This is a genomic window from Anoxybacillus tengchongensis (genome assembly GCF_014201585.1).
GTDB lineage: Bacteria > Bacillota > Bacilli > Bacillales > Anoxybacillaceae > Anoxybacillus > Anoxybacillus tengchongensis.
Genome location: NZ_JACHES010000012.1, coordinates 5,544 through 63,214, shown reverse-complemented (window position 1 = coordinate 63,214; position 57,671 = coordinate 5,544). Strand labels below are relative to the sequence as shown.

60 protein-coding genes and 2 pseudogenes (1 of these 62 only partly in view) are annotated in these 57,671 nt (G+C 42.1%); 3 read left to right on the top strand and 59 right to left on the bottom strand.

What is annotated here, in order from left to right; translation table 11 throughout:
• The 24 genes from rapZ to HNQ82_RS12200 form a co-directional block, all read right to left on the bottom strand.
• Positions 1 to 469, bottom strand: partial view of an RNase adapter RapZ gene (gene rapZ, locus HNQ82_RS12315; RefSeq protein WP_183249996.1) — the 5' portion only. 422 nt of this gene lie to the left of the window's left edge; 469 of the gene's 891 nt are visible here — the first part of the coding sequence; it begins with the start codon at positions 467 to 469; the stop codon falls past the left edge of the window.
• 17 nt (positions 470 to 486) lie between these two features.
• Positions 487 to 945: an NUDIX hydrolase gene (locus tag HNQ82_RS12310; RefSeq protein ID WP_032101178.1), complete on the bottom strand. Its 459-nt coding sequence runs from the start codon at positions 943 to 945 to the stop codon at positions 487 to 489.
• Positions 946 to 1,176: 231 nt separating this feature from the next.
• Positions 1,177 to 2,124 carry a thioredoxin-disulfide reductase gene (gene trxB / locus HNQ82_RS12305; RefSeq protein ID WP_055441740.1) on the bottom strand — a complete coding sequence of 316 codons (948 nt, stop codon included), beginning with the start codon at positions 2,122 to 2,124 and terminating at the stop codon, positions 1,177 to 1,179.
• A gap of 95 nt (positions 2,125 to 2,219) precedes the next feature.
• Positions 2,220 to 3,668, bottom strand: coding sequence for a tetratricopeptide repeat protein (locus HNQ82_RS12300; protein WP_183249994.1), 1,449 nt, complete (start codon positions 3,666 to 3,668; stop codon positions 2,220 to 2,222).
• A gap of 83 nt (positions 3,669 to 3,751) precedes the next feature.
• Positions 3,752 to 4,375, bottom strand: a complete 624-nt coding sequence (gene hisIE, locus HNQ82_RS12295) for a bifunctional phosphoribosyl-AMP cyclohydrolase/phosphoribosyl-ATP diphosphatase HisIE (RefSeq protein WP_032101181.1) — start codon at positions 4,373 to 4,375, stop codon at positions 3,752 to 3,754.
• The gene (gene hisF, locus HNQ82_RS12290) at positions 4,372 to 5,130 is read right to left on the bottom strand and encodes an imidazole glycerol phosphate synthase subunit HisF (protein WP_183249992.1); all 759 of its coding nucleotides are present in this window, start codon (positions 5,128 to 5,130) and stop codon (positions 4,372 to 4,374) included. Before hisF ends, hisIE begins: the two co-directional genes overlap by 4 nt.
• On the bottom strand, positions 5,127 to 5,855 hold the full coding sequence (gene hisA, locus HNQ82_RS12285) for a 1-(5-phosphoribosyl)-5-[(5-phosphoribosylamino)methylideneamino]imidazole-4-carboxamide isomerase (protein ID WP_183249989.1): 729 nt from the start codon (positions 5,853 to 5,855) through the stop codon (positions 5,127 to 5,129). Before hisA ends, hisF begins: the two co-directional genes overlap by 4 nt.
• Positions 5,855 to 6,487, bottom strand: a complete 633-nt coding sequence (gene hisH, locus HNQ82_RS12280; RefSeq protein ID WP_183249987.1) for an imidazole glycerol phosphate synthase subunit HisH — start codon at positions 6,485 to 6,487, stop codon at positions 5,855 to 5,857. The genes hisA and hisH overlap by 1 nt, the downstream gene beginning before the upstream one ends.
• Positions 6,488 to 7,075 carry an imidazoleglycerol-phosphate dehydratase HisB gene (gene hisB, locus HNQ82_RS12275; protein WP_032101185.1) on the bottom strand — a complete coding sequence of 196 codons (588 nt, stop codon included), beginning with the start codon at positions 7,073 to 7,075 and terminating at the stop codon, positions 6,488 to 6,490.
• Complete coding sequence (gene hisD / locus HNQ82_RS12270) at positions 7,072 to 8,349, bottom strand: histidinol dehydrogenase (protein ID WP_183249985.1); 1,278 nt, start codon at positions 8,347 to 8,349, stop codon at positions 7,072 to 7,074. Before hisD ends, hisB begins: the two co-directional genes overlap by 4 nt.
• A complete protein-coding gene (gene hisG / locus HNQ82_RS12265; RefSeq protein ID WP_183249983.1) occupies positions 8,339 to 8,980 on the bottom strand; it encodes an ATP phosphoribosyltransferase in 642 nt (213 codons plus the stop codon). Before hisG ends, hisD begins: the two co-directional genes overlap by 11 nt.
• Complete coding sequence (locus tag HNQ82_RS12260; protein WP_183249981.1) at positions 8,980 to 10,158, bottom strand: ATP phosphoribosyltransferase regulatory subunit; 1,179 nt, start codon at positions 10,156 to 10,158, stop codon at positions 8,980 to 8,982. Before HNQ82_RS12260 ends, hisG begins: the two co-directional genes overlap by 1 nt.
• A gap of 152 nt (positions 10,159 to 10,310) precedes the next feature.
• Positions 10,311 to 10,799, bottom strand: coding sequence for an acyltransferase (locus HNQ82_RS12255; protein ID WP_183249979.1), 489 nt, complete (start codon positions 10,797 to 10,799; stop codon positions 10,311 to 10,313).
• A complete protein-coding gene (ppaX, locus tag HNQ82_RS12250) occupies positions 10,796 to 11,443 on the bottom strand; it encodes a pyrophosphatase PpaX (protein WP_183249977.1) in 648 nt (215 codons plus the stop codon). Before ppaX ends, HNQ82_RS12255 begins: the two co-directional genes overlap by 4 nt.
• Positions 11,433 to 12,368 (bottom strand): nucleoside recognition domain-containing protein, encoded by a 936-nt coding sequence (locus HNQ82_RS12245; protein WP_343053492.1) that lies wholly within the window; start codon positions 12,366 to 12,368, stop codon positions 11,433 to 11,435. Before HNQ82_RS12245 ends, ppaX begins: the two co-directional genes overlap by 11 nt.
• An 18-nt stretch (positions 12,369 to 12,386) precedes the next feature.
• Positions 12,387 to 13,196, bottom strand: a complete 810-nt coding sequence (lgt, locus tag HNQ82_RS12240; RefSeq protein WP_183249973.1) for a prolipoprotein diacylglyceryl transferase — start codon at positions 13,194 to 13,196, stop codon at positions 12,387 to 12,389.
• A 14-nt stretch (positions 13,197 to 13,210) separates the two neighbouring features.
• The gene (hprK, locus tag HNQ82_RS12235; RefSeq protein WP_183249971.1) at positions 13,211 to 14,146 is read right to left on the bottom strand and encodes an HPr(Ser) kinase/phosphatase; all 936 of its coding nucleotides are present in this window, start codon (positions 14,144 to 14,146) and stop codon (positions 13,211 to 13,213) included.
• Between the two features lie 79 nt (positions 14,147 to 14,225).
• Positions 14,226 to 14,570 carry a phage holin family protein gene (locus HNQ82_RS12230; RefSeq protein ID WP_183249968.1) on the bottom strand — a complete coding sequence of 115 codons (345 nt, stop codon included), beginning with the start codon at positions 14,568 to 14,570 and terminating at the stop codon, positions 14,226 to 14,228.
• Positions 14,567 to 14,764 carry a PspC domain-containing protein gene (locus HNQ82_RS12225; protein WP_183249966.1) on the bottom strand — a complete coding sequence of 66 codons (198 nt, stop codon included), beginning with the start codon at positions 14,762 to 14,764 and terminating at the stop codon, positions 14,567 to 14,569. Before HNQ82_RS12225 ends, HNQ82_RS12230 begins: the two co-directional genes overlap by 4 nt.
• Positions 14,761 to 15,090, bottom strand: a complete 330-nt coding sequence (locus HNQ82_RS12220; protein ID WP_183249964.1) for a magnetosome magnetite crystal formation protein family — start codon at positions 15,088 to 15,090, stop codon at positions 14,761 to 14,763. Before HNQ82_RS12220 ends, HNQ82_RS12225 begins: the two co-directional genes overlap by 4 nt.
• A 77-nt stretch (positions 15,091 to 15,167) precedes the next feature.
• Positions 15,168 to 18,020: an excinuclease ABC subunit UvrA gene (uvrA, locus tag HNQ82_RS12215; protein WP_183249962.1), complete on the bottom strand. Its 2,853-nt coding sequence runs from the start codon at positions 18,018 to 18,020 to the stop codon at positions 15,168 to 15,170.
• A 3-nt stretch (positions 18,021 to 18,023) separates the two neighbouring features.
• Positions 18,024 to 20,018, bottom strand: coding sequence for an excinuclease ABC subunit UvrB (gene uvrB / locus HNQ82_RS12210; protein WP_183249960.1), 1,995 nt, complete (start codon positions 20,016 to 20,018; stop codon positions 18,024 to 18,026).
• An 89-nt stretch (positions 20,019 to 20,107) separates the two neighbouring features.
• Positions 20,108 to 20,332 carry a CsbA family protein gene (locus HNQ82_RS12205; protein WP_021093720.1) on the bottom strand — a complete coding sequence of 75 codons (225 nt, stop codon included), beginning with the start codon at positions 20,330 to 20,332 and terminating at the stop codon, positions 20,108 to 20,110.
• Positions 20,333 to 20,334: 2 nt separating this feature from the next.
• Positions 20,335 to 21,501: a PDZ domain-containing protein gene (locus tag HNQ82_RS12200; RefSeq protein ID WP_183249958.1), complete on the bottom strand. Its 1,167-nt coding sequence runs from the start codon at positions 21,499 to 21,501 to the stop codon at positions 20,335 to 20,337.
• A 178-nt stretch (positions 21,502 to 21,679) separates the two neighbouring features.
• On the opposite strand from HNQ82_RS12200, the gene HNQ82_RS12195 reads away from it, so the two are divergent.
• On the top strand, positions 21,680 to 22,105 hold the full coding sequence (locus tag HNQ82_RS12195) for a MerR family transcriptional regulator (protein ID WP_183250021.1): 426 nt from the start codon (positions 21,680 to 21,682) through the stop codon (positions 22,103 to 22,105).
• A gap of 38 nt (positions 22,106 to 22,143) precedes the next feature.
• On the opposite strand, the gene HNQ82_RS12190 is transcribed toward HNQ82_RS12195, so the two are convergent.
• From HNQ82_RS12190 to hpf, 10 genes are all read right to left on the bottom strand, one after another.
• Positions 22,144 to 23,580, bottom strand: a complete 1,437-nt coding sequence (locus HNQ82_RS12190; protein WP_183249956.1) for a S41 family peptidase — start codon at positions 23,578 to 23,580, stop codon at positions 22,144 to 22,146.
• Between the two features lie 174 nt (positions 23,581 to 23,754).
• Positions 23,755 to 25,020, bottom strand: coding sequence for a PcsB-like coiled-coil domain-containing protein (locus HNQ82_RS12185; protein ID WP_183249954.1), 1,266 nt, complete (start codon positions 25,018 to 25,020; stop codon positions 23,755 to 23,757).
• A 19-nt stretch (positions 25,021 to 25,039) separates the two neighbouring features.
• Positions 25,040 to 25,933 (bottom strand): permease-like cell division protein FtsX, encoded by an 894-nt coding sequence (ftsX, locus tag HNQ82_RS12180; RefSeq protein WP_183249952.1) that lies wholly within the window; start codon positions 25,931 to 25,933, stop codon positions 25,040 to 25,042.
• A complete protein-coding gene (gene ftsE / locus HNQ82_RS12175; protein ID WP_183249949.1) occupies positions 25,923 to 26,609 on the bottom strand; it encodes a cell division ATP-binding protein FtsE in 687 nt (228 codons plus the stop codon). The genes ftsX and ftsE overlap by 11 nt, the downstream gene beginning before the upstream one ends.
• Positions 26,610 to 26,769: 160 nt before the next feature.
• On the bottom strand, positions 26,770 to 27,096 hold the full coding sequence (gene cccB / locus HNQ82_RS12170; RefSeq protein WP_183249947.1) for a cytochrome c551: 327 nt from the start codon (positions 27,094 to 27,096) through the stop codon (positions 26,770 to 26,772).
• A gap of 59 nt (positions 27,097 to 27,155) precedes the next feature.
• Positions 27,156 to 28,016 (bottom strand): YitT family protein, encoded by an 861-nt coding sequence (locus tag HNQ82_RS12165; protein WP_183249946.1) that lies wholly within the window; start codon positions 28,014 to 28,016, stop codon positions 27,156 to 27,158.
• Positions 28,017 to 28,147: 131 nt separating this feature from the next.
• Positions 28,148 to 29,255, bottom strand: a protein-coding gene (gene prfB, locus HNQ82_RS12160; protein WP_183250019.1) for a peptide chain release factor 2 whose coding sequence is annotated in 2 segments (ribosomal slippage) — positions 28,148 to 29,182 and positions 29,184 to 29,255 — 1,107 coding nt in all. Because the reading frame shifts where the segments join, the coding sequence is not laid out codon by codon here.
• Positions 29,256 to 29,335: 80 nt separating this feature from the next.
• Entirely contained in the window at positions 29,336 to 31,840 is a 2,505-nt protein-coding gene (gene secA, locus HNQ82_RS12155) for a preprotein translocase subunit SecA (protein ID WP_183249944.1), read from the bottom strand.
• Between the two features lie 115 nt (positions 31,841 to 31,955).
• Complete coding sequence (locus tag HNQ82_RS12150; protein WP_183249942.1) at positions 31,956 to 32,516, bottom strand: hypothetical protein; 561 nt, start codon at positions 32,514 to 32,516, stop codon at positions 31,956 to 31,958.
• A 62-nt stretch (positions 32,517 to 32,578) separates the two neighbouring features.
• On the bottom strand, positions 32,579 to 33,127 hold the full coding sequence (hpf, locus tag HNQ82_RS12145; protein ID WP_032101209.1) for a ribosome hibernation-promoting factor, HPF/YfiA family: 549 nt from the start codon (positions 33,125 to 33,127) through the stop codon (positions 32,579 to 32,581).
• Positions 33,128 to 33,299: 172 nt separating this feature from the next.
• Here hpf and HNQ82_RS12140 point away from each other — a divergent pair, with 172 nt between their 5' ends.
• The gene (locus HNQ82_RS12140) at positions 33,300 to 34,382 is read left to right on the top strand and encodes an HD-GYP domain-containing protein (protein WP_183249940.1); all 1,083 of its coding nucleotides are present in this window, start codon (positions 33,300 to 33,302) and stop codon (positions 34,380 to 34,382) included.
• 30 nt (positions 34,383 to 34,412) lie between these two features.
• On the opposite strand, the gene HNQ82_RS12135 is transcribed toward HNQ82_RS12140, so the two are convergent.
• The 9 genes from HNQ82_RS12135 to HNQ82_RS12095 all read right to left on the bottom strand — a co-directional run bounded on the left by HNQ82_RS12135 (position 34,413) and on the right by HNQ82_RS12095 (position 43,514).
• A complete protein-coding gene (locus HNQ82_RS12135) occupies positions 34,413 to 34,802 on the bottom strand; it encodes a DUF8042 domain-containing protein (RefSeq protein WP_183249938.1) in 390 nt (129 codons plus the stop codon).
• Positions 34,803 to 34,811: 9 nt separating this feature from the next.
• Positions 34,812 to 35,162: a flagellar protein FliT gene (fliT, locus tag HNQ82_RS12130; protein WP_183249936.1), complete on the bottom strand. Its 351-nt coding sequence runs from the start codon at positions 35,160 to 35,162 to the stop codon at positions 34,812 to 34,814.
• The gene (gene fliS, locus HNQ82_RS12125) at positions 35,162 to 35,554 is read right to left on the bottom strand and encodes a flagellar export chaperone FliS (RefSeq protein ID WP_183249934.1); all 393 of its coding nucleotides are present in this window, start codon (positions 35,552 to 35,554) and stop codon (positions 35,162 to 35,164) included. Before fliS (HNQ82_RS12125) ends, fliT begins: the two co-directional genes overlap by 1 nt.
• 16 nt (positions 35,555 to 35,570) lie before the next feature.
• Positions 35,571 to 37,124 (bottom strand): flagellar hook-associated protein 2, encoded by a 1,554-nt coding sequence (locus HNQ82_RS12120; protein WP_183249932.1) that lies wholly within the window; start codon positions 37,122 to 37,124, stop codon positions 35,571 to 35,573.
• Between the two features lie 13 nt (positions 37,125 to 37,137).
• On the bottom strand, positions 37,138 to 37,497 hold the full coding sequence (gene flaG, locus HNQ82_RS12115; protein WP_183249930.1) for a flagellar protein FlaG: 360 nt from the start codon (positions 37,495 to 37,497) through the stop codon (positions 37,138 to 37,140).
• 110 nt (positions 37,498 to 37,607) lie between these two features.
• Positions 37,608 to 38,678, bottom strand: a complete 1,071-nt coding sequence (locus tag HNQ82_RS12110; RefSeq protein WP_183249928.1) for a glycosyltransferase family 2 protein — start codon at positions 38,676 to 38,678, stop codon at positions 37,608 to 37,610.
• Positions 38,679 to 38,762: 84 nt separating this feature from the next.
• The gene (gene tagD, locus HNQ82_RS12105; protein WP_183249926.1) at positions 38,763 to 39,167 is read right to left on the bottom strand and encodes a glycerol-3-phosphate cytidylyltransferase; all 405 of its coding nucleotides are present in this window, start codon (positions 39,165 to 39,167) and stop codon (positions 38,763 to 38,765) included.
• 59 nt (positions 39,168 to 39,226) lie between these two features.
• Positions 39,227 to 41,524, bottom strand: coding sequence for a CDP-glycerol glycerophosphotransferase family protein (locus HNQ82_RS12100; RefSeq protein WP_183249924.1), 2,298 nt, complete (start codon positions 41,522 to 41,524; stop codon positions 39,227 to 39,229).
• A 67-nt stretch (positions 41,525 to 41,591) separates the two neighbouring features.
• On the bottom strand, positions 41,592 to 43,514 hold the full coding sequence (locus HNQ82_RS12095) for a tetratricopeptide repeat-containing glycosyltransferase family 2 protein (protein WP_246349040.1): 1,923 nt from the start codon (positions 43,512 to 43,514) through the stop codon (positions 41,592 to 41,594).
• A 236-nt stretch (positions 43,515 to 43,750) separates the two neighbouring features.
• On the opposite strand from HNQ82_RS12095, the gene HNQ82_RS12090 reads away from it, so the two are divergent.
• The gene (locus HNQ82_RS12090; RefSeq protein WP_183249920.1) at positions 43,751 to 44,602 is read left to right on the top strand and encodes a DNA endonuclease; all 852 of its coding nucleotides are present in this window, start codon (positions 43,751 to 43,753) and stop codon (positions 44,600 to 44,602) included.
• A 403-nt stretch (positions 44,603 to 45,005) separates the two neighbouring features.
• Here HNQ82_RS12090 and HNQ82_RS12085 read toward each other — a convergent pair.
• The 16 genes and pseudogenes from HNQ82_RS12085 to HNQ82_RS12010 all read right to left on the bottom strand — a co-directional run.
• Positions 45,006 to 45,122 (bottom strand): annotated as a pseudogene (locus tag HNQ82_RS12085) (flagellin); the annotation flags it as partial.
• 348 nt (positions 45,123 to 45,470) lie between these two features.
• Positions 45,471 to 46,190: a flagellin N-terminal helical domain-containing protein gene (locus tag HNQ82_RS12080; protein WP_183249918.1), complete on the bottom strand. Its 720-nt coding sequence runs from the start codon at positions 46,188 to 46,190 to the stop codon at positions 45,471 to 45,473.
• Positions 46,191 to 46,329: 139 nt separating this feature from the next.
• Positions 46,330 to 46,515, bottom strand: coding sequence for a hypothetical protein (locus HNQ82_RS12075; RefSeq protein WP_032101229.1), 186 nt, complete (start codon positions 46,513 to 46,515; stop codon positions 46,330 to 46,332).
• The gene (gene csrA / locus HNQ82_RS12070) at positions 46,512 to 46,754 is read right to left on the bottom strand and encodes a carbon storage regulator CsrA (protein ID WP_183249916.1); all 243 of its coding nucleotides are present in this window, start codon (positions 46,752 to 46,754) and stop codon (positions 46,512 to 46,514) included. The genes HNQ82_RS12075 and csrA overlap by 4 nt, the downstream gene beginning before the upstream one ends.
• Positions 46,755 to 46,766: 12 nt before the next feature.
• A complete protein-coding gene (gene fliW / locus HNQ82_RS12065) occupies positions 46,767 to 47,204 on the bottom strand; it encodes a flagellar assembly protein FliW (protein WP_183249915.1) in 438 nt (145 codons plus the stop codon).
• 13 nt (positions 47,205 to 47,217) lie between these two features.
• Entirely contained in the window at positions 47,218 to 47,772 is a 555-nt protein-coding gene (locus tag HNQ82_RS12060; protein ID WP_183249913.1) for a DUF6470 family protein, read from the bottom strand.
• A gap of 12 nt (positions 47,773 to 47,784) precedes the next feature.
• A complete protein-coding gene (gene flgL, locus HNQ82_RS12055; RefSeq protein ID WP_183249911.1) occupies positions 47,785 to 48,666 on the bottom strand; it encodes a flagellar hook-associated protein FlgL in 882 nt (293 codons plus the stop codon).
• Between the two features lie 11 nt (positions 48,667 to 48,677).
• Positions 48,678 to 50,219 (bottom strand): flagellar hook-associated protein FlgK, encoded by a 1,542-nt coding sequence (flgK, locus tag HNQ82_RS12050; protein WP_183249909.1) that lies wholly within the window; start codon positions 50,217 to 50,219, stop codon positions 48,678 to 48,680.
• 12 nt (positions 50,220 to 50,231) lie between these two features.
• Positions 50,232 to 50,699: a flagellar protein FlgN gene (locus tag HNQ82_RS12045; protein ID WP_281380830.1), complete on the bottom strand. Its 468-nt coding sequence runs from the start codon at positions 50,697 to 50,699 to the stop codon at positions 50,232 to 50,234.
• Positions 50,699 to 50,956: a flagellar biosynthesis anti-sigma factor FlgM gene (gene flgM, locus HNQ82_RS12040; RefSeq protein WP_032101236.1), complete on the bottom strand. Its 258-nt coding sequence runs from the start codon at positions 50,954 to 50,956 to the stop codon at positions 50,699 to 50,701. Before flgM ends, HNQ82_RS12045 begins: the two co-directional genes overlap by 1 nt.
• Positions 50,957 to 51,019: 63 nt before the next feature.
• Positions 51,020 to 51,427, bottom strand: a complete 408-nt coding sequence (locus HNQ82_RS12035; protein ID WP_183249906.1) for a TIGR03826 family flagellar region protein — start codon at positions 51,425 to 51,427, stop codon at positions 51,020 to 51,022.
• 11 nt (positions 51,428 to 51,438) lie between these two features.
• Entirely contained in the window at positions 51,439 to 51,876 is a 438-nt protein-coding gene (locus HNQ82_RS12030; RefSeq protein ID WP_183249904.1) for a YaaR family protein, read from the bottom strand.
• Between the two features lie 81 nt (positions 51,877 to 51,957).
• Complete coding sequence (locus HNQ82_RS14790) at positions 51,958 to 54,363, bottom strand: flagellin N-terminal helical domain-containing protein (RefSeq protein WP_183249902.1); 2,406 nt, start codon at positions 54,361 to 54,363, stop codon at positions 51,958 to 51,960.
• A gap of 13 nt (positions 54,364 to 54,376) precedes the next feature.
• Positions 54,377 to 54,790, bottom strand: coding sequence for a flagellar export chaperone FliS (gene fliS / locus HNQ82_RS12020; protein WP_183249900.1), 414 nt, complete (start codon positions 54,788 to 54,790; stop codon positions 54,377 to 54,379).
• 58 nt (positions 54,791 to 54,848) lie between these two features.
• On the bottom strand, positions 54,849 to 55,136 hold the full coding sequence (locus HNQ82_RS12015; protein ID WP_032101241.1) for an EscU/YscU/HrcU family type III secretion system export apparatus switch protein: 288 nt from the start codon (positions 55,134 to 55,136) through the stop codon (positions 54,849 to 54,851).
• A pseudogene (locus HNQ82_RS12010) lies at positions 55,133 to 57,671 on the bottom strand (metal-dependent peptidase); the annotation flags it as partial. The pseudogene HNQ82_RS12010 and the gene HNQ82_RS12015, both read right to left, overlap by 4 nt.

The window sequence follows — 57,671 nt, the reverse complement described above, 5'->3', positions numbered from 1 at the left end:
TTTCACGAAGTTCACGCGGCTTTAAGTTGGACGTATCAATAATCATTTGAGCACGCCCTTTTAATTCTTCAAGTAACTGTCGCTCAAGCTTTATCCCTTCAAGTGGCAATCCGCTAGGCGCAAGAGGATGTGAACGACGCGTTTCTTTATAACGACTCACAAGCGTAGCATCATTTGCATCTAAAAATAAAATTTGTGGGGTTACCCATGACGTTTCTGCCAAATCATCAAGTGCGGCAAAAAGACGGTCAAAAAAGTCACGGCTCCGTAAATCCATGACGAGTGCAATTTTATTCATTTTATTGCCTGATTCCCGAATTAATTCAAGAAACTTCGGTAACAACGTTGGCGGTAAATTGTCGACACAAAAATAACCTAAATCTTCAAAGCTTTGAATGGCGACCGTTTTTCCTGCCCCCGACATCCCTGTAATAATAACCATTTGAACATGTGCTGAACCTGTGCTCATCGCCCTTTCTCCTTTCTTTAACTCGGATCAAGCCGGTAAGACAACAACTCAAATTCCTCCGTATACGTAAACGTGCCATACATGATTCCTGTTCCCTTAATGACATAATCAATAATATGATAATCGCCTGGCGCCATCGGCAACGTTGGAATCTGTTCAATTGGATGCCAAGCGAGCTCCCCTTCTTCACATTGTAATACGTTTTCGCCGTCAAAATGTTCCGCAAAAAACGTAAACATCATCCATTCGGAAACGACTTCTTCCCCTCGTTTCATCACAAACGTAAATACCCCTTTTAATTGAGGTTTTTTCAAATAAACGCCTGTTTCTTCACGATATTCTCGCACACAAGCTTCACGTATCGATTCTCCTTGTTCCATCTTCCCACCGGGCGCTACCCACCAACCGCGCCGAGGTTTTTTTAACAAAAGAACGTGTCCGTCTTTTACTAATACACAGTTCGTCACTCGTTGCAACGTCCGTTCACCTCAATAATGAATATGTTTTTTCCATTATACTATTTCTTACAAAAGGTCACAAAGTATAAATTTTGAAACGTTTTCATGACCATGAGCAAAAAAGAAAGCACGGGACGAAAGCCCGTGCCAACAAGTGTATATAAAAAGGGGGTCAATTACTTACTTTTATCATACTCTTTTATTATTTCAAGCGTGTTACAGTTCAATTAAAGCAACATTACGTTTTCGTTACTGAATGTTAAGCTTTTCCTTTAGTTCTTCCACGTAATGTTGTGCGCTTTGTGCCGCAATGCTACCATCACCTGTTGCTGTAACAATTTGACGAAGCGACTTTTCACGAACATCCCCCGCAGCAAAAATGCCCGGTACTTTTGTTTCCATTAGTTCATTCGTTTCAATGTAGCCATTTTCATTCGTAATGCCAAGCGAAGCAAACGGCTTTGTCAACGGCACCATCCCGATGTAAATGAACACACCATCACACGGAAACTCGCGCTCTTCCCCTGTTTGTGTATGAACGAGCGTGACACTACCGACTCGACCATCTTTTTCGTTAATTTGCTTGACTGTATGATTCCAAATAAAATCGATTTTTTCATTCGCAAACGCTCGTTGCTGTAAAATTTTTTGCGCACGCAACTGGTCGCGACGGTGAACGATCGTCACTTTACTTGCAAAACGCGTTAAATATACACCTTCTTCAACTGCAGAATCTCCACCGCCTACAACGACAAGTTCTTTCCCTTTAAAAAACGCTCCGTCACATACCGCACAATATGAAACACCGCGTCCCCCTAATTCTTTTTCACCAGGAACGCCAAGCTTTTTATACTCCGCTCCTGTCGCAATAATAATGGCACGAGCTTTATATTGTTGATTACTTGTTACGACTGTTTTATATTCCTCGCCATCAATTACTTCTTTTACATCGCCATATGCATATTCAGCACCAAATTTTTTCGCATGTTCAAACATTTTCGTCGCCAGTTCTGGTCCAAGAATATGGTCATAACCTGGATAGTTTTCCACTTCCTCTGTGTTTGCCATTTGACCACCAGGAACACCGCGCTCAATCATAAGCGTTGATAAATTCGCCCGAGAAGTATATACTGCTGCTGTCATTCCTGCAGGTCCTGCGCCAATAATAATGACGTCATAAATTTTTTCTTGTGACACGTTTCTTCCACCCTTTCTTTATACATAGCTCTCCATTTTATCGTTTCCATATTTCTATCGTAATACAACAAAAGAAAAGGCGTCCATTAACTTGCTCATTCGTGCCACTGTTGTTTGATGATTTTTACATACTTTCCAACCGTCGCAACAGATACACCGTAACGCTCCGCAAGCATGCGCTGTGTCACACGTTGACCGCGCTGTCTGCGAAACATATATTCAAATGCCGCCGCCCACGCTTGATGATTAGAAAATGAATCGATCCCCTTCATCGCCTCGACAAAAAAAGAAAACCAAGCAATGTATAACGGCTCATATTCAAACCCATTATGTTGAATAAGCAACGTCACAATACGATGGGCATCGACAATATATGTCGGCACTTGTTGGTCATGGCCATATACGTAGTCGTTCCATTGCTGTAGAAGTGGATGAGACCATGACTGTTTTGGAAACGGACAATCATTTGTCATAAACGATTTGCTGATTAAATATAAAGCATATAAGGAAGAAGCGACATCTTGCTTTGCAAATAACGACTGAATGTGTTCGATCGTCTGTTCCCGATAACGCCACGGTTCGCTTCCTTTTTTATCTGGATGAAGCGCAATGAATTTGTTCCACATCGACTCCGCCAACATGCGATATCCCATATGATATGCCGCATATGCGTACCAATAATAAAACGGGGCATCCCCTTCGAAACCGCGGCGTTGTAATTGCCGCAACCATTGGAACGCTAAATCGTAGCGCCCGACAATTGCAAATGTCACCCCAAGCTTATACCGATGTTCAAATGAAATCGGATATACGCGCTGTAACGACTGAGTAAGTGAAAATAACCGCTCTTGTTCTTGTAAATAATACGAGAACACCGCATCGTTGCAAAGAGCATGCAAATTGCCTGGATTTTGCTTCAAAATGTATTCGATCGTTTGTCTCGCTTTTCCGACGTTTCCTTGATAAAAATAAGCTAGTGCTAAATTGTTGTAAGCTGCCCAATGCTCTGGATGTTGTTCGATCATTTCTTCAAACAAAGTAATCGCTTCTTGAAACTCACCTTTTTCAAGCAACGTACGAGCCTGTTCTTGCTTCATTAACATATCATCGTAATTCAGCCACTCATCATCGTCTTGTTCAATCGTTAAAATGTCTAATAAATCGAGCGTATACTCAGCAAACTCCCCATCCGGCTCGCGCTCCATATACTGTTCAGCATATTTCGTCGCCTCGCCAAATAATCCTAGATGGGCATAATTGTTAGCCAAAAAATAAAAACATTCCGTTAAATCATCATTATGTTCAATAACGCGCAATAGCCATTCATTCGATTGCGCATATTCCCCCAATTCTGACAATACAATCGCCAGTTGGCAAGCAAATGTACTTTGTTCTGGCTCGAGTTGCACCGCACGTTGCAAATACGCTTTCGCTTTACGTAAATCGCGGCGGCGATAACATGTGACACCTTTATTAAAAAAGTACGTACCGTCTTGAATAAACGGGATGACTTTTCCGACACGTTTTTGCAAATGTTTTTCCATCGAACCCTCCATGTTGATTTCTTTCACCGAAAGAAAGTATACCACATTTTCGCTTTAGAACAACATGGATAGGTAAAAAAGCGTCACCGATGACGCTCAGCTAATACGGAAAGAACATCATCGAGCGACACGCGCTGTTCACGCAGCAAAACGAGCAAATGATACAATAAATCCGCCGCTTCCCATCGCAGTTCTTCTTTTGAGCGATTTTTAGCGGCAATAATGACTTCAGCCGCTTCTTCCCCAACTTTTTTAGCGATTTTATCAATTCCTTTATCAAATAAATATGTCGTATACGATCCTTCAGGACGTTTGGCCTCACGCTCCGCAATGACCGACTCTAACACGTTTAAAATGGCAAAGCGATCTGGCTTCGCTATAGGTTTTTCATCGCTTAAACGATGATGAAAACAAGAATACTCCCCTGTATGACAAGCTGGCCCTTTTGGTTCAACAAGGATCAGGAGTGCGTCCGCATCGCAGTCGTAGCGAATATCAACAACTTTTTGCACGTTTCCTGATGTTTCCCCTTTATGCCATAACGTTTGACGGGAGCGACTATAAAACCACGTTTCTTTCGTTTGTAACGTTTTTTGTAGCGACTGCTCGTTCATATATGCTAACGTCAGCACTTCTTTACTGTGCGCATCTTGGACAATCGCTGGAACAAGTCCTTGTTCATTAAATCGCACCGCTTTGACATTCATCGAACATTTACCCCCTGTTTACGCACGTACTGTTTCACTTGTTGGACAGACGTTTCTTTATAATGAAAAATGGAGGCCGCTAGCGCTGCATCCGCTTGAGCGACTTGAAACACATCAACAAAATGTTGCGCGCATCCTGCCCCTCCTGATGCAATGACAGGAACAGACACCGCTTCACTCACTTGTTTCGTTAACGCCAAATCAAAACCGTCTTTTCCACCATCGCGATCCATGCTCGTTAATAAAATTTCTCCTGCTCCGCGCTTGACAGCCTCTTTCGCCCATGCGACAACTTCCCAATCTGTCGGACGGCGGCCACCGTGCGTATACACGCGCCACGACTGCATCGTTGGATCGTACTTCGCATCAATTGCCACGACGATACATTGCGAACCAAAAAAATTCGCTCCTTCTGTAATCAACTCCGGCCGCAATAGTGCTGCGGTATTGACAGATACCTTGTCCGCTCCAGCACGCAAAATCGTTTTCATATCTTCTAATGTGCTAATGCCACCTCCGACAGTAAACGGAATGGCAAGCTGCCCAGCGACACGTTGAACGACGTCCACCATCGTTTTTCGACCTTCATGTGACGCAGAAATATCTAAAAAAACAAGTTCGTCAGCTCCTTGTTCATCGTACACGCGAGCAAGCTCTACCGGATCACCCGCATCACGCAACGAAACAAATTGCACCCCTTTGACAACGCGCCCATCTTTCACGTCTAAACAAGGAATAATTCGCTTAGTGATCATTGCTCCACCGCCTTTAACGCCTCAGCGACTGTAAACTTTCCTGTATATAGCGCTTTACCGACAATCGCTCCAGCCACTCCTTCTGTTTCGAATTGCTTTAAGGAACGTAAATCATCGAGCGAACGAATCCCCCCTGAGGCGATGATACGTTTATTCGTCGCTTTGGCTAACCGAACGACTGCCTCGATATTTGGGCCTGATAACATTCCATCTGTCGCAATATCTGTAAAAATAAACGTTTCTGCTCCAGCGTCCGCGAGCTGTTTGCCAAGTTCAACAGCTTCGATCGTCGATGTATGCGTCCACCCTTCTGTCGCAACAAACCCGTTTTTTGCATCAATACCGATCACAATTCGCTCACCATACGTGCGAAGCATCGCTTTCACAAACGAAGGATTCGAAATCGCAGCGCTCCCTAAAATGACGCGTGCCACACCTTGTTCTAAATAATACGCCACATCTTCTTCTGTACGAATGCCACCGCCAATTTGAACGTTCACCCCTAACGTGTTCGCCACTTCAACGACAAACGCGTCATTTACACGCCTTCCTTCTTTCGCGCCGTCTAAATCGACCATATGAATCCATGTCGCTCCTTGTGAAACAAACGAGCGAGCCATTTCTACTGGCGAGTGTCCATATACTGTTTCTTGATTGTAATCTCCTTGCACGAGGCGAACACATTTCCCATCGCGCATGTCGATCGCTGGATAAATCGTAAACATTAGCCCCTCTTCCTTTCTACAACCCTCGCATAATTTTGCAATAGACGCATCCCGAGTTTTCCGCTTTTCTCTGGGTGAAATTGCGTGCCAAATATCGTCCCACGTCCAACGACCGCAGGAACTTCTACATCATATCGGGCACTTGCTAACACAACGGTTGGGTCATCCGCTTGCACATAATACGAGTGCACGAAATATACGTGTCCTCGCTCAACGTGATCAAAAAGCGGGGACGGCTGATGGAAAACGAGTTCGTTCCATCCCATATGCGGTACTTTATATCGCTTTCCTTCTTTTGTCATCCCCGCAAAGCGAACGACGCGGCCTGGGAGTAACTGCAATCCCGACGTCAAACCATTTTCTTCGCTTTCTTCAAACAAAAGTTGCATGCCTAAACAAATACCAAGAAGCGGTTTCCCTGTCGCGACTTGTTCGCGAATGAAAGAGTCAAGCTTCGTTTCCGTTAAAATATGCATCGCATCTTTAAATGAACCAACACCAGGCAAAATGAAACCATCTGCTTGACGCAATTTGCTTGGATCACCTGCAACGATATACGGCACGTTTAATCGCTCTAGTGCTTTACTGACGCTATATAAATTGCCCATGCCATAATCAATAATGCCGATCATTTACAACATTCCTTTCGTTGACGGTACAGATGTAACGCGTGGATCAATCATCGTGGCTTCATCTAGCGCGCGTGCAAGTGCTTTAAATACCGCCTCAATCATATGATGTGTATTACGTCCATAATGAACGATGACATGTACGTTCATTCGCGCTTCTAATGCTAGTTTCCATAAAAATTCATGCACTAGCTCGACGTCAAACGCCCCGACTTTTTGACTTGGAAACTCCCCACGAAACTCAAGATGCGGACGATTGCTCACATCAATAACGACTTGCGCAAGCGCATCGTCCATCGGAACGAACGCATTTCCGTATCGTCTAATTCCTTTTTTATCACCGAGTGCTTGGCGAATCGCTTGCCCTAAACAAATACCAATATCTTCTGTCGTATGATGATCGTCAATATGTGTGTCTCCCTTTGCATGAACAAATAAATTGAAATGGCCATGCTTTGTAAATAAATCAAGCATATGTGTTAAAAATGGGACACCTGTTTCTAACTCCGCTTTTCCTTCCCCATCAATCGTAAACGTAAGCTCAATTTGTGTTTCATTTGTCGCTCGTTGAATGGTTGCTGTCCGCATCATTTGTCTCCCCTTTTTAATCGTTCCTCTACTGCTCGTGCATGTGCTTCAAGCCCTTCTAATCGTGCAAACGCCGCAATTTTTGCCGCATGTTGCTGCCATGCTTGTTGACTATAAAAAATGATGCTTGATTTTTTCATAAATGCCTCAACGGTTAGCCCAGACGAAAAACGGGCGGTCCCATTTGTCGGCAACACATGATTCGTCCCCGCAAAATAATCTCCTACAGGTTCAGAACTGTACGGACCTAAAAAGATGGCACCCGCATGTCGAATGTCACTTAATATTTCAAACGGTTCAGCCGTCATCACTTCTAAATGTTCTGGTGCTAATTCATTTACAACATCAATCGCCTGTTTCATCGTATCGGTCACATAAATGACACCATATTCATTCATTGCTTTTTGGGCAATTTCTTTTCGTGGAAGGGTGGCAAGCTGTTTTTCCACCTCTTCTTCTACTTTTAAAGCAAGTTGTAAAGACGGTGTCACCAATATACTAACTGCTCGTTCATCATGTTCTGCTTGCGATAATAAATCGGCTGCAATTTCGTTCGGCTTTGCTGTTTCATCAGCGAGCACGACAATTTCACTCGGCCCCGCAATCATATCAATGTCAACTTGACCGAACACTTCCCTTTTAGCAAGTGCGACATAAATGTTTCCAGGTCCAAAAATTTTATCGACTGGCTCGATCGTCTCCGTACCGTATGCTAGTGCTGCAATTGCTTGGGCGCCGCCAACTTTATATATCTCTTGAACACCGAGTTCACATGCCGCAACAAGAACAGCCGCAGGCAACGTTCCACGTTCATTTGGCGGGGAAACGATGACAATACGCTTCACTCCAGCTACTTGCGCGGGAATGACATTCATAAGCACCGATGATGGATAAGCGGCTGTTCCGCCCGGCACATATAAACCGACTGCATCAAGCGGTGTTACTTTTTGTCCGAGAATCGTTCCATCGTCACGCGTCATAAACCACGATGTCATTCGTTGACGTTCATGATATTCTCGAATATTTTGTGCCGCTTCACGAATGATATGAACCATGTTCTCATCAACTAGCCAATATGCTTCTTCAATTTCTTCTTGGGTGACGGCAAACGTATCAAGTGAAATGCCATCAAACATTTCCGTATATTTTTTTAATGCGCCATCTCCGTTGTTTCGCACATCATCAATAATCCGTTTGACTGCTTGTCTTTGCTCTTCCGTTCCACTTTCGATCGTCCGTCGAAGCGATACGGTCCCTTGTACACGTTCAATTTTCATTGCACTCCCCCGCTTTCTCGATCGCGTATGTTAAACGATCAACCATTTGTTCAATCGCTCGATCTTGCATGCGATAACTAACCGGATTTACAATAAAGCGCGATGTCACATCAACAATTCGCTCTAATTCAACGAGCCCGTTTTCTTTTAACGTTCGCCCTGTCGAAACAATGTCAACAATTCGTTCGGCTAAGCCAATGAGTGGGGCTAATTCAACAGACCCGTTTAATTTAATAATTTCTACTTGTTCCCCTTGCTCGCGAAAATAAGTGGATGCGATATTTGGATATTTTGTTGCCACTCTTGGCGCAATCGGGTGAACGCGCGTATTCGGGAGCCCTGCCACCGCCAAATAACAAGGACTTATGCGCAAATCTAACATTTCATACACATCTCGCTCTTCCTCAAGGAGCACATCTTTACCGGCAATGCCGACATCAGCAACCCCATGTTCAACATATGTCACAACGTCCATCGGCTTCGCTAAAATAAAGCGCAGCTGTTCATTCGGGACGTCAATCATTAGTTTTCGAGAATGTTCTAAGTCATCAGGAATTTCATAACCCGCTTGTTTTAACAATACGAGCGCCTCCGTAAAAATACGTCCTTTTGGCATCGCAACCGTCAGCATCATCGTTCATCCTTTCCGCGTTTCCCTAATACGTACACTACATCGTCAAATGATGCAGTAAATTGATCCATATCTTGAATACCTGCCACTTGTTGCAATACGACTTTTTCCCCTTTTCGTCTCATTTCTGCTGCTTTCGCATACGCCTCCGCAAAACGTTCTTGACTAAAAATAATACACGTCGTTTTTTCATCATTTCGCCCTTCGCCAAGCGCTTCCATTAAGCGATCTAAACGGACGCTAAACCCTGTCGCAGGCGAGGGGCGGTGAAATTTCGCTAACAATTCATCATATCGTCCGCCGTTCCCAAGTAAAAACCCAACGTTTTTCGCGTACACTTCAAACAGGACGCCGGTATAGTAACTCATATGGCTCACTAGACTCATGTCTAATTTCACCATATCGGTGACGCCGTATTGGTTAATATGTGCCCATAGTAGTTCTAATTCATCAACTGCCCGTCGCTCCACTTCTGTTGTCGCAAATGTTTTTGCTTCCGCAACGACTTCCCCTCCTCCTCTCAACGTTAAAAGACGTAAAAGGCGATCACGGTCAATCGAGGAGAGCGGCAACGATTTGACGTGCTCTCGATAGCCAACATAATTTTTTTCATATAAAAAACGACGCAACGTTTCTACACGTTGTTCGTGACGCAAAATATCGAAAAACAACGCATCAACATAGCCAATATGACCGATCGTCACAGTGAAATCGCGCAATCCTGCCCGCTTTAAAGCAAAAATCATTAAACTAATCACTTCTGCATCAGCATACATCGTACCGTCGCCAATGTATTCCACCCCCACTTGCTCAAACTCTGCTGGTCTTCCTCCTTCACGCTGCTGAGCGCGAAACACATTCGCCGCATACGCTAAACGAAGCGGACACCCTTCCTTATATAATTTCGATGCTGCTAGGCGAGCAATGGGAGCAGTCATATCTGGACGCAACACGAGCGTATGCCCTTCCCGATCGAGCAACTTAAACAACTGCTGATCTAAAATTGCCGATGCAGCGCCAACCGTTTCATCATATTCTAACGTCGGTGTTTCAATAAACGAATATCCCCACGTTTCAATTTCTTTCATCATTGCTTCCCGCAATGCACGTTTTGTTTTATATACATCTGGCAACGTATCTCGCATGCCGAGCGGTTTTTCAAACATAAATACTCTCATTTTCTTCCCGTCCTTCTTTTACTTTAGTTCGCTAATATATTAGCAAAGTAAAGTTTGTTATTTGTAGTTTACTCCTCGTTTTTCGTTTCGTCAACTACAAACTCATTCGATTTTTTTCGACTTAATTCCTTTTTTATTCATAAAAAAACGCCTTAGCGTTCGCTAAGACGAATAATTTGCATCGGATTGCCGCCAACAAATGCACCAGCTGGTACATCACGATGCACAAGCGTGCCTGCGGAAACAACCGCACGATCCCCAATGGTCACTCCCGGTAAAATCGTTGTATTTGCTCCGATCATGACTTCATTGCCGATGATAACATCCCCGAGCCGATACTCATTTACTAAATATTCATGCGCTAAAATCGTCGTATTGTAACCAATAATCGTGTTGTTGCCAATGCGAATTTTCTCTGGAAACAAAATATCTGGCATGACCATAAACGCTAACGCCGTATGTTTGCCGATTTCCATGCGCAAAAACGTGCGATATAACCAGTTTTTTAATGGGAAAAACGGGGTATAGCGCCCGATCAAAATGACGATGACATTTTTCAATACTTTCCAAAACGAAACGGTTCGATATAGTTGCCATAAGGAATTCGTTCCTTCGACAACATGGCGTTCGGTTTTTCTCAACGCGACGTCACCCCTAGAATACTTAACAAATCGCTCATTTTTTCAAGCATAAAGTCAGGTTCGTATTTCGCTAAATGTTCGCGCCCTTTAATCGTCCAAGCGACTCCTGCTGTTTTTGTCCCTGCATGTTTCCCAGCTAAAATGTCATGATGGTTATCGCCAACCATTAATGTTTCTTCTGGCTTTGCCTGTAAACACGCGAGTGCTTTTTCAATTGGCTCAGGATGCGGTTTCGCATGTTCGACATCATCGAGCGTAATGATGCATTGGAAAAACGAATCTAACTTCGTTAACTTCAATCCCATGTTTACTGTATGACGAATTTTCGTTGTCACAATACCGAGTTTAAAGCCTTTTTTATGTAGCGTTTGTACGGTATCATACACCGTTTCATATTCTTTCACTAATGCATCATGATGCGCATGGTTAAATGCTCGATACGTTTCAATCATTTCGTCGACCCGATTTGGATCGATCGCTTCAAACGTATCCCGTAGCGGCGGGCCAATAAAGGCGAGCACATCTTCACGCGTATATTGATTTGGGTAATAATAATTGAGCGTGTGCAAAAACGATTCAATAATTAAATCGTTCGTATTAATAAGCGTACCGTCTAAGTCAAATAAAATCGTATTAATATTCATACGTTGCTTCCTTTCTTTTTCGATGTTCCATTCGATTCCAAATAAAGCTTAATGCAACAGTCAATAAAACAGCGGTGACAAGCCGTATGACAAGCAACGGCCATACCGGAATGCCAAGTGGCACGAACAATAACGTATCTTCCACTACCGCATGACATGCAACTAAAAATAAAAACGTCAACGTTAAATCTTTTTTAGACACCCCGTCTTCTTTCACCGCCTGAATCATGACGCCTGCACCGTAAGCGAGTCCGAACAATAAACCAGCCGCCATCGTAAGCGAGGCGTTTTCACGAATGCCAAGCAACCGTGCAAATGGCGATAGCCACTTTGAAAACGTATCGAGCCACTTCAATTCTTTTAACACTTGAATCGCAATCATAAGCGGAATGATGATTAGTGCAAGTTGCCCGATTCCGTATATGGCCTTTTCCATGCCGTTCCAGATGATTTCTCCCCACGTATGAGGCACTGTTGAAGACTGTGGCATAAGTCCGTACTGCGCCATTTGTTCTCCGCCATCCCATAAAACGTGAATGAGCCATGCGGAAACGAACGCTAAACCGACGCGAACGGCAACCGTCCACCAAACGCGAACGCCGACTTGCGCAGCGACTGCAGACTCAACGAGCATATTGTGTGAAAACGACAACATCACCGCTAAAATAAACACTTCTTTCACCGTCAAGTCCATCGTCAACATCGAACCAATGCCGGCATATAAATTTAAAAAATTGCCAAGCACTAAAACGAGCGCGGCATCCCCCGGTAAGCCGATCCACCGCATCATCGGCGTTAAAACATTTGTCACCCACGGTAAAACGGGGGAGTATTGTAAAAGTGTCACAATGACCGTAATCGGAAAAATGACTTTTCCGAGTGTCCATGTCGTTTTCAATCCAACAAACAAACCCCTTTGAAGCACGTTTCCTCCCCCTCTCATTTAATCGTTGTACCGCTCATCCGCTACACCGCGCATGCGACGTACAACGATCATCATGACCGCAAACAAAATAAGCAAAAGCGAAATGAACTGGGCCATACGAATCGTCTCGGTTAACATTAAACTGTCTGTCCGCAATCCTTCAATAAAAAAGCGCCCGATCGAATACCAAATGATGTACGTGAAAAATAATTCTCCTCGTCGTAAATTTCGTCTCCGGAGCGCAAGTAAAACGAGAAAGCCGAGCATATTCCATAACGATTCATATAAAAACGTCGGGTGATAATATTGTCCTTGTATGTACATTTGATTAATGATCCAATCCGGCAAATGCAAACTTTCTAAAAATGTTCGTGATACAGGTCCTCCGTGCGCTTCTTGATTCATAAAATTGCCCCAACGTCCAATCGCCTGACCTAAGATAATGCTTGGTGCTGCAATATCTGCGAGTTTCCAAAACGACAATCGCCGTTTTTTCGCAAAAATGACACCTGTCACAATGGCACCAATTAAACCGCCGTGAATCGCCAATCCACCATGCCAAATTTGTGGAATTTCGCTTATGTGCTGTGAATAGTAGTCCCATTGAAAAATGACGTAATACGCGCGTGCGCATACAATCGCAATGGGCACAGCAATTAATACAAGATCGACAAACGTTTCTTTTCTTATCCCTAAACGCTCGCTTTCTCTTGTGGCTAGCCAAAGTCCGAGCAATACGCCTGTCGCAATAATAACACCGTACCAATAAATTGTAATTGGTCCGAGTTGAAGAAAGACGCGATCAAGCGGTTCAATATGTAACAACATGAATACCCATCCTCTCATTCATAATCGTGCTCTGCATCGCCAATCGCATCTGCCAATCGGGCAGAAAATTCTTCCGCTGCATTCACACCCATGCGCTTCAAACGGAAATTCATCGCTGCCACTTCAATGATGACGGCTAAATTTCGTCCTGGACGAACAGGAATCGTCAGCTTTGTCACTTCGGTATCAATAATTTTTACTTTTTCCTCTTCAAGCCCGAGACGATCGTATTGTTTATTTGGATCCCATAATTCTAAATCGATGATAAGCGAAATGCGTTTATGCGGACGCACCGCTCCTGCACCGAATAGCGTCATGACGTTAATAATGCCGAGTCCACGAATTTCAAGCAAATGTTCAATAAGCTCCGGTGCGCTACCAATAAGCAAATTTTCATCCTCTTGGCGAATTTCGACACAATCATCTGCAACGAGACGATGTCCGCGCTTCACAAGCTCAAGCGCTGTTTCACTTTTTCCAACGCCACTTTTTCCTGTAATAAGCACACCAACACCGTACACATCAACGAGCACACCGTGCACAGCCGTTGTCGGCGCGAGTTTGCTTTCTAAATAGTTTGTTAGACGGCTAGCAAGCCGCGTCGTTTTCATCGTTGAACGCATGACAGGTACTTCTTTTTTCTCCGATGCCTCAATGAGTTCTTTTGGCACTTCTAATCCGCGTGAGACGATAATCGCAGGTGTAATATCCGTACACAGCTTTTCCATGCGTAATCGTTTTTCTACAGGCGTTAATCGTTCAAAAAAAGACAGCTCTGTCATACCGAGCAATTGTACGCGCTCAGCTGGATAATATGCAAAATAACCGGCCATTTCAATGCCCGGACGGGATAAGTCGCTCGTTGTAATTGGACGATGAATCCCCTCTGCCCCGCTTACAAGCTCAAATTGAAACTCTTCAATTAAATCTTTTGTCCGTACTTTCGGCATGCGTATCCCTCCTTCTTCCTTTTCTCATTGTAACACTTTCACGTCAAAATAAAAACGTTCACGCACAAAGCGGAACGTTTTACTTTTCTTTTTTGACCGACTCAATGATTAAGTGAAAGAGTGAAATTGCAAGCGATGCAAATAATGCAGTGCTAAAACCACCGATTTGAAACGAGCTTCCCATGACCCATGCCGTCATTGCCAATGTGATTGCGTTAATGACGAACAAAAACAACCCAAACGTCAATACAGTGACAGGAAGTGTCAGTAGAATAAGTAGCGGTCGAACGAACGTATTGAGAAAAGACAAAAGAATACTTGCAACGAGCGCTGCCCAAACGCTTGATAAATAAATGGAGTCAAAATATCCAGATAGCGCTAATAATAAAACGGCGTTGATGACTATACGTACTAGCCACCTCATATGACGGTCTCCTCACTCGGAATAATGAATACCGCAAGCCCGTATAAAATCGCAAACGGCATAATCCCAGTAATGAATAATAACGCAACAAATAATAAACGTACCACAGTAGCGTCCATATTCATATAAGCTGCCAATCCGCTTAACACACCCGCAATCATGCGATGATGACGAAGCCGTACAAGCTTTTTCATTCATACATCCCTCCCGACTCTTGTAATACTTGAACCCCTTTAATAATATTCCAAACAATAACAACGACATGCACGATGCCTCCGATAACCAGTCCGATGAATGGAAGACCGAGCCATCCATCCACTCCAGCGATGGCGAAAATCATAAATAACCCACCCGTAGCAATCACAATGGCAAGAGGAATAAGATGGGACAAAAATGATTTTTTCGCATGCTCCTTTACTCGTTCATGTTTCGTGACAAAATAAACGATGATTGGAAATAAAAACGGGGCAAAAAATACGCTGAAATAACATAACGCCGCAAGCAACTTATTTCCTTCCATTCGCATCATCTCCTTTTTCCTTTACTTATACATACGATTGTTGGAAAGGAAAGTTTCGTACAAAAAAACCGAGCGTGTTATACGCTCGGTATACGCTGACGCATGCGTTCGCGATCGCGCGCTAAAATCGGTTGTAAATATCGTCCTGTATATGACCGCTCGATTTGAGCGACTTCCTCCGGCGTACCTGTCGCAACGATTTGTCCGCCCCCATCTCCGCCTTCTGGTCCAAGATCAATAATATAGTCTGCCGTTTTAATGACATCTAAATTATGTTCGATGACAAGCACCGTATCCCCTTGTTCCACAAGCCGTTGTAGAACATGTAATAAACGGGCAATATCATCAACATGCAAACCCGTTGTCGGTTCGTCTAAAATGTATAACGTTCTTCCTGTTGAGCGACGATGCAATTCAGATGCTAACTTCACCCGTTGCGCCTCTCCGCCTGAAAGCGTCGTAGCGGGCTGTCCGAGCTGCATATAACCGAGCCCAACATCGTATAACGTTTGCAATTTCCGCTTAATTTTTGGAATGTTTTCAAAAAACGTGAGCGCTTCTTCCACTGTCATATCGAGCACTTCAGCGATATTTTTATCCTTATATTTCACTTCCAACGTTTCGCGATTATACCGTTTACCGTGACACACTTCACAAGGGACGTATACGTCAGGCAAAAAGTGCATTTCGATTTTAATAATGCCGTCGCCGCGACATGCTTCACAACGACCGCCTTTGACGTTAAAACTAAACCGTCCTTTTTGATACCCGCGCATTTTCGCTTCGTTCGTCGTCGCAAATAAATCGCGAATATCGTCAAAGACGCCCGTATATGTCGCAGGATTCGAGCGTGGGGTCCGACCGATTGGCGACTGGTCGATGTCAATGACTTTATCTAAATAATGAATACCGCGAATGTCCGTATGCTCTCCTGGCTTTACTTTTGCGTGATGTAGCTTCTGTGCTAACGATTTATGCAAAATTTCATTAATGAGCGTACTTTTTCCTGAACCGGATACACCTGTCACCGCAACAAACAATCCGAGCGGAATGCGTACATCGACGTTTTTTAAGTTGTTTTCGCGCGCCCCAATGACTTCAAGCCAACGGCCATCTGGCGTTCTTCGTTCAACAGGAAGCGGAATAAATTTTTTCCCCGATAAATATTGACCGGTTAACGAATGTGGGTCGTTCATCACTTGTTCAGGTGTTCCTGCGGATACTACTTGTCCGCCGTGCGCCCCTGCTCCCGGTCCGATGTCAATTAAATAATCTGCCGCAAGCATCGTATCTTCATCGTGCTCAACAACAATAAGCGTATTGCCTAAGTCGCGCATGTTTTGCAACGTCGCAATTAACCGATCATTATCGCGCTGATGAAGCCCAATAGACGGTTCGTCTAACACGTATAATACACCCGTTAAGCGCGATCCGATTTGCGTTGCTAGGCGAATGCGTTGCGCCTCTCCACCTGAAAGCGTTCCTGCCGCGCGATTTAACGTTAAATAATCGAGCCCAACGTTTTTTAAAAAGCCGAGTCTCTCGACAATTTCACGTAAAATGAGATGGGCGATTTTTTGTTCTTTTTCCGTTAGCTGAAGCGTTTCAAAAAACGTAAGCGCCTCGTTGACCGACATCGCCGTCACTTCGCCGATATGTTTGCCGCCAACGAAAACAGCTAAACTTTCTTTTTTCAATCGATTGCCATGACACGTTGGACATGGCTGTTCAGTCATATATTTTTCCATTTGTTCACGTACGTAATCGGACGTCGTTTCGCGATAACGACGTTCGACATTGCGCACGACACCTTCAAATTCCACATACGTTTCACGCACATGCCCAAAATCGTTTTCATAGCGAAAATATATTTTTTCCCCGTTTGATCCGTACAATAAAAGATCGAGCTGCTGTTTCGACAATTGTTTTACAGGTATATCCATATCAATACCGTAATGACGGCATACCGTTTCTAGCAATTGTGGATAATATTGCGAGCTTTGCGGCTCCCATGGCGCAAGCGCGTGCTCACGAAGCGTCAACTCTTTATTTGGAATGACTAAATCAAGATCGACTTCTAGTTTCGCCCCTAATCCGTCGCACGATGGACACGCACCGTACGGACTGTTAAATGAAAATAAACGCGGCTCTAATTCACCGATCGAAAACCCACAATGTGGGCAAGCGTGATGTTCACTAAACAACAGCTCTTCTTGTCCGATGACATCGACGAGTACTTTGCCGTCAGCGAGCTTTAAAGCTGTTTCAAGGGAATCGGCAAGGCGCGATTGAATGCCTTCTTTCATCATGATGCGATCGATGACGACTTCAATGGAATGTTTTTTATTTTTTTCAAGCACGATGTCTTCCGATACATCACGCAATTCCCCGTCAACTCGCACACGCACGTACCCTTGTTTTTTAATCTCCTCCAACGTTTTTACATGCGTCCCTTTCCGACCAGAGACGATCGGGGCTAAAATTTGCATTTTCGTCCGTTCTGGATATTGCATTAAGTGGTCAACCATTTGTTCAATCGTTTGCGATGTAATTTCAATACCATGAGTCGGGCAAACAGGTCGACCAATGCGTGCAAACAGTAAACGCAAATAATCGTAAATTTCCGTCACTGTTCCGACTGTTGATCGCGGGTTGCGGCTCGTCGTTTTTTGGTCAATGGAAATGGCGGGCGACAACCCTTCAATCGAATCGACATCAGGCTTATCCATTTGCCCTAAAAATTGACGCGCGTATGCCGAAAGCGATTCGACATATCGACGCTGTCCTTCTGCATAAATCGTGTCAAATGCAAGTGATGATTTTCCTGAACCAGACAAACCGGTAAGCACAACGAGTTTGTTGCGTGGAATAACGACGTCAATATTTTTTAAATTGTGCGCTCGTGCGCCTTTGACGACAATATGATCCATTGTTTACACCTCAGCTTTCAATTCTAAAATGAGATCGCGCAGTTCGGCAGCACGTTCAAAATGAAGAGCTTTGGCTGCTTCTTTCATTTCTTGTTCGAGTTTGGCAATGAGCGCAAGGCGCTCTTCTTTTGATAAATGGCGGACATCTTTCGTTTCATACGTTTCTTTTTCTTCCGCGGCAAATGTGGCACGAATGACATCTGGAATGTCTTTTTGAATCGTTTTTGGCACGATGCCGTGCTCACGGTTATACGCTTCTTGAATCGCGCGGCGCCGCTTCGTTTCATTGATCGCCATTTCCATCGATTTCGTGATCGTATCGGCATACATAATGACGTGACCGTTCGCGTTGCGCGCTGCTCGTCCAATCGTTTGGATGAGTGAACGCTCAGAACGTAAAAATCCTTCTTTATCGGCATCTAAAATCGCTACAAGCGACACTTCCGGAATATCGAGCCCCTCCCGCAATAAGTTAATGCCGACGAGCACATCGTATTTGCCTAATCGTAAATCGCGAATAATTTCAATTCGTTCTAGCGTCTTAATTTCCGAATGCAAATATGCCACTTGAATGCCGATATCTTTTAAATAATCGGTTAAATCTTCCGCCATTTTTTTCGTCAACGTCGTCACAAGGGTGCGTTCTTTGCGAGCAATGCGCTTTTGAATTTCATCAACTAAATCGTCAATTTGTCCGGCAATTGGTCGCACATCAATCGTCGGGTCTAACAATCCTGTCGGACGAATAATTTGTTCAACGACTTCCGGACAATGTTCAAGCTCATACGGACCCGGTGTCGCAGATACGTAAATGACTTGATTTACTTTTTGTTCAAATTCTTCAAACATGAGCGGACGGTTATCAAGCGCTGACGGCAAACGGAAACCATGTTCAACAAGCACTTCTTTTCTCGCTTTGTCGCCGTTATACATGCCGCGAATTTGCGGCAACGTCACATGTGATTCGTCAATGACAATTAAAAAGTCGTCAGGAAAATAATCTAATAATGTATAAGGCGTTGAGCCTGGTGGACGCAATGTTAAATGACGTGAATAATTTTCAATACCTGAACAAAAGCCCATTTCCTTCATCATTTCAATATCGTAGCGCGTCCGTTGCTCTAATCGTTGCGCTTCAAGCAATTTTCCTTGTTCACGCAGCTCGCGAAGCCGATCTTCTAATTCCTTTTCAATATTTTCAATGGCCAGCTTCATTTTTTCTTCGCGTGTGACGAAGTGCGATGCTGGGAAAATCGCCACATGTTCTCGCTCTGCCATCACATGTCCTGTGAGTGCATCCACTTCGCGAATGCGCTCAATTTCATCACCAAAAAACTCAATGCGAATACAATGCTCGTCTCGTGAGGCAGGGAAAATTTCGACGACATCTCCGCGCACCCGAAACGTTCCGCGACGAAAATCAATATCGTTTCGTTCATATTGAATGTCGACAAGTCGGCGCAACAAATGATCGCGCTCGATCTCCATACCGACGCGCAGCGAAACGACAAGTTCGCGATATTCTTCCGGCGAACCTAAACCGTAAATACACGACACGCTGGCGATAATAATAACGTCACGTCGTTCAAATAGCGCAGACGTTGCGGAATGGCGCAATTTATCAATTTCGTCGTTGATGCTCGCATCTTTTTCAATGTACGTATCTGTTTGCGGAACGTACGCTTCCGGCTGATAATAATCGTAATAGCTGACAAAATATTCGACTGCGTTATGTGGAAAAAATTGTTTAAACTCGCTATATAATTGCCCTGCTAGCGTTTTATTATGGGCGATCACTAGCGTCGGTTTATTCACTTGTTGAATAACGTTTGAAATCGTAAACGTTTTTCCTGTTCCTGTTGCTCCTAGCAACGTTTGATGCTTTTTTCCTTGCTGAATGCCTTCGACAAGCTTCGCGATCGCTTTCGGCTGATCACCCTGCGGCTTATAAGCGGATACTAATTGAAAGGCGTCCACATTCTTCAACCTCCACTTCATTTCTACCTCGTATTGTACCATATAACGAAAACGAAAAGCGAAAAATACGAACAAATATTCTATGAAAAAACCTGCCCATTTGGACAGGTTTACGATTGTTTTTGTTTCTCTACCATTTGTTTCGCATATAAAAATCCGACAATAAGCGATGCTAAATCGGCGACAATTTCATACAACTGGTCGGTATATCCTTTTACATATGATGCCACTAACAATGCGACAGTAAGCAATGTACCGACATAATGGTTATACGTCACTCTCGTAAATAAAATAACTAACAACGCTGGTACAATTAACGCTAACACAAACCACATATTTATCCCTCATCTCTTACGAATAACAGCCCGAGTTCGTGATGTTCTCCTTCAAATAAAGCCGTTTGCGCAAAGCGAACTTCCCCACTCTCGTTTAATACTTCTAGCTTACAAAACGCTCGATTTTGTTGCAACGCTGCATAAAATTCGTCTTCTGTCACAACAGGTATGCCGTTTACCTTCACAATTACTTCTCCGACCGAAAGCGCCATTTTATGCGCTGGCGTGTTCGGCAACACTCCTAAAATAACAAGACCATTCGCCCGTTTCGTAAAATACGGCGGACGCTTTTGTTCATATAATTTTGCTGATAAAGCAATCCATTCTCTCCATAAAATAGCTACTACTGCAGCAATGATCGCAAGCGGCTTCAACCAATAGCTGCCGATAGCCAATACACTAACGACCGATGCCAACCAACCGATACGTTTCGCTGTCCATTTCGTTAAATGAACAGGCATTCCTGTTTGCACGCGTTGGGAAAATCCAAGTAAAAACGGGACGAGAACGAACGAATACGTCTCACCGCCTGAAATGATCGGCCACCATGTCGCAAACGATTGCACGCCATCTCCTGGTACAGGAATCATCAATGGAACAAGCCAAAGCCGCTGAACGACTTGCTCACCGATCATAAGCCCGCGCTTGCTTGTCGCAAGACGAGGAGAGCTTATCTCTGCCCCCTCACGATAAACGAGCCACCTTTCTATAAGCAAAAGCAAGCTCATGAGAAGTGCCAAAGCGGTCACGTTCGTTTCCATGATGTTTGGAAAAAAGCGCGAAAAAAATGGCTGTACCCAATCCATTTGCGCAAAAAAACTAACAGTAAATATAACGATACTCCCTACATATGCAGGCGATAACAACCGAAGCTGCATAAAAAAACTACATACCATTGTCACCAACGTCCAAAAAACAAGCGTATCATTCGGTAGAACAATCCCTGCCCCAACGGTTACGATCGAAAAAATTAGTGCGAACCAGCTGCGTGAACGAATGAGCGCACGCCACTCACGCGATGTTCGATAGACGCGCGTATGAAAATCTCGTCTTTCACGTTGCACGCGCAGCCAGCCAATAAACCACGCAAATATGATCGCATAATATAATAGCGGTTGTAACCAAAACGTTCCGAGCGCTTTCAACCACGCAAATCCCCATGCTTCCATTTCCATCAACTCCATTTTTTCGGATCGTCTATTTCCCATTGTAACAAAATTCAAGCGTTTATGGTTGACGAAAATTCACTTTCTTTGCCGAATAAGCACTAGTTTTGTCAACATGCAAGGAGTTTCATAAAAAATGTCTAACTTTTTTCAACATATCATTCGGAAGGAGCGTGGAACGATGGAGTTAAAAACAAGCGCGGTCGCGAAACGACTTGGAGTATCGACAAAGACGGTGCAACGCTGGGTGAAAAAATACAACATTCCATGCACAAAAAATGAAGCAGGGCATTACGTATTTACGAACGAAGCGATCGAGCAATTAGAAAAATATAAATTTCTCGGCATCGATGAAGAAGAAAAAGAACATGCAGAATGGGAAGAAGTTGAACAACGATTAAACGAACTAGAACGAAAAATTGATCAAAAAGCAGATGACGTTGTCTCTTTTCAATTGCTACAACATCGCCGCGAAATAGAAGAAATGCTTCAATATATTCAACAGCTCGAGCAACGAATTGCTCACCTCGAACATCAACAAAAAACGACAATTGTTCATGAGCAACCAAAACAAAAGAGACGCGGTATGATTAGCTTCTTCTTATAAAAGTATCCCCCTGTCTTCAAAATGGACAGGGGGATTTTTTATTTCGCAATAAGCTGTAATGCTTTTTTCAATTGCTCGTCATATCGTTCGTCACGAACTGCTTCCATCACTTTTGTTTGCAATACGTCCGCCGTTTGTTTATCAATTTTTCCTGTCACTTGTAAGCCGTTTGCCTTTTGGAACGATTGGACAGCTTGTTCGGTTTGTTTGCTAAAATATCCGTCTTCACGCCCCGGATCAAAGCCGAGACCTTTTAACATTTGTTGTGCACTCTTAATTTGTTCATTATTCATGTCATATACTAAAGGCTGATCGATTTGAAGCGGATGAGCATAGAAAAAGTCCGGCTGTTTTACTTTGACATCTGGCTCAATTCCTTTTTTATGAATCCAGTTCCCATTTGGAGTCAGCCATTTATATAACGTTAATTTAATATGGCTGCCGTCATCCATCGGCAACGCTTGTTGAACCGTTCCTTTTCCGAATGTTTTTTCACCGATGAGCATATAGCCGCCTGCTTCTTTTAACGCTGCCGCTAAAATTTCTGATGCTGAAGCACTTCCGTTGTCAATAAGCACGACAATCGGATAATCTTTTTTCTTCGTTGCATTCGAGAAAAAGCGCTGTTTGTCACCATCACGTTCTTCAATTTGTACATACGGTTTATCTTTTGGCACAAGCTCTTTCAAAATGTCTTCAACACTTTGTAAGTAGCCACCCGGATTGCCACGCACGTCGATGATGAGCCCAGCCATTCCTTTTTTCTCAAATTCAGATAACTTCTTTTTAAAATCTTCAGCCGTTTTTTCTGCAAATGATGTAATTTCAATATAGCCAATTTGTTTCCCATTTACTTCTTTTATTGACGCATATACCGTTTCAATCGGAATTTCATCGCGAACGACTTCAATCGTTAATACGCCACTTACTCCTGGACGGACGATTTCTAAACGAGCGACCGTTCCTTTTTTTCCACGAATTTTTAATACCGCTTCATATAAATCAAGCCCTTCTAAGCTTTGACCGTTCACTTTAATAATTTGATCGTTTGGGCGAAGCCCAGCTTTTTCTGCAGGCGACCCTTTAAATGGGGCAACGATCGTCACTTTCCCGTCAACCATGCTGACTTCCGCTCCGATGCCTTCAAATGAAGAATCGAGCGACTCGTTAAACCGCTCCGCTGTTTCTTTATCCATATAAACGGAATATGGGTCTTTTAGTGTTGCAATCATTCCTTGAATCGCACCATCAATAAGCTGTGCGTCATCTACGTCTTGAACATATTTTTGTTTAATCATGCTGTATGCTTGTTCAATTTTTTTAAATTCCTCATTCGACGGCTTCTCCGTTGTCGTTGGCATATCGATCGTAATCGTCGATGTTTCGGAAGAAAGCGACTGCATCCCAACATACGTCACGCCTGAGCCGAACAACGTCGATAAAATCATTAGTGCTGCGATTGTTTTTTTGTTCATATTGTGCCTCCTCACCCTTCGATACATGAAAGGCATCACACCGTGTGCGATGCCTGTTTGCTTTCATTATATGAATAGCTTGTACCGTTCATAACTTATAAAGATGTATTTATTTTACACCGAACGTCTGATTTTCTCAACTAATGCGCAAAAGCACAGCAAATAAGCTGTGCTTTAAAACGGAACGTATTGCATTGGGTCTACCGCATTTGATTTCGACGCATTCCAAGGTCCGCGATGCAATTCAAAATGCAAGTGCGGCCCAGTAGAGCGCCCAGTATTCCCCATATAACCTATCATTTGACCTTTTTTCACCATTTGTTTCTCTCCAACAAGTCTTGTTTCCAAGTGGGCATATACGGTTGTAAACATTTTTCCATCAATATAGTGCATAATAAAAATGACATTTCCATATGTGCTCGAATAATATGAGCTATACACGTAACCGTCAGCTGCCGCAACGACAGGAACGCTAGAACCACGTTTACCAATATCAATGCCGTAATGGAATTCACCCCAACGCGGCCCAAATGTCGATGTAATTGGACCGTTTGCTGGACGCATAAATGCACCGTCAGACACAGGCGGCAAGCTACCTGAGTCGCTTTCAGACGATCCGCGACTAGATAATGCGCGTTTCCGTGCTTCTTCTTGCTCTTTTTGACGACGAATCATTTCTTGTAATTGGTTTTTCATCGCAGCTTCTTGTTTTTCAAGCAACTCTTTTTCTTCTTCTAACGCGAGCTGCTTTTCTTCTTCATGTTTTTGTTGTTCTTTTAACTGCGCCATTAATTTCTCTTTTGCGGCAATTTGTTCGTTTAACATTTGTTTTAGTTTTTGTAACTCATTGAGCTGTTCTTGTAGGCGAACTAAGTTGTCATTTAATTGTTGCTCTTTTGTCTCTTTTAACGCTTTATCAGCTTCCTGCTCTTTAATAATTTGACGATCCGCCTCAAAAATGGTCGCCACCGCACTCATTCGGTCAATAAAGTCGCTAAAACTTTTCGCCCCGAGCAATACGTCTAAATAGCTCACGACACCGCCGCTTTCTTGTAATGAACGAGCACGTTCTTTCAACAATTCGTTACGCTGTTCAATGCGCGCTGTCACTTCCTCAATTTCTTTTCGAAGCGCAACAATTTGCTGCTTTGTTTCTTCAATATTTTGTTGTTTTGCACGAATATTAGCGCTCGTTTCTTCCACAGCTAAATCAAGTTTTTTGATTTCCGCATTCACTTTTTCTTGTTCAGCTTTTAACCGAGCAATTTCTTGTTGTGACTGTTCTAGTTTGCTTTCAATTGATGACTGCTTTTGTTGCACATTTTGAATTTGTTGTTTCTTTTGTTGAATATCGCGTTTCGTTACCGCATACGCGGGCGAAGCAACAGTTGAAACAAGCAGCGTCAAAGCTACCACAATCGTTCCCCATCTTTTTCGCACCGTAAACCCCTCTCTCTTTCTATACTTTTAAAAATCGTCTGACGGACATCATGCTTCCCCACATGCCGATGCATGCACCTAATAAGACGAGCACAGCCGCCAATTGCCATGCGAATGGATAAAACGGAAGCAATTGAAAAAATGTATCTTTCAACTTTGGATATAGTAAATCAAATACATAAGAGTAAGCAGAAAGAACGATCGCAATTGGAACAATCGCTCCGAAAACGCCAAGCCATAGCCCTTCGAGGAAAAACGGCCAACGAATAAACCCGTTTGTCGCACCTACTAATCTCATAATCTCAATTTCGCGACGACGAGCAAAAATGGTAATTTTAATTGTATTTGAGATGAGAAACATCGCTGTAAATAACAACCCAATAATAAGCGCTAATCCGACATTACGAATCGTTTTCGTAGCGGCAAATAGTTTTTCAATTTGCCCTTTTCCGTATTTCACTTTGCCAACGGAAGGAAACGTTTCAATTTGCTTAGCGATTGTTGCTGTATCGAGTGGGTTTTTTGCTTTAACGATAAATACATCGCTTAACGGATTGTCCTGCTCAAACAAACGAAACGATTTCCCGTCTTCTCCAAAACTGTCGATCAACTTTTGCAATTCTTCATCCTTAGATGAATACGTTACTTTTTCCACGCCAGAAAGAGCTTCAAGCTTGGCTCGAAGCGCATCTTTATCCGCTTCTGTTGCACTTAAATCAACATGTACACGAATTTCGACGTCGCGCTCAATTTGCTTCGTAATATGTTGGATATTGAGCATAATGACGAGAAACACCCCAACAAGCAAGAGCGTCACCGTCACCGCACTAATAGACGCAAACGTCATCCAACCGTTTCTTCCGAGACTTTTTAAACTTTCACGGAAATGACGACGAAGGGTGTTAAGCTTCATAACCATACTCTCCCTTCACTTCATCGCGGACAATTTTACCGCGTTCAATCGCAATGACGCGCTTACGAATCGTATTGACGATTTCACGGTTGTGCGTCGCCATGACAATCGTTGTTCCGCGATCATTAATGCGCTCGAAAATATCCATAATTTCCCAAGATGTGTCAGGATCTAAATTTCCAGTCGGCTCATCAGCAATAACAATTGTCGGATTGTTAACGATCGAGCGCGCAATCGACACGCGCTGCTGTTCTCCGCCAGATAATTCATCGGGATAAAAGCGCGCTTTATGTTTTAATCTTACTAGGTCAAGCACTTCCATAACACGTTTACGAATGTTTTTTGGGGATTCTTCAATCACTTCCAAAGCAAACGCTACGTTTTCATATACCGTTAACTTTGGAAGTAGTTTGAAGTCTTGGAATACGATGCCGATATTCCGGCGAAGCAACGGCACTTTGCTATCTTTTATATTGGCTAAATTCACACCGTTAATCATAATTTTGCCGCTTGTCGGCTTTTCTTCGCGATACATCATTTTAATAAACGTCGATTTCCCAGCACCGCTCGGACCGACGACATATACAAATTCTCCTTGTTTAATGCGAACAGAAATCCCGTTTAATGCAATGACTCCGTTCGGGTATGTTTTATATACATCTTGCATTTCGATCATAAGCAACCACCTAATTATTCGATCTTTTTCTACATATTCCTGCAAAATTCTTACCTTGTTCATTATATCATCATTTCTGACAGAAAGGGGGTGAATTTTATTTACAGTTATATTTCAAGACTGTTACAAATAGAAAGAGGATGCACATGGACGCATCCTCTTACTTTTTCGCCGCTAGCCATTCAGCTAATTTATCGACATCGTCACCCTGGACTAAGCCTCCTGGCATGCCACCACGACCGTTTGCGATAATGTTTTTAATTTCTTCTTGTGAATATTTTCCGCCCACTTTATCGAGGGCTGGACCAACGCCACCTTCTAAGTTTTGTCCGTGGCAACTTGCACATGATTTTTTGTAAACGGCTTCCGCAGCTGAAGCTGTATTTCCGCCACCATTTGCTGGTTTTTCGCTCGTGCTATCCCCTCCACCACAGGCTGCTAACACAATCGCTGTACCAGCAAATAAACTAAGTAGTTTTTTCTTCATACATAAATCCCCCTTGTAAACATTTTCATACATTTCTATTATATCGTATCATTTTTACGTTAGGCACGTTTAAATCCTTCCCCAAGCACTTCTGCTGCGTCCATAACAACAACAAACGCAGACGGGTCAATGGTTTTGACTAATTGTTTCAATTTTGTGAACTCACTTTGTGCTACAACACACATGAAAACAGGTCTTTCTTGCTCTGTATACCCACCGTATGCATGTAGTTTTGTCACACCGCGGTCAATTTTATGCAAAATCGCTTCACGCACTTCTTCTTCTTTGTTTGTAATAATCATTGCCATTTTTGAATTACCAAAGCCAACTTGAACAAAATCAATGGTTTTACTTGTAACAAATAACGCAATTAATGCATATAACGCACGTTCCAAATCAAATACAAAAGCGGCTGTTAAAACAATTAAGCCATCAATTAAAATGACGCACGTTCCTAACGATAAGCCCGTATATTTATGAATAATTTGAGCAGCTAAATCGGTGCCCCCTGTCGATGCGCGACCGCGGAATACAATGCCTAATCCTATGCCGACACCGATGCCGCCAAATAGTGCTCCAAGTAATGGATCGTTCGTTGCTGGCGCCATGTCATGCGTTAAATAAACGACAAACGGCAAAAAAGCAGTGCCAACTAACGTTTTGACACCGAACTGTTTTCCAAGCAGCAACACGCCTGCAATAAATAGCGGAATGTTGAGCGACCATTGTACATAAGCAGGCTGCCAACCGAGCGTCGCATGCAAAATGGTACTAATACCGCTTACCCCACCTGATGCGACACGATTCGGAAGTAAAAATAAATTGAATGCAACAGCCACAACGGCCGAGCCGACAAGAATGTATACGTATTCCAATATTTTTTCAATCAATGGATTTGTTATATTGTTTCTTTTACGCATGCTTTCTCACCTTCCCTCGTGAGTATAGCATGTCCGGTATAGGAAGTAAATGACATCGAATTAACGCAATAATGATTTAATATAGTGAAGTTCATATAGGAAGAAGAAAAAGGTGACCTAAAAAATCTAGGTCACCCTTGTTTTAATTTTGAGCGTAAATATGCATCAATAAAGACATCAATTTCTCCGTCCATCACCGCTTGTACGTTTCCGACTTCCGTGTTTGTTCGATGATCTTTTACAAGCGAATACGGATGAAACACATAAGAACGAATTTGGCTTCCCCAGCCAATTTCTTTTTGTTCACCGCGAATTTCTGCGAGCTCCGCCTGTTGTTCCTCCAATTTCTTTTGATACAATTTCGCCTTTAACATATTCATCGCTTTTTCGCGGTTTTTAATTTGCGAACGCTCCGATTGACATGTAACGACAATGCCTGTCGGGATATGTGTAATACGCACAGCCGAATCTGTCGTATTGACGTGCTGACCGCCAGCACCACTTGAACGATACGTATCGACTTTAATTTCATCCGGACGGATGTCGACTTCGATGTTTTCGTCAAATTCTGGTACAACTTCGCATGAAACGAATGACGTATGACGGCGTCCGGAAGCGTCAAACGGTGAAATGCGGACGAGGCGGTGAACACCTTTTTCCGCTTTTAAATATCCGTATGCATTATGCCCTTTAATTAACAACGTGACGCTTTTAATTCCCGCTTCCTCACCAGGCAAATAATCGAGAGTTTCCACTTTGTATCCTTTTTTCTCTGCCCAGCGCGTGTACATACGCAACAACATCGACGCCCAATCTTGCGACTCTGTTCCGCCTGCGCCAGGATGAAGCTCTAAAATGGCATTATTTTTATCGTACGGTTCATTTAATAGGAGCTGCAGTTCAAATTCGCTAAAGTCTTTCGATAGTTTTTTCGCCTCAGCTACGAGTTCTTTTTGTAAATCTTCATCTGGCTCTTCTTTCACGAGCTCGTATGTCACTTCTAAATCTTCGAACCGCTCTTCCAGTGAGCGAAACTCACCGACTAAATCTTTGAGCGCATTTGCCTCACTAATTACCGCTTGAGCTGCTTTTTGATCATCCCAAAAATGAGGCGCGGCCATTTGAGCTTCTAGTTGTTCAATGCGCGCTTCTTTCGTTTCGAGGTCAAAGAGACCCCCTAATATCCGCTAATCGCTTAGCCATTTTTTCAAGCTCTTGCTTAATTTCTACTAAATCAATCATGTCCTTCACCTCAACCATTATTGTATGCAAACGTCTCGGCGGACGCAACATAACGAAAGCGAGGGAACATCCCTCACTTATCGTCCGCAACAATGTTTATATTTTTTCCCGCTTCCGCACGGGCACGGATCATTTCGGCCGACTTCCACCGCTTTTTTCACCGGTTTGCGTTTCACTTCTTCGCCTTCTTTCGGATGAACCGCTTCTCCTTTGGCTACTTCTTGTCGTTCAAGGTTGCTTTCAATTTCCGCTTTCATAATGTAGCGGGCGACTTCTTCTTCAATAGAAGCGATCATCGCTTCAAACATCGCATAGCCTTCCATTTGATATTCACGCAATGGATCAATTTGACCGTACGCACGTAAATGAATGCCTTGGCGAAGCTGTTCCATCGCATCGATATGTTCCATCCATTTCATATCGACCGCACGTAAAACGATCACGCGTTCAAACTCGCGCATTTGTTCCACTGGAATGCGGCTTTCTTTTTCATCGTAACGCGCACGCACTTTGTTCCAAATGAATTCAATCATTTCTTCTGGATCTTTGCCGCGCAAATCGTTGATCGTCACGTCTCCTTCAGGAAGAAGATTCGCCTGCACATAATCAACGATCGCTTGCACATTCCATTCTTCCGGCATCTCTTCATCTGGCGTATGCATACGCACGACGCGCTCAATCACGGATTGAATCATTTTTTCAACGATATCGCGCAAGTTTTCTGAATCAAGTACTTGGAAACGTTGACGATAAATAATTTCACGTTGTTCACGCAATACATCGTCGTACTGCAACAGTTGTTTCCGTGCATCAAAGTTGTTTCCTTCTACACGTTTTTGCGCAGATTCAACCGCTTTTGATACGATTTTACTTTGAATTGGCTGTGAATCGTCCATGCCTAAACGATCCATCATGGCCATCATATTTTCTGAACCGAAGCGACGCATGAGCTCATCTTCGAGCGACAAGTAAAATTGCGATACCCCAGGGTCTCCTTGACGACCAGAACGACCGCGCAATTGGTTGTCGATGCGGCGGCTTTCGTGACGTTCTGTACCGATGACGGCTAAACCACCAAGCTCGCGCACACCTTCACCGAGTTTAATATCCGTTCCGCGTCCTGCCATGTTTGTCGCAATCGTTACTGCCCCTTTTTGACCAGCTTGCGCAATAATTTCTGCTTCTTTCGCATGGTTTTTCGCGTTTAATACGTTATGACGAATGCCGCGCTTCGTTAACATGCTCGACAATAATTCAGACGTTTCAATGGATACCGTGCCGACAAGGACAGGTTGTCCTTTCGCATGACGTTCTGCGATGTCTTCGACAACGGCGCGAAACTTCCCTTCCATCGTGCGATAAATTAAATCTGGGCGGTCATCGCGAATAACGGGCTTATTTGTTGGAATGACAACGACTTGCATATTGTAAATGTTGCGAAACTCTTCTTCTTCTGTTTTTGCGGTTCCTGTCATTCCCGCAAGCTTTTCATACATGCGGAAATAGTTTTGGAACGTAATTGTCGCAAGCGTCATTGATTCATTTTGAATTTCAAGCCCTTCTTTTGCCTCAATCGCCTGATGAAGCCCATCGCTATAGCGACGTCCGCGCATAAGACGACCTGTAAACGGGTCAACGATGACGATTTTTCCGTCTTCCACAACGTAATCAACGTCACGCTGCATCACAACATGTGCGCGCAACGCTTGGTTAACATGGTGGTTTAACGTCACATGTTTTAAATCAAATAAGTTATCAATGCCAAACGCGCGCTCCGCTTTGTTCATTCCTTCTTCCGTCAGCTGAACGCTCTTCGTTTTTTCATCATACGTATAATCGACATCGCGCTTTAATGTACGAACAAACGCGTTCGCTTGAATGTACAATTTCGTAGACTTTTGCGCTGTGCCTGAAATAATGAGCGGCGTACGCGCTTCGTCAATTAAAATCGAGTCGACTTCGTCAATGATCGCATAATGAAGTGGGCGTTGCACCATATGTTCTTTATATAGCACCATGTTATCGCGCAAATAGTCGAAACCAAATTCGTTATTCGTTCCGTATGTAATATCTGCATTGTAAGCCGCTTGCTTTTCTTCACGCGACATATTCGTTAAGTTCAATCCGACAGATAATCCTAAAAATTGGTATAACTTACCCATTTCTGTCGCGTCACGGCTCGCTAAATATTCGTTCACCGTTACGACATGAACACCTTTTCCGGTTAATGCGTTTAAATATACCGGCATCGTTGCAGTTAACGTTTTTCCTTCCCCTGTCTTCATTTCGGCAATATTGCCTTCATGAAGCGCGATGCCTCCCATTAATTGCACTTTATACGGATACATGCCAAGCACGCGCTTCGCTGCTTCGCGAACAACCGCAAAGGCTTCCACAAGCAAATCATCAAGCGTTTCGCCTTTTTCAAGACGAGCCTTAAAATCTTCAGTTTTTTGACGCAACTCGCCATCAGAAAGCTGCGCCATTTGCGGACCGAGCGCATCAATGTCATTCGCAATTTTCTCTAATCGCGCAATTTGCCGTTTATTCGGATCAAACACTTTTTTGAACATTCCAAGCATACAAAAACGCTCCTTGCTTATATAGTCGCTAATTACCATCATATCACTTACAGGAAAAGGTGACAACTCATACGAAAGAAAAGAAAAAACCAGCGTAGGAGACGCTGGGGAGATGTTATCGTTGAGGCGATTGTAGTTGTTCGATCGTTGCTTCGACGTGGTGAAGGCGTTTGTTGAGAGCATAAATTTCAAATCCTTTTTCATCAATCTTTTTATAAATATGTTGCAGTAATGTTTGTACATCGTTGGCTAACTGCATTTCTAAACGATATACCGTTTCTTTTACGTCAGCCAATTGTATTTCTACATGTTCAAGACGCTTCTTTACATCGCACATTTCTTCTTCGAGACGACTAATGCGCTTGTTTGTCTCTTTCATCTCTTGTTCAAGCGCGGTTAAACGAGCCTCCATGTTAGCAAATCGCGCATCGATTTGTGCAAATCGTTCGTCAATCTGTGCGAAGCGCTCGTCAATCTGTACGAAGCGTTCGTCAATCTGCGCGAAGCGTTCGTCAATCTGTGCGAAGCGTTCGTCAATCTGCGCGAAGCGTTCGTCAATCTGTGCGAAGCGCTCGTCAATCCGAACAAATTGATTACGCACTTCTTGTTGAAACTGTAGAAAATTACTTTCGATATTCGTCAGCTTCGCTAAAATTTCGCGTAAAATCGCTTCCATCCTTTTTCACCTCCTTTCACAGTATACCACCCTCTGTCTTCATTCGACAGAGGGTGGTAGGATTAGTTTGCTTCAATTAAGCCATATTTGCCGTCTTTTCGTTTGTAAACGACGTTTGTACGGTTTGTTTCTGCGTTAATAAAGACGTAAAAGTTATGACCAAGCATATTCATTTGTAAAATTGCTTCTTCGCTATCCATCGGTTTTAAGCTAAATCGCTTCGTACGAACAACTTCGAATTCCTCTTCCTCATGCTCTTCTGTTGCCACAGGAGCAGTTGCTGTTAATGTTACACCGTTTGCTTCTTTTTCACGCATTTTTCGATTCACTTTTGTTTTATGTTTACGAATTTGGCGTTCGAGTTTATCGACGACCAAATCAATAGCCGCATACATATCATCATGGCGCTCTTCCGCACGCAACACAATTTGTGGCATAGGGATTGTCACTTCAATTTTTGCCTGTTTATCATTATATACTTTTAAGTTAACGTGAACCGTTACTCCTTCCGTCGATTCAAAATAGCGTTCTAATTTTCCGATTTTTTTCTCGACATACTCTCGAATGGCTTGTGTAACCTCGATGTTTTCTCCGCGAATGTTGTATTTCATACGCTGTTCCTCCTTTTATGAAAGGTTGGTTACTTATTTCTACAATTCCCTACAAAACTCCTTCTCAATCGTCACATTTTTTGTGAAAAAATGATGAACAAAACAATGGATAATTATGCTATAATTTATAGATGATGAAAGGCGTTCGATTTTTCTACTGAGGTGTTATCGCATGCGTAAAGTGCACATATTTGAAGCAAAAAGCGGCGATGTCCTCGCCGTTGATATTTACGGACCAAACGGTGCAGTTTTGCTCGCTAAGGGGGTTAAACTGACCGACTCATACATTCGCGGATTGCGTGAAAATGGCATTCGTCATATTTATATTTACGACATTTTTACATTTGATATTGAAGAAAAGCCAATGATTAGTCCCGTTGTGCGACAACAAGCGGTAAAAAAAGTGTACGAAACGATGACAGAACTGATAGAGGAACAAAAAGCTGTCCAGCGCGTGTCCTCGCTTGACCTCGGACAAGAATATCAAAAAATATTTAAAGAGATTTTAGACTATTTATTAAGTCGGGAAAACTTGCTCATTAACTTATCTGACCTTGTTATTTCAAAAGGGTATTTCTTTCACCACTCGGTTAACGTGGCAACAATCGCAGGCGTTATCGGATTAGCGAAAGGATATTCATCGCAACAATTGCTTGATTTAGGCGTCGGAGCGCTTTTATTTGACATTGGCATGACACAAATTCCAAGCGCCCTTTGGGGCAAAAAGGGACCGCTTAGCCCCGAAGAACGTCGAATCGTTTCCCATCATACTGAATTTGGATTTGAATTACTAAAAAAACAAAACAACGTTTCACCGTCATCCGCTTACTGTGCACTCCAACATCACGAACGGTTTGATGGGAGCGGCTATCCACATCAAGCAGCCGGTAAATACATTCATGAGTTCGCGCGCATTATCGCCATCGCAGACGTGTTCGATGCGCTCACTTCTCCGCGTGACCATCGGAAACAACACTCACCGCACGAAGCAGCTGAATATTTATGCGCGGCCGGTAATACGTTGTTTGACTACGAACTCATTAAAACGTTTTTAAAATATGTCGCCATTTACCCACTCGGCACAAACGTCGTATTAAACACAGGATACCGAGGCGTCGTCTCAAACATTTTCCCTGAATATCCGCTTCGTCCTGTCGTTCGTATTTTACAAAATCCAAGCGGCGAGATGCTCAAATCGCCGTTTGAAATCGACTTACGTAAAGAAGTAAACGTCACGATTGTCGAAGCGTTTTGAATAACAAAAGGTGCGATCCACTCGCACCTTTTATTGCTCAACATACGGACGAAGATGTTGCATCACGCTTACTTTCCACGCCTCAAACGCTGGCGCTAAATGTTTTTCGACAATTTGTTGCTTCGCATTTGGATCATGCAGCTTTCCGTCTAATTTCCACGCCTCTTCTACGACAGAAGAAAAACGTTGAAGCTCGTTCAATAGCGCGATATCATCGGCAAAAAAATGCGCAAATGAGCGTTCATTTGTCGTATCAATTTGACCGAACGCTGTAAAAATATCAGCGAGCACGACATCCCCTTGCGTGCGCTCGTAATTCGCAAAACTTTCCATGACGTAGCGAAAACCTTCTTCAATGGTGTCTAATAACGCTGCATATTGACGAACGACTGTTAATTGTTCTGGAGTTAAATGTACCATATATTCTACCTACCTTCGTTTATCATAAAACATACCGTCAATCGATAACGAATCGTATAAGTCATCATACCGTTCGACAGCTACTTTCGTTTGCTTCGTTTGTTTTAAATCTTGCTGAATTTGTTGTTTGAATTGTTGGAGAAGAGCGTTCGCCTCCCGATCAAGCGCAAGCAGCTGTTTTCCTATTTGTTTTTCTTCGTTGGTTAACATCGTCGGAAGTAGCTGAAGAAGCTGCTCACGCTTGTCAAGCAGTTGTTCGATTTGTTCAATGACCGCTTCACGCTTCTCCCTTTCAATCGGCTCACGAAGCAACGTCACAATCGCCGCCGTCGCCTCAAAAAGCTCCGTAACAACGCTCATTACACGTGACCGCCTTGCGCATATTGACGCTGACGATTCATTTGAATGACTTGCTTCCACGTATCACGAAATTCTTTCACATATCCTTCGACTTCTTCTAAAATCGTTATGTCGCTTTTAATGTTCGCTTCAACAAGGCGGCGATACATATAGTCATACATTGTCATCATCGATTTCGCCACTTCATATTCCATATTGAGCGTCACCATAAGCTCTTGAATAATTTTTTGCGCTTTTAATAAGTTTGTGTTTCGCGCTTCAATATCTTTGTCTTCGATCGCTTTTTTCGCTTGCGCAATAAACTTTAAGCAACCGTTGTAAAGCATAAGCGTTAATTCCCCTGGCGACGCCGTTTGCACCGCGTTCGTTTGGTATGATTGATATGGGTTCATCGTTCAACCTCCTAAATTACTGTGCTCCTCCACCAAAAGCATTCATTAAATACATGCTTTGCGAGTTCGCACGCTGTACCGCTTTTTCCATTGCCGAAAACTGCTTCCAATAGCGGTCTTCCACTCGTTTTAATCGGTCTTCCGCTGCGCTAATACGTGTATCAATGTCAAGAATATTTTTTCCAATAATATACTGATTCGTAGCTTTTAACGTATTTCCTGCTTTATCTTCAATGCTTTTCATTGTCTTTTTTATTTCATCGCGAAGTTGCAGCACAATCCCTTTTGCATTTCCTTCCCCATTGTTACTGAACAAGCGATAAATCGCATCAGGATTTTCTTCAATTTTTTTTCGTAATTTTGCTTCATCAATCAATAACTTTCCGCCTTCTAAATAGTTCGGTGTCGTCGTAATGCCAATTTGCGCAAGTTGTTGAAACCCTTCAGGCGCTGCGTCAACTTTGCGATAAAGTGCTTGTCGCATGCTAGAAAGAGCGTTAGATAAAATCGAATCGCCGCGCAAAATGCCGCTTTTCGCTTTCTCTTCCCACTTCTCCGCCTGCTTTTCCGTCAGCTTTTCACGCTGTTCGTCCGTCAACGGCTGATAATCGCGATAGCGCGCTTCTTTTAGCTTTTTATTAATCTCATCAATCGTTTCGTTGTATTTATCGACAAACGATTTAATCGAGTTAAAAATCGCATCAGTGTTTGTCGTTGATGTAATCGTCACCGTTCCTGCATGCGTGTTTTTCAATGTGTATGTCATACCGCTAATTGTAAATGTGTTTGATGTTCGTTCTGTTTCAAGACCGTTGATTGTGAATTTAGCGTTTTGACCTGTCCCTGCATCTTGTTTTAAAAACGTTTTTGTGATTACATTTAATGGATCACTTGAATCAACCTGTATATCTAGGTTAAATCCTAATTTAGTGAAAAGTTCTGCACCGCTTGTAACTTCAATAGAAGATCCGCTACCCGTTTGATTTTTAGTAATAACCATTTTCTGTGTAAAATCATCGTAAAACGCACGAACGCCTAATTTAGTATCTTGATTCAATTTTGAAATCAACGTGCTCAATGTGTCCTTACTCGGGTCAAGTGAGATAGCAACAGTTTCTTCAACACTGCTATCTGGATTTTTCACTTTAAACTGTAAAGAAGTTGGCATTACCTCTGTACCTGAAAATAATGTGCTCAACTGGTCATTTGCACTTATATTAATCGTATTTTGTGATGTCCATCTTGCCGCAGTTGCAAGTTGCGTAATGTTGCTAATCTCAACTGTTTGATTCGACGCGCTCGGCGTGCTTGTTGCGGTGACGACATTTTCATTCGAGCTCGTCACTTTTTTTTGTAAAAACGTGCTTTGGCGCATGACGCCGTCGAAAATCATGCGGTCTAAATCATTTAACAAACGATTCATATCGCGATACGCATCGCGTTGCCACTCAAGCAGTTGCTTTTTTTGTTTTAATTTATCGATCGGCGCACGTTCGACTTTCATTAAATCGCCGACGATTTTATCAATATCCATTCCGCTCGCCAAGCCGCCAATTCGCATATTATTCATCACTTACCACCTCCTAAATTTTTCGATCGACAATTAATCCAACAAACTTCATCATCGCCGCATACATATCTAACAGTTTTTTCGGCGGAATTTCACGCACAACTTCTTTCGTCCGTTCATCAATGAGCTGGACGTAATACTCTTTCAAATCTTCATGTACGTTAAACTTTAACGACGTATGGCTCGGCTGTAAGAACTCGTTCATACCTTTGACAACTTCTTCAAGCTTTTCTTTTGAAATGCGCTCTTCTTCTTGTTTTGCCATCATTTGTTGTGAAGTCGGTTGTTCCTGTTTTGGTTGCTCCGCTGGACGCTCTGTCAATTTTTCATACATATATGTGGAAGAAAGAGAAGAAGAAATTCGTTCAATCATCACCGTTCGCTCCTTTACATATACGTTCCTACTATTTATATCGGATGAAGAGGGGAAATTTGAAGAGGGAAAAGAAAAAACCTCTCTGATTCGAGAGGCTAGACATCACATCATGATTTTAACGTGCTTAATCGTTCAATCGCCTTTTCATATCCTTCATATACCGCCTGTTTATAAAAATATACCGCTTTTTCCACCTGTCCTGTGACTTCGTAAAACACACCGAGATTATAGGCTGCTAAAAAACTACCTGTTCCACGCACACGATCGTATTTCTTTGTTTCACCAATTTCTAGGCAGCGAGTAAAACATTGCTCAATGAATGGAAACAAGTGCGCATATCGATCCATATGACAAAAAATCGCATCCATATAAAACAATCCACATGCAAAATGAAAATCTGGTGAATCATTTAGTCTCTCTTGTTCCATCGCGATGAGCTGCAATCCTTTTTCAAACGAACGGGTGGCGATGATTGTATACAAGTAATCGATCACTAAACTATGACGATACCACGCATGGAGTGAAGCAAGGTGATAACTTTCCTCAAAATACTTCTCCGCCATGTTAAATTGTTGCAACAGTTTATATTGCTTACCCACTTGATATAAAACATAGTCATCGTTTGGATGTTGCTTTAGTTCTTCAAGCAGTAACTGTAAATTTCGCTCGGTTTTATTCGTGTGAACATACCCATCATGATATACTTCCACGTCAATATTTTGACGCGGAAAAGGGGAATTGACTTGTTCGTGAACTTTGCCGACGTATGTTACACCTTTAGGAAGCAAGCGTGACAAGTAAGACTGCGCATATCGTTTCTCGCCGTTTTGAATGAATTCATTCACCATTCTAATACGTCCGATTTGTTGTTTGTTTGTTTCAATAAAATGTCGAATAGTACTTTTACAATCATTCACGATATACTCATCGGCATCCAGTACAAGATTCCAATCACACGTGGATTGCATCAGCGCATAGTTGCGTGCCGCTGAAAAGTCGTTTACCCACTCGAAGTCGAACACTTTTGCACCAAACGAATAAGCAATATCTTTTGTCGCATCGATAGAACCTGTATCGACAATGACGATGTCATCAACGATCTGCTGAACGCTTTGCAAACAGCGAGCTAAATGTTTCTCTTCATTTTTTACGATCATGACTAAAGCTAATGTTTTCAACGTTTCACCTCATGAAAAAACTATATTGTTGTCACAAATAATAGATTCTTATTGCTAAAAAAGAGTAGTTTATAAATATCTCATTTATGGTGAAAACAAAGTGTTTGTGCGTATGTCAGACTTAATTTTAGTCGTTGAGATTTCCTCTGTTCTCGGCAAGTATACAACTTGACAATAATCTCGTAAAAAATCGAATTTTCCTAACCAATCATTTCCCATAACAAGAATGTCTACATTGTATGAAATGATATCATCAATTTTTTGGTTCCAGCTTCTTTCTGGAATTACTTGATCAACATATCTAATAGATTCCAGTAAAAGCTTCCTCTGTTCATAAGGAAAATACGACTCTTTCCCTTTAATTTTATTAAAATCGTCCGTTGATAACGCAACTATTAAATAGTCACCCAATTCTTTAGCACGTCTTAATAAATTAATATGTCCATAATGTAACAAATCAAATGTACCGTATGTGATGACTCTCTTCAACATTACTCCCCCACTGAAAAAAATAGTCCATTCTTTTAATTTTAATTAAAAATCCCACTTCACCCATGGATTTTAGTAAGATTCTCTTTAATTACTGCCCACACTCTTTTCGTAGACATTGAATCTTTATAAAAGTGAATAAGACCACATAAATATTCTCTCTCTACTCTATAATACGTATCATCATAAATACTTTTTAAAATTTCTTCTTCCAAGCTATGTTGGTCGAATACTTTCGAGCCTGGAGTCCATCTTTCGTAAGGCTCTAACAATAACCCCCTTGTATTTTCATATTCATGTAAATCAACAGGAACAAATATCATCGGACGATTTAACAATAAGTAATCAAAATACACCGACGAGTAATCAGTAATTAAAAGGTCCACCGCATTTAAAATCTCATATAAATCAACACTATTCTTTTCTAGCATCTCACTTTTTAAAATAAATATATTTTCGTTTTCTTGAATATGGTCAATTACTATGGACTCTTCAGCTGGATGTAGTTTCACTAATAGTAATAAATCGTTATTTTTCAGAAAATTGTTAAATAATTCATTATCGAATTCGGACATATCAAATAGATTATTCCATTCCCTTTTCCCATCGTATCGATTTCCTCTAGGGGTGAACCTATAAGTAGGCATGTATAACAAAATTTTCTTTCCATTTAAATTTTTACCTACCATCTTAGATAACCTATGCTTTCCATCACATAAATACAAAAAGTCATTACGAGGTGATCCTGTTACGATATATTTATTGGGATTGGTATTAATACACTGATTCATAACATGATTAAATAGTTTAGAGTAGGACGTGATGATATCAACATTCTTCCATACTTTATCTATATGATCCTTGTATTTCTCCCCCTTGTCGACAAAACCCATAGCTTTTAATGGAAATCCGTGCCATGTATCTATAACAAGTTGTTTTTCATTAAACTTATTTTTATCTAACAAATAGTTCCCCTCGGTTACAACTACAGCATCACTATCTATAAGTTCTTTGAAGTATTCTTGTGATAGATCTTGCTTAAGTAGTTTAATATCAAATTCTTCCCTAATATCTTCGGGGATCAGCTTATACAAAGCTATTGTGTTTGAACCAGATAGATTTGTATATACTAGACAAATCTTTTTCTTTCTTTCTAAATGGTATCCGGTAATATCCTTTTCATCATTTTTAATAAGAAGGGAATTGATAAACCATTTTCCTCCTTCTCTAATAATCTCAGATTCACATAAAAACATTTCGGAGAAGGGGACTCCCTGTTCCGTTCCATTATTAGTTATAGTAAATGAAATGATTCCTTTTTTTCTTTTTACATCTATCTCCTTAATTTTACATGCATCAACAGTAGCTTTTACTTGCAGCTTACGCGCTATATTTTCTTCTAGTTGACTCTGAATCTGATTTAAAACAATTTCTCTCATTTGTTTTGAGAAATGTATAGTAGATAAATGCCCATAGCCACTCTCATAATCAAAAGAACCTATGCTTTCAATGGATTCTTTAATAGTCAAAAAAAACTCTTCTGTCACATTACTTTTAACACACTGACATAAATATTCCTCAGCCTTTTTCAAATCCGACTCTCTATATATGTGAAAAGCCGGATAATGTGTATCCACAAACAAATCAAATCCCAAGGCTTGGGCTCTTATACAAAAATGTCTATCTTCTCCCCAAAAAGAAACATTTTTTATCTCGTTAAAATTTACTCCAGCTTCTAACGCTTTTCTACTTATTAACGTACATGCTCCCAATCCCCCAACTTCATATATTCCTGGCTTTTTTAACATCTGTAGAAACTGGAGCTGTCTTTGTTGAATTTGTTCTGTACTTAACTTTTCTCCCCTTTTACAATAATACTGGCTATATTGATCAAATACCCACACTTGCGGTAACTCTGGAAGGTCTGGTTGCCACTTCGTCCAGAAAATATTTGAAATAATATCTTTATTAGCATGCAACAACTGCTTTAATGTATTTGGATGTAATACAATATCAGAGTCAATTAGAAAGAGATAGTCAAAATTATTTTGAATTGCTGTGTGAATAATTGTATTTTTAAAATGAGCCACCTTCCAAATTAAATGTTCGTTCCAGTAATGTGTATTTTCATCACAAATATACTTTTGATGATCAGAACTGCTTAATATTTGAGCAGTATGATGACGTTTAGCAAAATCTAAAAGAATATTTCTCGAATCTTCACTTTCATTATCATCTATAAACAAATAATGAACCTCAAACCCATCGGTATTTAAATATTCAAGAGATAACAAAAAATATTGAAGAATGCTCGCCTTCTGATGAATAGGGCTTCCAATTAATATTTTTTTTAACATAACTCGTTTCCTTTCCATGTTTTAAGTTATTTAATTTTTAAGAATATTGCAATCTGTTTTAATAATTTTACTGATTCATTAACCATTTGCTATCAGGATATATATTTTGTGCCTTTCTTAAAATGCTTTTCATCTCTTCCCTCATGTCATTCAATTTCATTAACTCAATGACATATTTATAAAGCCGGAAATCTTTGTGCCCTAAACTAAATGCAAGCATACCGTACTGAATAGCATCAGAAATTTCGTTTCTTACAGTAAGTCCCTCGATCATATTGACAAATGCTTGAGCATCCCATATATACAAATCATTTATAGATCGATATACTTCGATAGCCAAGTCGATAAATCCATATTCATAGAGCAAATGTGCTATTCTCATATAAATATGTCGATCAAATGCATCCTTTAAGCCCCCAAATTGTTCAAATAGCTCGTACTCTTTCAGTTGAATCGTTCGCTCAAGCAAAAGCAAGTAAAATTCATGCGATGAAGTTTTCTCTAACTCGTTCATCATAAACAACAAAAACTCTTTTTCTTTTTGCTCCGAGACGAGATGAAGCAATAAGCGAACAACATCGAGTTCATTTGTTTTAAACGCCACGACCAATAAGTCGTACAAATCTAGACCACCCGTTCGAATATACGTTTGTAAATGAGATAGGGAGCTTTTTAATATTTGTTGTAACGCTTCTTCATAACGCTTTTGCAACATATTTATTTTTATTTCAAAACCATGTTGAATAGTTTCATCGTTTAACTTCGGAGCGTACCATTGCACTACTTTTTCTAAATGTAAAACCGAAGCAATGCGCAAAATAAGTAAAATAGATAGCTCATTGTTCGCTAATTGTTTATTTTCAACAAACTGAATAATTTCTTCCTCGCGATGAACGCGTGCTAGCAACTGCAACACATGATACAGTGCCTCGTAACTATTGCGATTGAAAGACAATGCGCTAGAATAGTGATACATTGCTTTTTGTAAATTTCCTTTATGCTTGTACATATGTCCGAGCAACATATGCGGATCATATTCGACATATTCAAACGTTTTAATCGTATGAGGATATTTGTTTTTATGTTCAAGCAAATATTCAAGCTGTTCTATCGCATCATCGTAACGATGTTGCAAATAATAAATTTCCCCCCGTAAAAACGGAAAATCAGCTGTTTCACTATATAAATTTTCTGCATCCGTGATGACTTGTAAAGCATCTTCAAACCTTTGTAAATACTTCAAACATAAAATAATTTGCACAAGACAATATGATACCCAGCTCAAGCGAATATCTTTTTTCTCTTGGTATGCTTGAATAAATGATTGTAGTGCCTTTTCTATTTCACCTTTAGAAAGATACTCGTTTCCTAAATTAAAATAGTCAAAAGCAACGCTTTCTCCTGCTTTCATTTCGTGTTCAAGAAGCGGGGCATTGCGGTCATGTTTTTTCTTTTCTGTCACTGCCTGATGCATATAACCTGTATGGTAGACGGTTAAAATTCCTTGCGAAGCTTGAACGTATTCGCCGTCTACTCTCCGCAACTGTTCATGAATGGCTCGATCGTATCGTAAATGTGGGGAGTTGCGATAAATACGCGTATGGCGATGTTGAAGAACACGCTCGCCGTACACACCCATAAAATTGTAAATGACAACGTCATACGCTTCCACACTCTCATCCGTTTGCTTTAATATATCAATCATTTCTTTTAAATTTGCCTGATCGACGTATTCATCTGCATCGAGTACAAGAATCCATTCTCCAGTCGCTTGTTGCTGAGCAAAGTTGCGCGCATCCGCAAAACTATTCGTCCATTCAAAATCATATACTTTATTCGTATATTTCAACGCAATTTCTTTCGTTAAATCGGTTGAACCTGTATCAACGATAACGATTTCATCCACAACGCCATATACAGAGTCTAAACAACGTTGTAACACTTTTTCTTCATTCTTTACGATCATACATAACGATAAAAACGGCTTCATCTTTCTCTTCCTTCTTTCTTCATTCATGTATTCATCTGCTATTTATATCGGATAAAAAGCTGAAGATGTTAAGAGGAGAGAAAACAAATATAGTAATTATTCATTTTATGCTTTATGAAACCTTCTAAAACAAAAGATTTTGACGAATGTCTAATGAAAAATACACACATCTATTCAAAAACGTGTTACAATGGGTAAAACAAAGAATACACGTTCTTGTTAGGAGGAAAAACCATATGGAAGATTTCTGGCGATTAACTCCTATTCAACAGAATATTTTAATTGCTAGTATCATAGGTGATGGGGAAATCACAAAGATCTATTCAAACAGTCGGAGAAAAAATCATAGCTACCGTGAACATTTTGGAATAGCTCAGAAAGAATATCGACAGTGGAAAATATCATTTTTTGATAAACTGTTGTACATAACACCAAGGAGTCAATGTATTCGTTCTGCTTCTTTACAACTGTTTACGGCACTATATGCTCACTTTTACGATGAAGACGGAGTAAAACGTGTTCCAGTACGTTTGTTATCATATTGCACGCTTCCGCACTTTCTTGCTTTCTTGTACATGGATGATGGGGCTCTTTGCATCTCTTCAAGAATAAATATTCGAAAAAAACAGATTTACTTAACACCGCACATCTATCTCTACTTACAATGCTACACAGCAACCGAACTTCAGCAATTACAACAACACATCTTTCACACCTTTGATATAAAATTTCAATTAAGCAGACGAAAAGATGGACAGGGGGTAATTTTGAAAACGACATCTGTAAAAGAAACATTCTTATTTTTAGATCTTATTTCTCCTATTACGATCGATTGCCCATCCATGTATTATAAAACAAATTGGAACGAGCGTTTGCAAATAGAAAATGCAAAATGGAAAAGTAAGTACCCTGATTTTAAGGTTTTAGTAAGCAACTCTGATCGTTGGAAAAATTACACCGAAGAAGAAATACAGCTTATAAAAAAGATGAAAAAGGATGGAGCAACTGTTCAAGAAATTGCAAACGCATTGCAACGGAGCTACTGGTCTGTTACGTACAAATGGAGAGAAATAAACAAGAGACCTTAGAAAGCCTAAGGTCTCTTGTTGCTTCATTAACGGAGTAATTGCAATACTCCTTGTGGTTGTTGGTTGGCTTGCCATGCCGCAACGTCTTTCGATCGTTGTGTAGACTATATCTTCACCTTTCTAGCCATTAGCTAGCGAAGGGCTGGGCACTTCGGGGATTTCCCCTACGGACTTCATCACCATAGCTCTCGCCTTAGGTGGTATGTCCTAGTCGTTGAACCTTCTCCAGAGTTTCCTCACAGGAGCTTGGCTGCTGATTGCCCATTGTAGCATCTTTCCTTTTTTCAGGCCGTCACGCTTGCTGTTTCCAGCTTCGTTGTGGCAAGGAAAGCTTTAGGGCTTCCCAGCAATTCACCCAGTCATCCTCTTAGCCGTTTCCAGCTAAGACGCCCTTCCAATCAAATTAACGAAGTAACTGCAATACACCTTGTGGCATTTGATTGGATTGAGCCAACATCGCTTGTGCTGCTTGTGTAAGAATGTTGTTTTTCGTAAACTCCATCATTTCTTTCGCCATCGTGCGAACATTTGCTTTCACAAATGACTAGACTATCTCTTCACCCGCTAGCTTTTCGCTAGGTAGGGGCCGGGCACTTCGAATGATCTAGGACGATGGAGCATCCTATTCACCCTACGGACTTCATCACCATAGCTCTCGCCTTAGGTGGTATGTCCTAGTCGTTGAACCTTCTCCAGAGTTTCCTCACAGGAGCTTGGCTGCTGGTTGCCCAATCCTTTAGCTTTTTCACGCCATCACGCTTGCCGTTTCCAGCTTCGTTGTGGCACTAAAGGCTCTCAGGGGATTCCAGCAATTCACCCGGTTATACTCCTAACCGTTTCCAGCTAGGACGACTGTGCTTGTCGCCGCTTAAGCGGCTAAAGCATAATCTACGTCGCGAATACGAGATTCTGCAGCTGTTAAGTTTTCTGCAGAAGTAGATAAGTTGTTAATTGTGTACTCTAAGCGGTTTTGCAATGCACCAAGTTTTGAACGCTCTTGTGACACAGCGTTGATTGCATTATCAATATTAGCAATCGATGCACTAGCCAATGCGTTTGAACCGACAGAAATACTTCCTCCATCAACTGTTAAAGCTGTAGAGTTCATTGTTGCAATCGTTAAATTAATAATCTGACCGCTATTCGCTCCAACTTGGAACGTCGCATTTAAAGAACCGTCAAGCAAGTTCTTTGTGTTAAATTGTGTCGTGCTCGAAATACGGTCAATTTCTGAAATTAATTGGTTCAATTCTTTTTGAATTTGGTCGCGGTCAATTGTTGTGTTTGTGTCGTTCGCACCTTGTACCGCTAACTCACGCATGCGTTGAAGGATGGCATGTGTTTCGTTCAATGCACCTTCTGCTGTTTGGATTAACGAGATCGCATCTTGTGAGTTTTTCGCTGCCATTTCTAAGCCGCGAATTTGTCCGCGCATTTTTTCCGAAATCGCAAGACCTGCTGCATCATCGCCAGCTTTGTTAATGCGAAGACCAGACGACAACTTCTCCATATTTTTTGCTGCTGCGCTTGTTCCCATTGTTAACTGGCGATGCGTATTTAACGCCGCAATGTTGTGATTAATTCTCATTGTTCATTCCTCCTTGAATGTTTGTCCACGTCCTTGTGGTATTTTAGTTGGCAAGATGGAAGTCGGCCGCCCTTCTTTCTTGCTCTCACATTTATTATCGGCTCTTTTTTTCAAAGTTTAATAGGTTGAGAAAAAAATTTTATACCTTAATGTCAAGAAATTGTGAAAACGGCGATGGTTGTTGAATTTCTTTGACGATGCGAGCTGGATCGTCTTTATGTTTGTTAACAATTTCATTTAATGCTTGTTCCGCGATCGCTTTATTGTCTTGAACGATGCGTGCGATAACGCCAGGGACGTGAACACCGCCGATGCTAACGCTCATTGTTTCTTCCCTCCTTTCTTTAATTGATCAGATAGTTGTTGAAGCGAATTGGCAGAGGCGAGTGATGCTGCGTTGTTTTCTTGTTGAATGGCGAGATATATTTCTTTTCGATGCACATCCACGTGCTTCGGTGCGCGAATGCCAAGTTTTACTTGATCGCCATCGATGGCGAGAACGACGACCTCGATGTCATCGCCGATTTGAATCGCTTCTTTTAATTTGCGCGTTAATACAAGCATATTCTCGCCTCCTTATTTCGCCTCAACCGTTTCTGGAAAAAGTCGGTGTTTCGTTTTATACGTCGTATTTGTTAAAATGACTTGCTTCCCGATTCGTTCGTGAGCGTTAATGACGACAGGCGCTTGTAAGTTCGCTGTCGTATTTGTAAACGGTTCTGCGACCGTTAAAATGACGTATAGCGCCACATCGTTTTCTTTTTTTATTTTCAATTGGTCACACGTCGTATCGTCCAATTCGATTTCGTACGTTGGAAAGTAAGAAAACGGCTCAATCATGACAAATGCCACATCTTTATTTTGCACCGATTGTAAAATCGTAAATGGCGAATCGTGAATCGGCAACAATGCAAATTGTTTTTCATGTTCAAAGCCCGGTAACCCGTTTTCAAACGAAACGATCGCCATGTCGGAAAGTTGAACCGTTCCGTGATATTTCGTTTCAATGTTCATTTTCATCCCTCATTTATACGGTCACGTCAATGCGCAAGTTGTTGTGACGCGCCAAGTCAATATGCACAACGTTTGGTTTATAATCGATTTGCACAGGGCGTGGCTCGATATGAATGCGAGCACTAAACGTTTGCCAATTCATATCGAGCCGCCCCGGTTCAAAGCCAATTTTCACACTAAATGGGCGTGGAATAAGCCCAACGTTATAGTCAAAAGGTGGACGCTCGCTATTTGCTTGCGCTTGAAGCGCAAGTACATCACCACCTTGTTCAATGCGCATTAATTCATCGCCTTGTATCGCTGTCGTTTCTAAATATGATAGCCAGCTCGCATACCCTTCTTGCGCTGCTTCTTCAATGCGGCGAAAAATATGTTTCAAATCGACATCGGCACGAGCCTCCGTTTGATCAATCGTCAGGCGAGGAGGCGTCGTTTTCATCTCCACTTGCGGTTGCGGCTGCTCGATCGACATGTCTGCTTGCGACTGACGCATATGCATAAATCCGCGCTCAATCGTCATCGAAAGCTGCGGAAATGTCGCTTGCATCGTCAATTGTGGAATTTTCATTTCAACTCACCCTTAACGCAAAAAGTCAACGAGCGTCGGTTGAATGATGCGCGCACCGACAGAGAGTGCCGCGCGATGTACGCTTTCTTGTGACTTCAGCTCGGTAATAATTTTTTCAATGTCCGCATCTTCGTTATCAGAAATCATTCGTTTCGCGATGAGTTGTTGCTCGGATAAACGCTGTTCAACAAGCTCTAAACGGTTGACGCGCGCACCGAGCTCTGCACGCTCTGCGAGTACGTCGTTTAAATGATTATCTAAATCGGATAATAAGTTATCTAAAGTTTTTCCTGATGTTGATGTGCCATTTAACACATTTTCAATATCCTGCAACGTATTAAACAAACCTTGGTTAAACACATTGTCTGGCGTGACATTAATTTTTAATTTAACCCCTTTTGCTACTTCGATCATAAAATCATCGTTGTTATTGTCGACAGTTGGCGGTGTTCCATCCGTCACAGGCGCTTGTTCAATTTTTGTCCCGTTGAAAATGTATTTGCCTGCTACTTTCGTGTTAGCGACTTGTACTAAGTCTTTTTTCAGCTGTTCAATTTCGCGGGCGATCGCTTGGCGGTCTTCCGAACCGAGCGTGCCATTTTTCGCCTGAACGACAAGCTCACGGGCGCGCTGCAAAACGTTTGTCGTATGATTGAGCGCAGATTCCGAATTTTCCATCCACGTGTACGCCTCTGAAAGATTGCGTTGAAACTGCTCAATTTCAGTTAAACTCGTACGGTAATGCATCCCTTTCATCGCAACGACTGGATCTTCAGACGGACGATGAATTTTTTTCCCTGTTGCTAGTTGTTGTTGATACGTACCAAGTTTGTCATAGCTTTTACTCACGTTGCGAAGCGTATTGTTCGCTAACATCATTTGTGTCACGCGCATCGATTACTCACCTACCTTCCGACGATGCCCATATTATTAATAATTTTATCCAACATTTGATCGATCATTGTAATCATACGCGCAGAGGCGTTATAGGCATGCTGGAATTTCATCATGTTCATCATCTCTTCATCAAGCGATACGGAGCTGACCGACTGGCGACGTTCATCAACGGATTGGCGAAGCACTTCACTATTTTCAGATAACCGTTTCGCTTCTTGCGCGTTGACTGCCATTTGTCCAATTAAACTTTCATAAAAGTTTTGAATCGTTGTTGTGTTTCCAGCAATATTCATCATCCCATTTTTCACTTCAGCTAGCGCTTGGGCGTTACTTCCATCGCCCATTTGACCCGTTGCTGACGCGGCAATGTTATCGAGCGAATCTTTAATGATTTGTGCAACATCAAATGTTCCAGCTGGATCATTTGGATCATAAGTAAAAAATGGTTTTGAACCTGGGATCGTGACATTATTTTTTATTTCTGTTACACTAAATCCACTTGAATGAACTGCATTAAACTGATCCGCGAACGCTTTCGCCATGGCGTTTAAATCGCCTAACATTTCAGGATATAATCCTTTCGTCGTTGTACCCCCATCTTCGCTATACCCATACGAATAAAGAAGAGCACCTATTTTTCCATTTTCCTTCAAACGTTCAAATGTTGAAAACGTTGTATTACCAAGTGAGAAGCCAACAATTGGCCCTGTTTTTGTCACATTGTCTTGATAGCTCAGTTGGAACTCATTTACTTGTCCTAATCGTCCATCAACAAGCGTGCCAATCACAGTGCTTCCTGTTCGATCCACTAGTTCTACCGTAAAACGTCCTTCCGCAATTTTTAAGGAGCTTCCACCACTGGACACAGGCGTAACTTTCACATTTACATATTGCGACAATTCATCTAAAAGCCGATTGCGCTCATCATATAAATCGTTCGGCAAATATCCGTGCACTTCGACTTCGCTAATTTGTTTGTTTATATCATTGAGCTGACGAGCTAAAGAGTTTACTGCTTTCACCGTGACATCCAACTCATTTTTTAAATCATCGCGAATCGATTTGAGTGAACTAGATAAATAATGAAACGTCTCTGCTACCGCAATGCCGCGCTGACGAACGACAGAACGAGCACCTGAGTTTGAAGGGTTCACAGCTAAATCTTGTAGCGACTGCCAAAAACGATCAAGCGTTTTCGCTAACCCTTCGTCTGATGGTTCGTTCATAATTTCTTCCATTTTATACAATGCTTCCGCACGCGTATTCCAATAGCCGTATTTCATGTTTTCTCCGCGATATTGGACATCTAAAAATTCTTCCCGCATGCGTTGCACCGTGCCGCCTTCCACACCTGTTCCCATTTGTCCTGGCATGACGGGACGGTTTTTCGACGCAAACGGATACGGCGGCGTTTGTTCGAAGTTGACGCGCTGGCGCGAATAGCCTGGCGTGTTGGCGTTTGCGATATTATGACCGGTGACGTATAGCGCTTGCTGCTGGGCAGTCATCCCGCGCCGTACTGTTTCCAACCCATGAAATGTCGAAAGCACAAAAAAACCCCCTTACGTTTTCGCTTCAAATGACGACCTTGGCGGCAATTCATCCGTTCGCTTCGGGTCATACGTAACATCTTGTTCGTTCGGTATCATCAAATCTAACGTAAAATGAATAAATTGGAGCGACTGTTGCAGCAGCTGCATATTCCGTTCATTTTGCGCTTTTAGCCGCGCGATCGTGTCGCTTAGTTCATTGGCTAGTTGGAGTAGCTTTGTTCGTTCTTTTTCTTCCAACTGTTCAGCATATCGACTCACCGTTCGTTCTTCTTCAGACATATGTGAAAGAAGGCTCATTCGTTCGCTTTCTAGCTGCCGAATGGCCATCACATATTTTTGTTCTTTCGTCATCATTTGTTGCAACGTACCGATGTCGCTTTTTTTAATCGCTTCTGTTTTTTGTTCTGCTAGCTGCAATAAGCCACGATGAAACGTCAGCAACTTTTGCATCAAATCAATCATGTTCGCTCGCTCCATTACCGTTTATAATAGCGCAGTACACTTTCTGCAATCGCCCGCGCATCGATTTCATACGTGCCTGCTTGCACTTCTGATTTTAACTGTTCCACTTTTTCTAACCGTTCCGAAGAAAACTTTGCTGCTTCTTGCAATTCCTTCGCCGCACTTGAAATTTCAACTTGATCCATCTTTTTTGTCGCTTTTGTCGGCTTTTCGACACGTGACGTCCGCTCATACGGATTGACGTTCATCGGTTGAATGCGATTAATTTTCATGTTTCCACCTCACTTTTTTCCGTTCTTCTCCTATGTTTATTATCGGCTAAAACAAAAAAATGTTTAGTCATCTTTTCGGCGTTCGGTAAAGTACGTCGTCTGGCGTTTCGCTTGTTTTTGTCGCTCCTCTTCTTGTTGAATTTTTGTCATCTCTTTTTGGATGCCACCAATACACTTAGCACATAACCGACCTTCACGAATCGTTGCCCCACACTTTTCGCACGGATAACCGAGGTTTGGAAAATGAACGAGCTGTAATCGCCCTTTTTTAATCCATTTAATAATTAGCGCTTCCTCTACTCCTGTCGCATCAACAACTTGAGGCATCGTTGCCGTGCGATTTTCCCGTTTTCGAATAAATGCGTACACCTTTTCAAACAATTTTTCTTCCTCTTTATAACATGCGTCACATACGTCGCGAAATTGCGTCCGCACAAACAAACTTCCACATTTCGGGCAGTTATCTAACATGTTACTCCCCCTTACGTATATATATTAATAATCAATCCTTGAATTTCACCGACAAGCCCGAGCAAATCGAGCCCTTTTTTCTCTTTTTCTAATACAGCGTTTGTTAGTTCGACGAGCTTCTGGTCGACTTCTTTCACAAGCTTATAAATTTTCGTGCGCCCCCCGCGGCTAAACCCGCGCTGTTCTTCAAGCTGCAAACTATTTTTCACCGCATCGTCTAAAAATTGTTTCACTAACTTTTTATATTTTTTTAAATCTTCAACCGTTTGCGACTCCGCTAACTTTTTCCCTTGCGATTCAATTTCTTGCGCCATCGTTTGAAAACGTTCAAATAACACATCACTTTTTTTCTTATGCATCACTTCCGTAAACGACACCGATTCCATTGGTGCATCATCTTTTTTCTCGACACGATTCAACGATGCACGGGACACTTTTTGCACTTCCATCATCGTTCACACCTTTTTCTTTTTATTATGCCACAGTTACAAAAAAAGGGCGAGGTCGCATCGACCTACCCTTTTTACCCATTAGCTTTTTAACAATTGTAAAATTCCTTGCGGCAATTGGTTTGATTGCGCGAGCATCGCCTGTGCCGCTTGGTTTAAAATGTTGTTTTTCGTAAAGTTCGTCATCTCCATCGCCATATCTGTATCGCGAATACGAGACTCAGACGACGTTAAGTTTTCGTGAGCTGTTTTTAAGTTGTTGATCGTGTGCTCGAGACGGTTTTGAATCGCACCTAAATTCGAACGCTGTTCTGAAATTCTCGAGATTGCATAATCATATACTTTTACAGCAGCGGCAGCTTTTTCATGCGCTGTTACGTCAAGTGCATATTCTGTATTGCTACTTGAATCTCCGTTATTTACATTAGGAACGCTTGTGTAATAGGCAATAAGCGTTTCACCTAAATTGTTTTGAAAAGAAACAGATGCACCTGCTGTATTGCTAGACAATTTCAATGCTAGCGCACGCATATCATCAATTCCAATGTTTAACGTTTGCCCTTCATTGGCGCCAATTTGGATTTTCAACGACTGATCAATCGTTCCGCCCGTAATTGCAAACGTTGCTTCCCCATTAGTAAGTGCACCAATATCCATCATTAAATCGCCATTGTGGAATTGTAATTTGGAGTTTGGTGCAATATTGTTTAATGTTTCGATATCGATTCCGTTCGTGCTTAAAGTTGCTTTCGTTGTTGTATTTGCTCCAACAGTAAACATACGAGTGCCTGCAGATAACGTCCCTGTTGTAAAGGAAACGCCTGTATTACCTCCAAATGAATAGTTGCCATTATCATTGACAACAATCGTCGGTGTACCTGCCACCTGATTAAATGACGAGTCGACAAGTTTCGCTGTATACGCTGTAGTTGTGCCAACATCAATTGTAATAGACGTTACTCCTGTTGGATAATCACTTACATTATCTGCTGTATCAACAAAAATTCCACCATTAAGAGTTAGATCGTCATCAACGTTAAAAGAAGTATAATTAGTACCGTCAGTCGAATAGCTTAACGAACTTTGAATACCAAAATTAGCTGTTTCATTCCCAGTTGTATTTCCATATCCGTTATGGCTAATTTCATATGTGATTCCGTCCGAGCCATTAATTGTGACATTCCCTACAGTCGCATCTGTTGGAAGTAATGTAGCTGTACCAATTTGCACACCATTTTTTTCTAAAGATAACTCAATGGTAATATCAAATTCGTTGTAATTACCGTTTTCGCTATTGGTATTTAATTTATTATTAATATCACTATCAGTAGTAAAAGATACACCTAGCTTATTACCAGATGAGTCGTAAAATTCATAGTTTTGCTGATTGTCATCTAAAATAACAGGTTCAGATAGTATCGTTCCACTTTTATCTTGTAATGTGACAGTAAATTTACCTGAACCAGCTGAAGTTTCTGCATACACTAATCTAAAATCTTCACCTTTATAGGTAAATTTAGCAGGGTCAATTGTCACGTTGCTGATGTATGTGCCAGTTGCTGTCCCTGCTGTCACACCTGACGCTTTATTGATCGTTTTTACAGCAAATGTATCTGTCGGACTCACATTAGGATCAGCTGATGTAATTTGAACGCCTGTTAATCCTGTTCCTCCTGCATTAAAGCCTGTTACTGTATTCTCTCTTTTCACATAAAGCGTGACCGATCCATCATTCAACGGAGAGTTCGGCGCAATTGAAACGGCATCAATCATTGGAGATGATGCTGGGTTATTAGTAATTGTCTTGACGTTTTCCTGCTCAATTTTTACTCCATACGTATTGCCGATCACCAAAGTAGAAGAAGGATCTAAAGTAATATTTTGAACTCCACCCGTAATTGGATCTACATTTTGAAGCGTTTTTGTTACTACATCTTCAATTTTCACTTTATAATTTCCAGGCACTATTGTACTTTTTGGATCCAATTGCATACTCGAGCCATTAATGGTTGTTCCTCCGCTCGAAAAGTTAGTTGCGTCAATTTTGACACTTCTTGCACTGCTAGACACAGATTCGTTTAACAACTTTTTCGTATTATATTCAGTAGAGTTACCGATTCTGTTAATTTCAGATGTTAACTGGTTGATTTCTTTTTGAATCGCTTCTCTGTCTTCTACCGTATTCGTATCATTCGCCGCTTGCACCGCCAATTCTCTCATACGTTGCAAAATACTGTGTACTTCGTTCAGCGCCCCCTCCGCTGTTTGAATTAACGAAATGGCATCTAACGCATTGCGTTCTGCTACTTCTAAACCGCGAATTTGCGAGCGCATTTTTTCAGAAATCGCTAACCCAGCTGCGTCGTCTGCGGCGCGATTAATGCGCAAGCCAGAAGAAAGTTTTTCTAAGTTTTTCGCTGTGTTTGATTGGTTTACTGCCAAATTACGATAAGCGTTTAATGCTTGGATGTTATGGTTAATTCTCATGTTTCTCTCTCCTTCACTCCGTCATGATAAATTGTTCGTATGCCGCTGCTTTTTTCGCTGCGACATTCGTTGTCGGTTGTTTTTTCAACGCCTCATTCCATGCGGTCGCAATGTCTTTGGCGATCGTTAGCACTTCCTGCATAATTCCTACATCTTTTTTCATATTTGCGTCAATAAGGCGTTCTGCCATATAGTTGTATAGCACATCTAATTGATGGGCGATAATGCCAGCGTCGTACTTCAAACCGACGCCAAGACGACGTAAAATATCGTTTGCCTTTTGCAAGCGTCTATTTGCATGGATATAGTCGCCCTTTTTTGTGCTTGCGATCGCTTGTTCTACACTTTCAATTAATCCTTCATAAAGTAGCGCTGTTAATTGTTGCGGCGTTTTTTTATACACCACTTCTTCAGTTAAAAACTCCACGCGCTCACTCCCCTTTTGTCGTTCACCTACTTTATTTATCGTCACGATTTTTTATTGTTTAATAGTTTCGTTCCATTTTTTCAATTAAAATTAAAATTTCTGCGATAACTGCATACAATTGCGGTGGAATCGTATCACCGAGGTCAAGGTCAAGCAAATGTTGGACGAGCGCGGCATCTTGTTCAATCGGTACTCCGTTTTGTTTCGCAAGGTCAATAATTTTTTCAGCGACGTAGCCGCGCCCGTGGGCGACGACGGTCGGAGCTTTATCTCCTTGTTCATAGCGAATGACCGCAGCGGATGGACCGTTTATTTCTCGCTTTCGCTTTTGGTTAAAGTACATCATATTGTAAAATCATATCCTTTCTCCGTCCATGTTGCGCGTTTTGGATCGTTCTGCTTTTCTTCAATTTTCGCAAACGTTGTAAATTGTACGTTTCCGACGCGGTAGCCGATTTCTTCAAGGCGCTTCGTAGCAGTTTCGACGAGCGGGCGCATACGTTCAGCGAAATCTTCGCGATCGTTGCGAAACGTTACGGAAATCGTCCGTTCGTTTGCGCTTAATAATACGCCCACATCCCCGAGCTTTTTTGTTTCAAGTAAAAAGTATAAGCTGCAGTTTTCCCAGTCAACTCGTTTCCCATCGTTTCGCGCATTGACGTACACTTTTACGTCTTTCACTTCTTTTTGCAGCAGCAGTGGAATCGTGAAAAAGAGCGTTTGCATCGCGCTTCCTTGGTCGTTTTTATTTAGCAGCTGTTGCCCTGTCATATTCGTCAATGCTTGTTCAGCTTGTTTCGCTGCTTCGCCACCCGTTTGTGCTAATTTCATAAGAAGCCCTTTCATCGTTTCTTCAGCCTGTTCACTTTCGCCGTTAAACACGAGCGTATTGGCAACATCCGCTTCATGCATGAAACCGAGGCGACGAATTGTTTGCAGCATGTGGCGCGCGGACGGCTCAGGTTGGACGATCTCGTTCCATTGCGTGAGTAACGCTCGCTCTGGCGCTTGCTGTTTTAGCGACTGCGCTTCAACAAAATGTTTCACTTTCACATCCGATGGCTTAAATTGCATTTGTTCGAGCGTGCTTTTTACTTGTTTCACGATTTTTTGCGCTTCTGTCGTTTGTCCTTTATCTAATAGCTTTTTCGCCTCCGCTAATTGCGAACTGGCTTGCAGTAATTTTTTCTCCATCGTCATATCCGCAAACAACATCGCATCACTTTTTAAAATCGTTTGGTCAAGCTGTTTAATCGTCGTTTCTAACAGCTGATTTGCTTGTGGCCGCGCCGCTTGCTTGTATTGAGCAATAAGACGATCAATCGCATCTAAATTTCGCATCATATCGCGCTTCGTTTGTTGAAACTGCTTCGCTGCTTCTGCCATTCGTTTCGTTACCGTTTGAACAATGATATCTTTTGACTGTAAACCGAGCGCGCTCAACAATTCGTACGCCTCATCAGCAGGTGACGATGCATCGTTTGTTGACAACGTCCGTTCGACTTGTTGCAGCGCTTGGACGACCGTTTGTCTTGCGGCCATTTCGCGACCTTCATCTGCCAGCTGTTCCGCACGAGCAAACACTTCATGAATGGAAGGTTCCATATGTTGGGCAAGTTGCACCCGTGCCATTTGCAGCGCTTCTTTGACGTTTGGCTCCTTTTGCATCGTTTTCATCGCTTGGGCGATGATCGCACGAACGTCATTTGTTGCACGTTGTTCACTTTCTTTTGTCGTAAGGGCAGTTAACAACTGTTGACGTTGTTTGTCTAACATTTGTGTTGCTTGCTGAAGCGTTTGAGCCATATTTGGTTGTTTCGCAAGTGTAGTATCAGCTTGTAGCTGACGAACCGCTTCTGTCAACGTCATCGCTTGCTGCTCGAGGCGATCAGCAATCATGTTTGCGCGATTGACATGTTCAGGCGCAACCTGTTGTTCAATCGAACGTAACGTTTGCACGAGTTGTTGCCGGGCTTCCTCACTACGTCCAACCGTTTCAAACAACTTCGCTTGGTTTAATGCACGCATGACTTTTTCTGCTTGCTCGGCTGGTAATACACGAACAAGCTCCCTCACTGGCGTCTCCATCGCTTTCACCGTCGAGGCGCTTTCTGCTTGCTTCCGTACCTCTGCCACTTGTTTTAGCTGGGCTTCTTTTGTTTCTAACGTTGTCGATGGCGTATTTGCTCGCAACGCTTCTTTCGCCTCTTGTAACACTTCAGTTGTGACTGCTTCTTCCACTACACGTAGCGCTTGCACGAGCTGTTGACGGGCTTCCACGCTGCGTCCCGTTGTCTCTAGCTGTTTCGACTGTTCAAGGGCACGAGCCACTTTCTCTCCCTGATCCGTTGGTAATGCACGAACAAGCTCCCTCACTGGCGTCTCCACCGCTTTCACCGTCGAGGCGCTTTCTGCTTGCTTCCGTACCTCTGCCACTTGTTTTAGCTGGGCTTCTTTTGTTTCTAACGTTGTCGATGGCGTATTTGCTCGCAACGCTTCTTTCGCCTCTTGTAACACTTCAGTTGTGACTGCTTCTTCCACTACACGTAATGCTTGCACGAGCTGTTGTCGGGCTTCCACGCTGCGTCCCGTTGTCTCTAGCTGTTTCGACTGTTCAAGGGCACGAACCACTTTCTCTCCCTGATCCGTTGGTAAGGTACGAGCGACCTCTCTCACTTGCGAATCCATCGCTTTCACCGTCGGGGTAATTTCTGCTTGCTTCCGTACCTCTGCCACTTGTTTTAGCTGGGCTTCTTTTGTTTCTACCTTTGTCGCTGCAGTATTCGCTCGCAACGCTTCTTTCGCCTCTTGTAACACTTCAGTTGTGACTGCTTCTTCCACTACACGTAATGCTTGCACGAGCTGTTGTCGGGCTTCCACG

Coding starts and splice junctions, on each gene's coding strand:
- hisB (WP_032101185.1), bottom strand. CDS start 7,075: ATGATGCGGACAGCAACCATTCAACGAGCGACAAATGAAACACAAATT.
- HNQ82_RS12200 (WP_183249958.1), bottom strand. CDS start 21,501: ATGGAAGCATGGGGATTTGCGTGGTTGAAAGCGCTCGGAACGTTTTGG.
- HNQ82_RS12150 (WP_183249942.1), bottom strand. CDS start 32,516: ATGGAAGCGATTTTACGCGAAATTTTAGCGAAGCTGACGAATATCGAA.
- HNQ82_RS12035 (WP_183249906.1), bottom strand. CDS start 51,427: ATGTTAGATAACTGCCCGAAATGTGGAAGTTTGTTTGTGCGGACGCAA.
- cccB (WP_183249947.1), bottom strand. CDS start 27,096: ATGAAGAAAAAACTACTTAGTTTATTTGCTGGTACAGCGATTGTGTTA.
- flgM (WP_032101236.1), bottom strand. CDS start 50,956: ATGAAAATTAATCGCATTCAACCGATGAACGTCAATCCGTATGAGCGG.
- uvrA (WP_183249962.1), bottom strand. CDS start 18,020: ATGGATCATATTGTCGTCAAAGGCGCACGAGCGCACAATTTAAAAAAT.
- HNQ82_RS12140 (WP_183249940.1), top strand. CDS start 33,300: ATGCGTAAAGTGCACATATTTGAAGCAAAAAGCGGCGATGTCCTCGCC.
- HNQ82_RS12120 (WP_183249932.1), bottom strand. CDS start 37,124: ATGAATAATATGCGAATTGGCGGCTTGGCGAGCGGAATGGATATTGAT.
- HNQ82_RS12075 (WP_032101229.1), bottom strand. CDS start 46,515: ATGAGCGTTAGCATCGGCGGTGTTCACGTCCCTGGCGTTATCGCACGC.
- lgt (WP_183249973.1), bottom strand. CDS start 13,196: ATGTTGTTACATATTGAACCGCTTGATCGCGTCTTTCTTCAACTCGGA.
- hpf (WP_032101209.1), bottom strand. CDS start 33,127: ATGAAATACAACATTCGCGGAGAAAACATCGAGGTTACACAAGCCATT.
- HNQ82_RS12195 (WP_183250021.1), top strand. CDS start 21,680: ATGGAGTTAAAAACAAGCGCGGTCGCGAAACGACTTGGAGTATCGACA.
- uvrB (WP_183249960.1), bottom strand. CDS start 20,018: ATGAAGTGGAGGTTGAAGAATGTGGACGCCTTTCAATTAGTATCCGCT.
- hisF (WP_183249992.1), bottom strand. CDS start 5,130: ATGATCACTAAGCGAATTATTCCTTGTTTAGACGTGAAAGATGGGCGC.
- HNQ82_RS12015 (WP_032101241.1), bottom strand. CDS start 55,136: ATGATGTACTTTAACCAAAAGCGAAAGCGAGAAATAAACGGTCCATCC.
- ftsX (WP_183249952.1), bottom strand. CDS start 25,933: ATGAAGCTTAACACCCTTCGTCGTCATTTCCGTGAAAGTTTAAAAAGT.
- HNQ82_RS12090 (WP_183249920.1), top strand. CDS start 43,751: ATGGAAGATTTCTGGCGATTAACTCCTATTCAACAGAATATTTTAATT.
- fliS (WP_183249934.1), bottom strand. CDS start 35,554: ATGAACCCATATCAATCATACCAAACGAACGCGGTGCAAACGGCGTCG.
- hisA (WP_183249989.1), bottom strand. CDS start 5,855: ATGTTTACGATTTATCCAGCGATCGACATGCGCGATGGGAAATGTGTT.
- ftsE (WP_183249949.1), bottom strand. CDS start 26,609: ATGATCGAAATGCAAGATGTATATAAAACATACCCGAACGGAGTCATT.
- HNQ82_RS12045 (WP_281380830.1), bottom strand. CDS start 50,699: ATGGAGCGAGCGAACATGATTGATTTGATGCAAAAGTTGCTGACGTTT.
- flaG (WP_183249930.1), bottom strand. CDS start 37,497: ATGATTGAACGAATTTCTTCTTCTCTTTCTTCCACATATATGTATGAA.
- hisG (WP_183249983.1), bottom strand. CDS start 8,980: ATGCTGACGGTTGCGATGCCAAAAGGACGTATTTTTACGGAGGCGCTC.
- HNQ82_RS14790 (WP_183249902.1), bottom strand. CDS start 54,363: ATGAGAATTAACCATAACATCCAAGCATTAAACGCTTATCGTAATTTG.
- HNQ82_RS12225 (WP_183249966.1), bottom strand. CDS start 14,764: ATGAAAAAGCTTGTACGGCTTCGTCATCATCGCATGATTGCGGGTGTG.
- HNQ82_RS12205 (WP_021093720.1), bottom strand. CDS start 20,332: ATGTGGTTTGTGTTAGCGTTAATTGTACCAGCGTTGTTAGTTATTTTA.
- HNQ82_RS12190 (WP_183249956.1), bottom strand. CDS start 23,580: ATGAACAAAAAAACAATCGCAGCACTAATGATTTTATCGACGTTGTTC.
- HNQ82_RS12030 (WP_183249904.1), bottom strand. CDS start 51,876: ATGGAAGTGCAAAAAGTGTCCCGTGCATCGTTGAATCGTGTCGAGAAA.
- secA (WP_183249944.1), bottom strand. CDS start 31,840: ATGCTTGGAATGTTCAAAAAAGTGTTTGATCCGAATAAACGGCAAATT.
- HNQ82_RS12300 (WP_183249994.1), bottom strand. CDS start 3,668: ATGGAAAAACATTTGCAAAAACGTGTCGGAAAAGTCATCCCGTTTATT.
- hisH (WP_183249987.1), bottom strand. CDS start 6,487: ATGATCGGCATTATTGATTATGGCATGGGCAATTTATATAGCGTCAGT.
- HNQ82_RS12080 (WP_183249918.1), bottom strand. CDS start 46,190: ATGAGAATTAATCACAACATTGCGGCGTTAAATACGCATCGCCAGTTA.
- hisD (WP_183249985.1), bottom strand. CDS start 8,349: ATGAAAATTGAACGTGTACAAGGGACCGTATCGCTTCGACGGACGATC.
- hprK (WP_183249971.1), bottom strand. CDS start 14,146: ATGCCGAAAGTACGGACAAAAGATTTAATTGAAGAGTTTCAATTTGAG.
- hisIE (WP_032101181.1), bottom strand. CDS start 4,375: ATGAATGTCAAAGCGGTGCGATTTAATGAACAAGGACTTGTTCCAGCG.
- HNQ82_RS12095 (WP_246349040.1), bottom strand. CDS start 43,514: ATGAAGCCGTTTTTATCGTTATGTATGATCGTAAAGAATGAAGAAAAA.
- HNQ82_RS12230 (WP_183249968.1), bottom strand. CDS start 14,570: ATGAGGTGGCTAGTACGTATAGTCATCAACGCCGTTTTATTATTAGCG.
- HNQ82_RS12220 (WP_183249964.1), bottom strand. CDS start 15,090: ATGGAAGGAAATAAGTTGCTTGCGGCGTTATGTTATTTCAGCGTATTT.
- flgL (WP_183249911.1), bottom strand. CDS start 48,666: ATGCGCGTGACACAAATGATGTTAGCGAACAATACGCTTCGCAACGTG.
- fliW (WP_183249915.1), bottom strand. CDS start 47,204: ATGAACATTGAAACGAAATATCACGGAACGGTTCAACTTTCCGACATG.
- HNQ82_RS12260 (WP_183249981.1), bottom strand. CDS start 10,158: ATGAGAGTATTTATGTTTGAAAAACCGCTCGGCATGCGAGATACGTTG.
- csrA (WP_183249916.1), bottom strand. CDS start 46,754: ATGCTTGTATTAACGCGCAAATTAAAAGAAGCGATTCAAATCGGCGAT.
- HNQ82_RS12135 (WP_183249938.1), bottom strand. CDS start 34,802: ATGGTACATTTAACTCCAGAACAATTAACAGTCGTTCGTCAATATGCA.
- fliT (WP_183249936.1), bottom strand. CDS start 35,162: ATGAGCGTTGTTACGGAGCTTTTTGAGGCGACGGCGGCGATTGTGACG.
- HNQ82_RS12060 (WP_183249913.1), bottom strand. CDS start 47,772: ATGAAAATTCCACAATTGACGATGCAAGCGACATTTCCGCAGCTTTCG.
- HNQ82_RS12100 (WP_183249924.1), bottom strand. CDS start 41,524: ATGTTAAAAAAAATATTAATTGGAAGCCCTATTCATCAGAAGGCGAGC.
- HNQ82_RS12165 (WP_183249946.1), bottom strand. CDS start 28,016: ATGCGTAAAAGAAACAATATAACAAATCCATTGATTGAAAAAATATTG.
- ppaX (WP_183249977.1), bottom strand. CDS start 11,443: ATGAATATTAATACGATTTTATTTGACTTAGACGGTACGCTTATTAAT.